Below are 57671 nucleotides of genomic sequence, written 5' to 3' on the forward strand. Positions count from 1 at the left end.
TGAATTAAAATTAACTAAACTTAAAATTAATTATTTATGAAGATTACGCTACTAAAAAGCTTTTTGTTGCTTGGGGCATTTTTATGCTTTGGGATTGCAAAGGCTCAGACAGTATCAGGTACCGTTTCGGATGCAAACGGACCGTTGCCAGGGGCAAGCGTATTGGTAAAAGGTACTACCAATGGTACGCAGACCGATTTTGATGGTAACTATACGCTCAGCGATGTTGAGGGTAGTTCCACATTGGTTTTTAGTTACATTGGTTATAAGACCGTAGAAATTGCGGTAAATGGCCAAACTACCATTAATGTCACCTTGGAAGAAGACGCACAAGCTCTAGATGAGGTCGTAATCATCGGTTACGGTCAAACAACCGTAAAAGATGCAACTGGTTCTGTTGCCGCGGTAACCTCCGAAGAGTTTAATGGAGGTGTCATTGCTTCACCAGAACAATTGATTCAAGGTAAGACCGCCGGTGTGCAGATTACGCAATCGAGTGGTGAGCCTGGTGCAGGAATGAACTTGAGAATTAGGGGTTCCAATTCCATTCGTTCCAACAACAACCCACTTTTCGTTGTGGATGGAGTACCATTGTCGGGAGAATCAACAACACCATCTGGTGGTGATGTAATCAACGGTAGTAACGCTACTAGAAACCCTTTGAACTTTATCAACCCTAACGACATCGAGAGCATGTCCATTTTGAAAGATGCTTCGGCAACTGCAATTTATGGTTCTCGTGGTGCAAATGGTGTTGTAATCATTACTACTAAAAGTGGTAGAACAGGTCAAGGTGGTGTATGGGAATTCAGCTCCAATTTGAGTATCTCCACACCTGCAAACGAATATGACCTTTTTGACAGAGATGAATTCCTGTCCACAACGGCAGCCATAAGAAGCCAAGAAATTGCTGATGCCAGTGATTACGGTTTCAATACAAATTGGCAAGATTATATTACAAGGACGGTTGCTTCACAAAACCAAAACCTTTCTTACTCAAGAAACTATGGTAGCGGTAATGTTAGAGCTACATTCTCTTACGGAAAGCAATTTGGTGTGATTGAAAAATCGGCACAAGAACGTATCACAGGTAGATTAAACGCAAGTCATCGCTTTTTGGATGATAAGCTAAGGTTGAACCTTCAGGCTTCCATGTCTCGTGTTAATGACGATGCACCACCTATTAGTGGTACTTCCGGTGCAAGTGGTAACTTAATTGGTGCTGCTTATTCTGCCAACCCAACATGGCCGGCAAGCTCCACATTTTTCTTAGAAGGAAACCAACTGAACCCTGCTAATTATCTAACTAACTTCCAGTCTGTCACTAACACAGATCGTGCTCTGATCAATTTTTCTGCTGAGTACGATATAGTTCCAGAGTTGACTGCTAAAGTAAGTGTAGGTTATGATGATTCTGATGCTAAGGCAATCTCTTCTATTTCTGGAAATGCCAATAACTTTAACCGAGTTACAGGAAATGGTCAATCCGCTTACAACACGCTAAACGCAACAAGTCAACTATTGGAAGCTACCCTTAACTATAAAAAGGATTTTGGTAATTCCTCTTTAGATGTTATTGTAGGTTACTCCTTTCAGGATTTCCAAAGAAAAGGATTCAACTCACAAGGATGGAAAGCACCGACTACTGATTTGAACGAAATGGGTTCCGCCTTGATCGATGATGTAAATACAATAAGAGAAAGTATCAGTGGACCATACCAACAAGCTGGTTATGCTCCAAACGGTACTTTTGTCAACAGTATCAACCCTTTTGAAGATACAGCTGCCTTGGGTGTTTCCTCTGGAGCCTATACTTCTGTTTGGATAGATACATTTGACAATACCGATGAACTACAATCTTTCTTCGCAAGGGGTAATTACTCTTTGAACAACAAGTTTTTATTTACTGCTACGGTAAGAGCTGATGGTTCTTCAAAATTTGGTGGCAGTAATCAATACGGTTATTTCCCTTCCGGTGCCTTTGCCTGGAAAATTAACGAAGAGGATTTCATTGGAGAGAACGTTTCAACATTGAAATTAAGATTGGGTGCTGGTATTACCGGTAACCAAGAAGGACTTGGATATGCCAACTTCTTAAGAAGGGTTCGTTTCGCTCAACCCGGCATTAGCGACAGTGGTGAAATTCTTAGACCAGGTGCACAGACCGTTGCAGTACAAAACCCAGACCTGAAGTGGGAATCCACTTTGGATTTGAACGTTGGTATTGACTTCGGTTTCAATCTTGATCGTTTCAGCGGTTCCCTTGATTTTTATAGAAAAGAGACCAAAGACCTATTGTTCAGACAAGGTGCAGCAGCACCAGCTGCCGATCCTTTTGTCTTCAAAAACCTAACTGACGGTACAGTAATCAACCAAGGTATTGAAGTTTCTTTAAATTATGACTTCATTCAAATGGAGGACGTTACATTCTCCTCTTCCTTCAATTTTGCTTACAACAAGAACACAGTTGAAGGCTTGAACGGAATTACTGCCAACTTTGGTGCATTGAACGGTCCTGGACTAACGGATGCATTTGCTCAGCGTTTGGGAGAAGGAAGATCTTTATTCTCCTATTATATGGCTGAATATTCCGTTGACAGCAGCGGTAATCCAGACTTTAACCCTGATCAAAAGGATTTTGTGGACAAGGACGGTCTACCTGATATAAATGCTGGTCTTTCCCTTAACCTTAGAGTTAAAAATTGGGATGCATCCGCATACTTTACAGGTCAGTTTGGATTCTATGTATATAACAATACAGCGAATGCATTCTTGAACAGACCAACTTTTGAGACAACAAGAAACGCTACTCAAAGAGCTTTGGACACCAACGTAAGTCAAGAAGTTTCTACACTATACCTTGAAAACGGTGATTTTGTGAGACTACAAAATGCCAGTGTAGGTTATAATGTACCACTAAGTGGCGATGGTGCTTTAAAAAGTTTAAGACTATCGTTAACAGGACAAAACTTGTTCTTGATTACCGACTATAGTGGTTTAGATCCCGAAGTATCATCTAGTACAGGTGACCTGGGTACTGGTATACCAAGTGCTAGTATTGATTACACTTCTTTCCCAAGGCCAAGAACTGTAACATTGGGTATCAACGCTAAATTTTAAAAAAAAAAGCAATGAAAAAATTTATAACACAAACGAACAAATATTTTTCTCTCAGCTTGTTCGTAGGGATTATGCTGACTTCCTGTACAGATTTGGAAGTAGAACCCACGGACTCGCTATTAGATGATGGGTTTACCGGTATACAAACTGCCGAGGCTGCTTCGAGCCAGATAACTGCAATGTACAATGATGTAAATGGTTATTTTGGTACACAAGCGAACTTATATGCCCTAAACGAAGTTACCACAGATGCCCTTTTGGTTCCTACAAGAGGTTCTGACTGGGGTGATAATGGTATATGGAGACAATTGCACCAACACTCATGGACTCCGGAACACTCCTATATTTTAGGTGTATGGAACGAATGGAACGGTTTGCAATTAAGTGCAAGTGAAGTTTTGGATTCAAGATCCGCTTCTTCCAGTGAAGCTCAAGGACACGCCTCATTTTTAAGAGCGTTATCAATGTTTGTGATCTTGGACAACTTTGCTCAAGTACCTTACAGAGATACAGAAGCTGCCGACCCTCTAGCTGATCCAGATGTACTTACTGGAGAAGATGCGATTGGTTTTATCTTAAGTGATTTGGATAATGCCATCGCTAACCTTCCTGCATCTACTGCTGGTGATGATAATTTTAGAGCAACTAAAGCAGCTGCTCGTTTCCTAAAGGCAAAAGTCCTTTTGAACAGACATATTTACAATGGTTCAGGTTCAGCGGCTTCAAGTGACATGAGCGAGGTAATCTCCCTTGTTGACGCCATCGAAGGAGATGGATATGAACTTGCTTCCGACTACTTTGATATCTTCGTACCTGGAGGTGACACAGAGACCATTTGGTACGCTCAAACTTCAGCAGGAACAAGAATATTCAACACATTGCACTACAACTCTACAGAGCTTGGTGGTGGTGGCTGGAACGGTTTCAGTACGTTGGCTGAATTCTACGACTTGTTCGAAGGTGATGCCGATAACAACCGAGGTCTTAATGACGGCACATTGAGCGATGGCCAAGAAGAAAGAAGAGGTTTTGTCCCTCCTAGTGGTATTGCCTACGATGGCAGCTATGGTACTGATGACAACAATGACGGTATTGTAGACGGTTCCAACGTAGGATTTGGTTTTCTTATTGGTCAACAATATGGTCCTAATGGAGCTGCTTTGGAAGATAGGGGTGGTAACCCACTATCTTTCACAAGAGAATTCTTTAGTGCTGTTGATGGACAACCAAGCCTTGTAGATAACAATGAGATAACTGGTATCCGTGTTATTAAATACAATCCAAGAGATGGAGCATTTGCCAACCACATAATCTTCTTCAGATATTCAGATGCATATTTGATGAAAGCTGAAGCAATGTGGAGAAGCGGTGGTAATCCAACTGCAATGATCAACGATTTAAGAGCCATTAGAGGTGCTGCCCCACTTGGAACAGTTACCGAACAAGATCTTTTGGATGAAAGAGCTCGTGAATTGTACACAGAAGGTTGGAGAAGAAACGACATGATTCGTTTTGGACAATACACAAAAGACTGGGAATTTAAAGAAGCTGACGCTGTTGGAAATCCAGATCGTCAATTATTCCCAATCCCATCTGCCCAACTTATTCTTAACCCTAACTTGGTGCAAAACCCAGGCTATTAGAATTTCAAAGTTTAAGATGTTTAAATATGGAAAGACCACCGTTCGGTGGTCTTTTCTTTTTGACATAACGTTTATTAGTTAATTATTAATCCTTTCTTAGTAAAACATTAATCGTTTTACTACCGGCGTGCAAAAAGTAATTATTTATATTACCTCCTGCTATTGATAAATGAAAATGAGAGCACAACTCTGGATTATTTTCGGATTTCTATTGACCTTGACAGGTTGTACCAAGAACAAATCAAACACACTGTTTGTTCTAAAAGATTCCAACCAAACAGGTATCAAATTTAACAACAGATTAGAGCAGACACCTGAGCTCAATATTCTAAATTATCTATACTTCTATAATGGTGCCGGTGTTGCGGCAGGGGATTTTAATGGCGACGGTTTGGTCGATCTATACTTTACCTCCAACCAAGGAGCGGACAAATTCTATTTGAACCAAGGAGGATTTAATTTCAAAGATGCCACCACCCTATCCAACCTTACCAACAACACAGGCTGGACTACTGGTGTTACGCATGCCGATGTAAACAATGATGGCCTTTTAGACATTTATGTTTGCAAAGTGGGCGACCATGACTCCATTAGGGGACAAAACCTCCTCTATATCAACCAAGGGAACAACGAAGAAGGTATACCCACTTTTAGAGAAGAAGCAGCAACATATGGTTTGGACTTTATCGGGTACTCAACGCAAGCTGCATTTTTTGATTACGATTTGGATGGTGATTTGGATATGTACCTTATGAACCATTCGGTTAACCCCAATCGTTCCTATGGCAAGGGCGGTAAGAGAAAGATTGTTGACTCCATGTCCGGTGACATCCTATACAAGAATCAAAACGGCCAATATATCGACGTCTCCAAAGAAGCAGGAATCTATCAAGGCACCATAGGGTACGGTTTAGGACTGGCCATCAGCGACATTAATAACGATGGTTATCCAGACATCTACATCGGTAATGATTTTTTTGAAAACGATTACTTGTACATAAACCAAAAGGATGGGACATTCAAAGAAATAATATCAAAAGATGACAAAAAGCTTGGTCATACGACCCACTTTTCCATGGGTAACGACATTGCCGACATTAATAATGATGGGCTTTCCGATATTTTGTCATTGGATATGCTTCCAGAAGATCTGGAAACATACAAAACATCCGGATTGGAATATGCCTACCCCGTTTACCAACAATATCTCAAAAATGGTTTTGCACCACAATACATGCAAAACGCGCTTCATTTAAATTTAGACGGTGAAAATTTTGGGGAAATAGCCAATCTAAGTGGTATCGATGCCACAGAATGGTCTTGGGGAGCATTGTTTGCCGATTATGACAACGACGGTTTCAAAGATCTTTTCATCTCCAACGGTATACAAGGGGTTACCAACGATATGGATTACATAAATTACATATCCAATGAAGAGATACAACAAAACATAGAAAAAGGCCTGTCCGATAAGGACATGGAACTCATTGATCGCTTACCAAAGAAAAAAGTACAAAATTACTTTTATCAAAATAAAGGAGGGACCAGTTTCAACAATGTAACAGAGATGTGGGGACCACAGTTAAGTTCCTACAGTAATGGCTGTGCGTATGCAGACTTGGACAACGATGGGGATTTGGATTTGATGGTAAACAATGTTAACCAAGAAGCATTTGTGATGGAGAACACCTTAAAGGGTGGCAATTATATAAAAATCAAATTTTCAGGAAGTCCAAAGAACAAATTCGGTATCGGGGCGAAGGCTATTGTATTCAGCAACAAAGGCAAATCCGTTCAAGAAAACATAACAACCCGTGGATTTATGTCGGCCAAGGACAATAGCTTAAACTTTGGTGTTGGCAAAGACTCAATTATAGATTCCATTCAAATTATATGGCCACAGGGAAAATTCGAGACGTTACGCAAAATAAAGTCCAACCAAGTCTTGCAGGTTTCCCATTCAAACGCTTCAGGGAACTATTTTACGGAACATTTAGCTAAAACAGAGTCTCAGTACCATATTTCAAAAAGCTTGGATTTTGTACATAAAGAGTATCCAACCCTCGATTTTGATAGAAATCCACTCATACCATTCGCCCACTCCAATGAAGGTCCATCAATAGACGTTGCCGACATCAACAAAGATGGACTTGAAGACATATTTATTTGCGGAGGAAAGAAACAGCCTTCAACATTTTTTCTACAAGACAATGAAGGAAATTTCAATATACATCAAAGGGAAGTTTTTGAAGCAGATGCCATTAATGAAGATGTAGATCAAACATTTGCCGATGTAGATAACGATGGTGATTTAGATTTGATAGTAGTTAGTGCAGGAAATGAATTTACCAACGGAAAACCGCTACAGCCAAGGTTATACCGCAACTCCAATGGAGAATTTAAAAAAGAAGATGGGGTGTTCGATGGAATTGAAGTAAATGCATCAAAAGTTGATGCTATGGATTTCGATAAAGATGGAGATTTGGACCTATTCATAGCTTCCAATGCAGTTCCGACAAAGTTTGGTCTAAAAAGCGAACAGTATTTATTGCAAAACGATGGGAATGGTAATTTTAAAGAAGTTACCACCATCTTTGCCCCAGGATTAAAACATATAGGCAACGTAAAAGACTTTGTATGGAAAGACTTGGACAACAACGGTTTTGAAGACCTTATCGTTGCAGGTCATTGGACACCATTGACCATCTTTTTGAACAATGGGGAACAGCTTTTGTCTCAAAAAAATAATGGCCTTGAACATACAAATGGATGGTGGAACGCGATTGAACTTGCCGATTTGGACAATGATGGAGATCTGGATATCCTGGCTGGTAACTGGGGGCTCAACACAAAGTTCAATGCATCAATTGAAAAGCCGGTAACCCTATACATTAACGATTTTGACGACAACGGTTCCATAGAAACCGTTGTAACACATTATCATGGTAACCGGGAAACCGCTTTTGCTTCCAAGGACGAACTTGCCAAGCAAATGCCCTTTTTGAACAAAAAGTTCCTGTTCTATAAAGACTTTGCCAAAGCATCCTTGGAAGAACTATTTGGGGCAGAAAAGTTAACAGAAGCAACAAAAAGGAAAGTGTATATGCTTGGTACTTCGTATTTTGAAAATGATGGCAGTAACAACTTTAAAACAAAGGCATTGCCCCGATTAGTGCAATCCTCTTCGGTAAACGATATTAACTTGGTAAAAAACAGTAAAGAAAAGATTAATGAAATATTAATGGTGGGCAATAATTTTGAGATAAGCACCCAACTTGGTAGATTGGACGCTTCGCACGGATTTTTATTGTCAAATGATGAGAACGGTAATATTGGCTGGAAGCAAAGCCTTGGAATTTCCGGAGCCGCCAGGAAAATTGAAAAAATAAACAACAATGGGAATGATGGTTTCATCATAACGATGAATAATGACGCTCCCATTTTTTTGGTCAAAAAACAGAACGACAAATGAAACTGAGATACATTACACTATACTTTATTTTATTGGCAATTGTCGCTTGTAAAAATAAAGAAGAGAACAAATCGGAAGAGGAAGAAAAGAAAGAGACTCTTTTTACATTACTGAAACCCGAAGAAACAGGTGTTACATTTATCAACAAGGTCGAAAACCAGAAGAACTTCAACATATTTAAATATCGAAACTTTTATAATGGTGGAGGTGTTGCCATTGGTGATATAAACAACGACGGCTTGCAAGATATTTACCTGACAGGGAATATGGAACCCAACAGACTTTATCTGAACAAAGGCGATATGAAGTTTGAGGATATTTCCGAAAAAGCCGGCGTTCTGGGAAACAAACCTTGGTCCACAGGGGTAGTTATGGTCGACATCAACCATGATGGGTTGTTGGACATCTATGTTTGTAATGCAGGAAACATGGAAGGCAACAATCATGACAACGACCTTTACATTAATAATGGTGATTTGACCTTCAGTGAAAAGGCGGAAGAATACAATCTTGCCAAAACAGGATTCACGACACACGCATCGTTCTTTGATTATGACAAGGATGGTGATCTGGATGCATATATACTCAATAACAGTAACATTCCAGTAAGTAGCCTTGGTTATGCGGAACAACGCGAAGTAAGGGCACAGGATTGGGAAGGTGTACCGGATATTTTCAAAGGGGTTGGCGATATGCTCCTAAGAAACGACGATGGCAAATTTGTAGATGTAAGCGAAGATGCTGGAATTTATGGTAGCCTTATCGGTTTTGGTCTTGGAGTAATGGTCACGGATTTCAACGGGGACCTTTATCCCGATATTTATGTTTCCAACGATTTTTATGAAAGGGATTATCTATACATCAATCAAAAAGATGGAACCTTTAACGAAGAAATCAAAGACTGGACCTCCCATTTAAGTCTTTCTGCCATGGGAATCGATATTGCTGATATCAATAACGATGGACACAACGATATATTTATTACCGACATGTTACCGGAAGAGGAACATAGGGTAAAATCCGTAATGGAATTTGAGGGGTATAATATTTTTGACCTGAAACAAAGCAAGGATTTTGGTCAGCAGTATATCCAGAATACCCTTCAGCTCAACAATGGTAATGGCACATTCTCCGAAGTGGCCTATTACAGCGGTATTGATGCTACCGATTGGAGCTGGGCAGGGCTTATGTTCGACATGGACAATGATGGACTTAAAGATATATTCATCACCAACGGGATTAACCATGATCTTACGGATTTGGACTTTGTTGACTTTTTTGCGAACGAAATCGTTCAAAAAATGGCATTGACCGGTAAAAAGGAGTCCATTGATTCGATTATAAGCAAAATGCCCATTAAGCCCCAGCCCAACTACGCTTACAAAAACAACGGGGATATTTCCTTTAAAAATGCAAACAAGGAATGGGGGTTCGACCTTCCTTCCCGTTCCAATGGGGCCGCCTATGCCGATTTGGACAACGATGGTGACCTGGATTTGGTAATCAACAATGTAAATACACCTGCATTTATCTATAAAAACAATACAGACTCCCAGTTGAACAACAACTATATTCAACTCAAGTTTAAAGGGCCCGAAACGAATCCATTTGCTGTGGGCACCCTGGCAAAGCTTTATTTTGATGGCAATATTGTAAACCAAGAGTTGATCCCATCCCGAGGCTTCCAGTCTTCAATTCAATACGATATGACCTTTGGATTGGGAAAAACCAACACATTGGACTCCATTCGCATTGTATGGCCGGACAATCTCACTCAAAAATTGGAAAATGTTGAATCCAATCAAGTATTGACCATTGATCACTCCAATGCAACAGAGACCTATACAATACCCAAAAAGGAAGCTAAAAAATCTTTCTTAAAAGAGTTGGAAACCAAGGTGGTCTCAGCGCACAAGGAGGATAACTACAACGATTTTGACTACGAAGGCCTGATTGCGCACAAGCTTTCACAAGAAGGGCCTTCTCTGGCCATTGCCGATGTAAATGGTGATGGAAACGAAGATTTCTTTATTGGTGGGGCAAAAGATCAGCCCGGCACCTTATACCTGCATCGTGGAAATGGAAACATATCTTCGAAAAAAACAGCTGCTTTTGATGAGGATAAAGCACATGAAGACGTAGCAGCAGCCTTTTTTGATGCTGACGGGGATGGCGACCTTGATTTGGTTGTAGGTTCAGGAGGTAACAATGTTGGCATGCAGCGCAATTACAGGGCGCGGTTGTATTTAAACGATGGAAACGGGAATTTTTCCAAGGCCAAAACCGAACTGCCATCAACATTTAAAAACATTGCTACCATATCTCCCTCCGATTTTGACGATGATGGTGATGTAGACCTCTTTATCGGTTCGCGAAGTGTAGTGGGTGTTTATGGCATATCACCGGACCATCTACTATTGGAAAACATGGGAGACGGCACCTTTAACAACGTAACGGAACGATTGGGCTACGACTTGAAGAACGCTGGTATGGTAACCGATTCCAAATGGGAAGATATGGATGGGGATGGCAAAAAAGACCTGATCGTAACCGCTGAATGGGATACTCCTAAAATTTACAAGAACACAGGAAGAAGGTTAACAAAACTGACGAGCTCTCTGGACAGTCTTTACGGGTGGTGGAATACCGTGGAAACAGCTGACCTTGATGGTGATGGTGACCAAGACCTGATTTTAGGGAACCAAGGGCTTAATCTTCACTATAAGCCAACGGAGGATGCTCCAATGAAAATGTACATCAACGACTACGATAACAACGGTACCATCGAGCAGATCATGACCATGCAAGAAAACGGTGGTGATTATCCCATTCATCAAAAAAGGGAGCTTACCGATCAATTGCCATCGCTCAAAAAGCAAAACCTAAAGGCATCGGATTATGCCCACCGAACCATTCACCAACTTTTTCCAAAAGAAGTAATGGACAAATCCATTGTAAAGAAAGTGGAGACCTCGGCATCGGTTATTGCCATAAACGAAGGTGGCGGTAAATTCACCATTAAAAACCTACCTCCCAGGGTCCAACTTTCCTGTGTATGTGACATCACCTGTACAGATGTCAACAAGGACGGTAATTTGGATTTGATCATGGCCGGTAACAATTACGAATTTAAACCTCAGTTCTCACGCTTGGATGCAAGCCAAGGAAACGTGCTGTTAGGGGATGGCAATTTAGGTTTTGAATGGCAAGATTACGAAACCAGTGGTTTCAAAATCAGGGAAGAAGTAAAATACCTAAAACAGTTCAAGGACAAAAATGGTAAAACATACGTTATTGCCGCAATTAACAACAACAAACCAAAGATTTTCACCTTAAATGAATAGGTTGCTCATCATATTATTTACAATATCCCTTGCTGTTTCCTGCAAAAAGGGAGGAAGTCTTTTTGAAAATCCAGACCCCGAAAAAACCGGCGTGGATTTTACCAATACGCTCACGACCACGGAGAATTTGAGTATTCTGGACTACCTCTATTTTTATAATGGAGGAGGTGTTTCCATTGGCGACATCAACAACGATGGATTACCGGATATCTTCTTTACCGGGAACCAAGTCAAAAACAAGTTATATCTGAACAAAGGCAACCTCAAATTTGAGGATATAACCAGCGCTGCAGGAGTTGAAGGCAATAGCAGTTGGAATACGGGAACAACAATGGCCGATGTAAACGGTGACGGCCTTTTGGATATTTACGTTTGTGCAGTGGTCGGTATAAATGGGTTCAACGGATTTAATGAATTATACATTAACAACGGGGACAATACTTTTACCGAAAGTGCGGCTAAATATGGTTTGGACTTCGATTCTTACAGTTCCAATGCAGCTTTCTTTGATTATGATTTGGATGGAGACCTGGACCTTTATCTCCTAAACCATGCCGTACACACCCAAAATTCTTTTGGACGTTATGACCTTAGATTTGAACGCCGTTACGAAACGGGAGATAAACTGTTGCGCAATGATGACGGTAGATTTACGGATGTAAGCGAAGAAGCCGGCATTTATGGTGGTGTAAATGGATACGGTCTGGGGTTGGCCGTTTCCGATTTTAACCAAGATGGATATCCTGATATTTATGTAGGCAACGACTTTCACGAAGACGATTATTATTATCTGAATAATGGCGATGGTACTTTCACCGAAAGCCTTAAACAATACTTTGGGCATACGTCAAGATTTTCAATGGGCAGCGATGTAGCCGACATCAATAATGACGGGCGACCTGATTTTCTTTCATTGGATATGTTACCGGAAGACGAAGTAGCATTAAAATCTTCCGAGGGGGACGATAACATCCAAACACAAAAAATGAGGATAGACCGTTTTGGATATCATTATCAGTTCACGCGCAACATGTTGTTTATAAACCAACCGGACGGCAATTTTATGGAAACCGCTTTAATGAGCGGCATTGCTGCCACCGATTGGAGTTGGAGTGCCCTTTTCGGCGATTACGATCTCGATGGCCAACAAGATGTATTTATTTCCAATGGTATTCCCAAAAGACCGAACGACCTGGATTTCATCAAGTTTGTTTCTAATGAGCAAATCCAACAAAAAATGGACAATACCAAGCTTGTGGATCAAAAGGCTTTGGATTTAATGCCTTCCGGCAGTGTTCACAACTATGTTTTTAAAGGGAGCAAGGAACTGCGATTCGAAGACATGTCCAACAAGTGGATCACAAGGGACACTTTGATTTCCGGAGCTACCGCAATGGCCGACCTTGATGGTGATGGTGACCTGGACCTTGTAACCAACAACATCAACCAGCCAGCCTCTTTATACATTAATAAAACAAATGACAAAGGAAATTACCTGAAGCTAAAATTTGAATACACTAAAAAGAATACCCAGGGAATCGGAACCAAGGTGTATTCCTATGTAAATGGAGGCCTCCAGTTCAAGGAACTTTTTCCAACCCGTGGTTTTCAGGCATCTTCCGAACCAATGGTACATTTTGGATATCAAAATGTGGAAGAGGTGGATTCCATAAAAATCATATGGCCGAACAAAACCTATCAAGTTTTAAAAAATGTTCCTGTAAACCAAACCCTGACCATTGAACCCAAAAACACGAAACCTTTTGATTATAAATCGCTGCATGCACCTAAAAAATCACTTTTTAGCCCAGTACCCAATAATTTAGGATTGGACTTTACCCATGTAGAGGATAACTATACCGATTTTAACCGTGAGAAACTGATTCCTTATCAAATTTCGGATAGAGGACCCGCTCTTGCCATCGGTGATTTGAATGGAGATGGAAAAGAAGATATATTTTTAGGAGGGTCCAAATACAAGTCATCACAAATCTATGTACAGCAAGATTCCATATTTGTGAATCAAAAATTGGACAGCATCCAAAAGGATTCCATTCGGGAAAACGTTTCGGCAACCATTGCCGACTTTAACAACGACGGACAGGATGACATGATCATCACTTCTGGAGGGGGAGATTTTTTTGGAAAAGCAACTCCATTATTGGATGCTTATTATGTTCAAAAAGACACTGCATTCGCTAAAGCGGAATTACCAGAGCTCTATCAGAACTCATCTGTAGTAAGGCCATTTGATTTTGATAATGATGGAGACTTGGATGTGTTCATTGGAGGGCACACCATTACAGCCAAATTTGGAAAACCAGCTTCTTCATATGTGTTGGAAAATGATGGTGGCCTATTTAAAGAAAACGAAAGTTTTATTACCCTGGGCAAAGGCATGGTTACCGACGCCATTTGGAGCGACTTTAATGGAGATGGCACCGCAGATTTAATTGTAATCGGAGAATGGATGTCCCCCAAGTTTTTTAAGAACCAAAACGGTACTTTTTCAGAGGTGGAGCAAGTCAATATTCCCGGTCTTTGGCAAACCATCGAGGCTTTTGATATAGATAAGGATGGTGACATGGATTACCTCGTTGGCAATTGGGGAACCAATTCCAAGTTCAAGGCCTCCCAAGAACACCCGATGATATTATATTTCAACGATTTTGATGAGAACGGCCAAACGGAAACAGTAACTGTCATGGAAAAAAATGGTGAATACTACCCTTTGGAGACATTGGACGGCCTTGCATCACAAATGGTTTACCTTAAAAAGAAATACAACACCTATAAGGCATTTGCCGGAAGCACTGTGGAAGAGATATTCGGGGAGGATATCTTGGAAGCATCCGAAAAATTGGAAGTGAATACCCTAAAATCAGGTTATTTAAAAAACGATAATGGTAATTTTGTTTTTGTTCCCTTTAAGAACGAACTCCAGGTCTCCCCTATTATGTCCTTTGTTGTGGACGATTTTGATGGTGATGGCAATACCGAAGTACTGGTTGGGGGCAATTATTTTGGTGTAAAACCTTATCACGGAAGACTGGATTCATTTCCAGGAGCCCTACTGAAAAATGAAAATAACATTGTTTTAGGCAATCAGTTGGGACTGGATTTCAGCAAAAAATCCATTCGACACTTAAAAACAATCACGCTTAACAATCAGAAATATTTGTTGGCGATATTCAATAATGATAAAGCACAAGTCTATAAAATCAATAAGTAATAGAAAGGCCATGAAAAAAAAAATAAGTTTAATCGCAGCACTGCTATTGGTCCTGGCATCATGTCAAAAAAAACAGGAACCTATAGAAATCACTCCTGAAGAATTCCATGCCTCTGTGGACAAGGTCATTGAAGTGATGATACATGACATATTCTCACCACCTGTGGCGAGTAGAATATTTGCCTACCCAAATATTGCCGCTTATGAGATTGTAGCCAAGAAAAACGACAACTACAAATCCCTGGCCGGGCAGGTAACAGGTCTGGAAAGCATTCCAGACCCCAAAAACACGGAAAACATCAATTATGAAATGGCTGCGCTAATAGCACACATCGACTTAAATAAAAGGTTGATCTTTTCCGAAGAAAGAATTGAAACTTTCCGAGACAGTCTTTATACCGTTTGGATGGAACAGAACGAACCCGTTTTTAACGCCTCCAAAGCATATGGTTTGGAAGTCGCTGATTTTATAGGTGAATGGATGGACAAGGACAACTACAAAGAAACACGTACCATGCCCAAATTTACCGTTGATTCGGAGGATCCATCGCGTTGGCAGCCCACACCTCCTGCCTATATGAACGGTATTGAGCCACATTGGGAAAAAATACGTCCTTTTGCGATTGATTCTGCACAGCAATTTAAGCCAATTCCACCACCAGAATTCTCTATGGAAAAGGATTCCAAATTTTACCAAGAGGTGATGGAGGTTTATGAAGTGCGAAAGAGCATGATCGGTAAGGGTGATAAGTCGGATGAAATAGCCATTGCCCAGTTTTGGGACTGTAACCCCTATGTTTCGGTTACCCGTGGACACCTAATGTTCGCTACTAAAAAGATTACTCCCGGTGCCCACTGGATCGGTATTACCAAAATCGCCTCAAGAAAAACAGATGCCGATTTTGCAAAAACGGTATATGCTTACACCAAAACTTCCATAGCGATAGCTGACGCATTTATAAGTTGTTGGGACGAAAAATATCGAAGTAATCTAATTCGACCAGAAACTGTAATTAACGAATATATCGACGATAGTTGGGAGCCCGTATTGCAAACGCCACCATTCCCTGAATACACCAGCGGACATAGTGTAGTATCCGGTGCAGCGGCCATTGCCCTAACGGATATCTTTGGAGACAACTTTGCCTTTGATGACGATACAGAAGTAGCCTATGGTTTACCGGTACGTTCCTATAACTCCTTTAACGAAGCATCCGATGAGGCTGCCTTAAGTAGAATGTACGGTGGTATCCATTACCGCGCGGCCATTGAGGTCGGAATTAAACAAGGCCGTGATCTTGGAAAATTTGTGGTGGATAAATTGGACATGACAAAAGGCTAATCCGTATTTTTGCTCCTTAGTTATGAGGAAGATTATTTCAATAATCCTAGCCATTGTGGTAGGAGTGATTTTGTGGTACCTTTTTTTAAAGCCTCAAGATTATCAGGTTAATTTTAAGGCCAAGGCAATTCCAGGCACCATATTCGAATCCGTAAAGGCATGGAACAAGGGCTTTGATTCTATTGTACCTGTAGATTACATAAGCCCAAGCCATTTTAAGCAGACCATCTTCGTGAACGATTCCGTTCATGAATACGAATGGGAAATAAAACCGGTTCACGATTCCTTGAGTGAGGTTCAGGTAAACATAAAAGACCTGGACCACTCAATTAACAACCGTTTGGCAGTCCCTTTTTCGGATACCGATTTTGAAATAGGCTCCCGAAAATTGCTTCTGGATTTTAATGATTTTCTCAACGAACACATCAAAGGTTTCAATGTGACCATTGAAGGGGAAGAAGAAACTTTCTCTTCATTTTGTGCCTGTGTTCAACTTACAACATCACCAGAAGACAAAGCAAAGGGCATGATGGCCAATTACAACTTTCTTAATGCTATACTTTTGGAGAAACAAATTAAATTGAACGGCCCTCCATTTGTGGAAGTATTGGATTGGGATTTGGAAAACAACAGCCTCACTTATAATTTTTGCAACCCCATTATTCGCTCCGAAAGACTTCCCGACCATCCGGACATTGAATACAAACGCATCTTTGGCAAAAATGCCATTAAAGCTATTTATCACGGAAACTATATAACTTCGGACCGAGCATGGTATGCTATTATGGACTATGCGAAAGAAAATAATATCGCCATAGAGAAAAAACCCATTGAAGTTTTCTACAATAACCCAAATATGGGTGGAAACGAATTGGAGTGGACAACCGAAGTATTCATGCCCATAAAGGAATCCGATGAATAAACTTGTCCTAATTTCTTTACTGATAGTAGCACAGGCCTGTGCCCAAAAAACATATTTGGGAAAACTGGACCAGTTAGGCAAATTCCCATCAAAACTTAAGGAAGTCTCCGGAATGGACGTCACCAAGGATGGCGAAATATGGGTCATTGAAGATAGCGGCAATAAGGACAAAATATATAGGGTAGATAAGGATGGTGATATCAAGGAGTCATTAAAAATAGATCATGCCAAAAACAAGGACTGGGAAGATTTGACCTTGGACAATGACGGCAATCTGTACATTGGTGATTTTGGGAATAATGATAATGAGCGCGAAGATTTGGTCATCTATAAGATTCCTGAAGATGAAATGGACAAAAAAGAGCCCAATGCCGACAAAATTGAATTCAAATACCCGCAGCAAAATGATTTTCCCCCACAAAAGGACAGTCTGTATTTTGACACTGAAGGCTTTTTCCATCTAAACGACCATCTATACATCTTTACAAAAAACAGAACCAGGCCTTACTCCGGAAAAACGTTGATTTATAGAGTACCCGATCAGGAGGGAGATTACGAAGCCGAATTTTTGGGCTCCCTATTTCTATGTGCGGATCAAGACCATTGCTCCGTAACAAGTGCTGATATTGCTCCGGATGGAAAAACCATTGCTTTATTGAGTTATGGATTTGTTTTTTTGCTCACTGATTTTGAAGCTCCGGATTTTACGAAGTCATCGATTAAAATCATTGATCTAAACACTGATACCCAAATTGAATCGGTGTGTTTTGCAGGCAACGGAACCCTTCTTATTGCCGATGAGCAAAATAGGTATGGAGGTAGAAAGCTTTACGAATTCATACTTAATTAGAAGCCAAATCCCAGTCCAAAAGCAAACCTTAGACCATCGGTGCTATTGAACAACCCAAAGTTGGCGGAGAGTATATCTGCTCCGTTCAAGAAAAACCCGCCCCCGTAGGAATTGTGCCATTTATCGGAATCCTCGCCAGGGTACCAAACACGGCCATAATCGAACCCTCCGTAAATTCCGGGATTCACTGGCATAAGCCCTGTTTTTACTCCTCTAAAGCTATATCTAAGGTCCGTGTTTTGAAAATAGGCCGTTTTACCTGTAAACCGTTGAAACCTAAACCCACGAAGCCCATTATCTCCTCCTATGCTGGCAGCTTGATAAAATTCATATCCATTTCCTATGGTGAAATGACCTTTAAGTTTTGTTGCAAAAACCAGGCGACCATCAGCTGTAAGTTTATGGTCCATGGAAAATGATGGGACTACGTACCCAAAAGATCTTGAAGAATCATCCAGATTGGTTTTAAAACCGCCTTCTAAGCTGAACGCCATTCCCAAAGTTGGAAATGCTTCACTATCCGTGTTTGAATAGGTGTATTCCCCATCGATTCCGAAAAAACTCAAATGGTTTTCCTCACCGTTTTCCAGATAAAACTCGTTGATGAACCTATTTTGGGTTTCCTCGATCTCAATGTTTTCATAGGCCACACCCATTCGAACCTTAGAACCATAAAAGCCTCTCCAAACCAATGAGGGTGCCAATTTTAGGGTTCGTATACGAACCCTGTTATAATCCAATTCCAATGGTTCTTCGTCATCGTTGTTCACTGTCTCATTCCCAAATCCGAAAAAGTTCCGTGTAAAGTTGGGGCTTGTAAACCTCGCATGGACCTCTAGGTTCACCTTGTTGAGCACATGGGCAAACTCACCCTTGTACCCTAAATCAAACCCGTTTGTGGCAAAGTAATAGGCCGCATTAAATGTATGTTGTTGCGTAAATGGATTTTTCCTGAATCCATTAAATGTGTAGGTATTGGTTAAACCAAGCCTAACCCCATCATCTGGATTAAACCCAATGGTGGGCACCACTTGGTTGTTGCTTGCCTTGATATTCAAAAACTCGTAGGTATTGGTATCGTAGTCGTTTATTAAATTAATATTGCCACCATAAGCCTCTTCCAGGGTATTCTTCTTCGACTTAAAGTCGTAGACCCATAGTTTTTTTGAGTTTTCGGATATTTTGTAAATGTCATTGTTCTGACCCCCGACAATGCGGACTTTTATTTTTGAAGTTTCCGTATTGGCCTCAAAAACATCATCATCATCCAGGCCATAAATCCAAATCTCCTTGGTATCATCGGGACTATATACTTTGTTGAAAAACAAATCCGTATAATCCCCACCTTTTATACGGTAAGCCCTCACCTCAACATCGCCATTTGGCAATGAGACTATATTGAAATAGTCATCTTTGTCGGTCCCGGCAATTACACTGTACTTGTTCAAAATAGCGTAATATTCCTGCGCTGTTTCAACCAAGTTTTCCTTTCGGGCCAAAAGTATGTTCTTGATTTCCGTCAAGGTTTCATCCCTCACCTCTTCCGGAAAGGCTAAAAAAGCATCATCAATAATATCTCCATTTAAGTTTTCCTGAATGAATTTGGCTTGATCTACCCACATTTGCATATCGGTTTCGGATAGCAGGGCCATATCCAAAGCAAAAGTTCGTGGTGAGGATGTAAATCCTTTTACACTTCTTATTTCTTTATGAAAGCCTTCAAAAATACGAAGGGAAGGAACCGCTCTCGATCCAAAATTCATGATAAGGCCGTCTCCCCATCGGGAAAACACTTGATCCCTATCCCGAGCAATGGGTTTGTATACCTTGTTCCCGTTCTCCATTTCAAATTCGGCCCAACGCCATTGGTCCACGTGCCTATCCCAATCGCCGATCAAAATATCGAACAAACGGGCCTTTACATATTCCTTTTGGTCAATACTGTACTCCTCATCTTCACGGAGTTTATCCATAAGGTCGTACGTACTCTCAATCTTCTTGGTATACCCGAAGCTTTTCAGGTTATCATGATCATCGGAAACATGCTCCTCTATCATGTACAATCCATCACCAAACTCTTTGTTGAAATCGCCCAGAACGGACTGTTTGGGCACATAATATAGCTTGGGGTTCGTATGGTACATCCCAAGTGCTCTGGAAAGTCTGTCAATAGTAAAGGGAGCATAAGGATGTGCCCCTGTATAAATGTCCAACAATAATCTTTCGGTGTAAGTATCCTCGAACTTACCGACAATGTACTGTTCTTGAAAAGCAATGGACTGAAGGTATCTTTCAGCACTTTTTCGTAGACCTCTCATCACGTATTCCCTACCATCCTTATCGGCCAAACGTAAGGAGTTGGATTGATTTCCGCCTCCTTTCCGAACAACCGTTAGCCCTCCTAAAAGAGTATCCAACCGGACCGTAGGGGCTTTTACTTTGGTTCCGTAATATTTTCTGTACCGTTCTCCCCACAACCATTTGTGAAACCCACTTTTTTCAATTTCCTCGGGCTCATAAACCGAAGCCATTTTATACGGGGGAAAATCATCAGGTAGCTCAACTTTCTTGTTAGACCTATCCGGTGGCAGCACTTCCGTTTGATACAGCATGGTAGCCGAATCGGCGGTGGTTCCATAAAACGCTACTTGCGAGGAGCCATCCGTAAATACCTTTAAAATTGCATATCCATTTCTTCCCGTGGAAAATTTACTTCCGTTCAACAGTCGGGTCGCTCCTGTTTTTGCTCCGGAACCACTTACGATTTGAGGCTTACCATATTCCTCGATGTATTGGAGGGTATGTTCGTGCCCGGATGCAAAGATGATCTTATCTGAATATTGGGAGAGCGTAACAATTCTGTTCCTAAGTTCATCATACCTTTTGTTGGAAAGATCTTCGGAGGTGGCGCCAGAAGTTTTTCTCAGTAGATTGATGGCTGCACCTAAAACGGGCATGGGCACTTGGCCACCATTGGGGTAGATTCCTTGTTTAAAAGAGAACTGCCCGCCGTGTGAGCCATAGGAAAACATGGGATGGTGCATGGCGAGCACAACCGTTTTGTCCCTATTTTTCTTTATGATACTCTCGAGTTCTTCAAAAAAGCGGCTTCTGGTCTTAATCTCGCACTCGTCATTAATAGTTGGGTGCTTATCCCAATTAACAAGGTACCACTCCGTATCTATAGCAACGACCAATACGTTGTCATTGATTTCTATTTCCTCGATTGGACAACCATTTTCGGGCTGAAAAGCATCATTGTTGTCCAATACATCCTCCACATATTCCTCCTCGCGTTTCAACCCTTTAAGACCATCGGTATACCAATCATGATTGCCAGGAATAAAAAGCTTTTCACCCTTAAAGTGCTCCAAAGTACTCAATTGGGCATCCAAATGGTTTTTGGCCTCCAAATAGGCAATGGTGGAATCCTTTTTGTCTGGCAGACCTGCCGGGTAAATATTATCTCCCAAAAAAATGGTGGTGCTATTGGCATCTGCATCGTCCAAAACTTTTTTAAACGCTTTTAATGTGGGATTTAAATCTCCCATCGGGGATTTACCTGCATCACCGATCAAATAAAAGGTGTGTTCAACCTCCCTATCATCCGAAGCGGGATAAACAGAAAAAGGCTCTGCATATTTGGTTTCGTAGGTAGCGCAACCTGAGGCCAAGACAATCAAAAAGACCAACAAATAATGTTTCTTCATATCCACGAGGTTGATTCCAAATTTTGTAATTTGGATGTTCTAATTTGGAATTATGTCGGAAATTGTTGAGAAAACTAAACACTTTGTTTCTGAGTTGTTAACGGAAAAACTGGACCCCAGATTTTTGTACCACAACTTGCGACATACCCAACGAGTAGTCAAAAGTACTAAAGAATTGCTCAATTATTACAACTTGGAGGAGGTTGAAAACGAGCGGTTATTGTTAGCAGCTTGGTTTCATGATGTGGGCCATATAAAAGGCTGTAAGGACCATGAAGAAAGCAGTTGTGAAATTGCAACTGATTTTCTTAAAAAAAATGGCTACGACCCAAAAGGAATCGAAGACATATGCTCTTTGATCTTGGCAACCAAAATGTACCATGAGCCCACTGATCTTAAAGAAAGTATTATTCGTGATGCCGACGTATCCCACTTTGCAAAAAAGAGTTACTGGGAAACAACGGATTTTTTAAAGGAGGAACTCAAAGAACTTGGCGTTGCGGATTATTCATCAAAAAAATGGCGGGACAAGAACATTAAAATGTTTCGCAATCATTTTTTCTATACCGATTATGCCAAGGAGCAATGGGAAGAGGGCAAACAAAAAAATTTAAAGCAGCTCCTAAAGGATAAAAAGGCCGAGAAGAAAATCGCCAAAAAAGAAGCGCTAAAAGCTAAGTACAAGAGTGAAAGTCCGGACAGGAGCGTTCAAACTTTGTATAGGGTCACCTTAAGAAACCATCTTAAACTTAGTGATATTGCCGACACCAAAGCAAACATATTACTGTCCGTAAATGCCATTATAATTTCTTTGGTCTTGGCCAATTTGCTTACCAAGTTGGACAATCCCACAAATACCTACATGATTTATCCTACTTTTATATTGATCCTGTTCAGTGTGGTTTCCATGGTGCTATCGGTTTTGGCCACTCGACCCAACATTACAACTGGTAAATTCACCAAAGAAGACATAGAGAAAAGAAGAGTAAACCTTTTGTTTTTCGGCAACTTCCATCAAATGGGTTTAGAAGAATACCAATCGGCGGTACAAGAACTGGTAAAGGACAAAGACTATGTGTACTCCTCGCTGACCAAGGACCTCTATTATTTAGGTATTGTTTTGAACAGAAAATATAAGATATTGCGTTTGACCTACAACATTTTCATGTTGGGCATCATTATATCGGTTATTGCTTTTGGGATTGCCTTTCGCTTTTTTGGACCTGAAAGATTGATTTTTTAAATCACTTGCTCAATTCTGCCATAAGGTCATCGTACGTGTAGGTGCGCTCCGATGTTTTATCCGTTTGATACAATATCTCCGCACGTATCGCTTTTAAACCAGATACACCTTGAACACCTTCCAATTCAACGATTTCAATATTGTTGGTAAAGTAACCTTTGGCCTTTAAAAAACTGATGTACCGCAAATACTCTTTTTCATCCTTGCGTTGGGAATATACTATGGCCAGTTTTCCTTTTTGTGTAAGGCGCTCGTTGGTTCCTTTGATATAGGACTTGTCTATGCGTTTTTTAATGACTTCATACCTGGCGTTATAGGTGCCATCAACATCAAAACGTTTTTCATCCATTCTAAAACGAATGGCCAAAGATGTGCTGTATACCAAAACCAGGGATGCCACATCCAATTTAACCGGCAAATGGGGTTTAAGGCTGTAGTACCTGTTCTCCATTTCGCACATTACTTGAAGCTGCCATAACCTTAGATTGCTCAAGAAGAGTTCATTGAATTCCTGATCTTTGGCAATAGAGCTCCCGATGTACATATTGTGCTCCACGCCATCTGTTTTATAGCGCTCAAAATAATGTGGGAACATTTCTTGGGCCTCTTCCTGTTTTTTATCCAAAAGGGTTGCCAACTTCATATTGGCCTCCATTACGCTGTTATCGTAATTTCTGCGATGGTCGTAATAGCTTTCGGTGGCTTTGTCTATCTTTTCGTTATACTTGCCCAAAAGCGCAGCAATGTCACCATCTTCCTTTTGAAGGTGATTGAACACAGGGTCCACTTCTTCTTTTACAAAATCAAAAACGGCCTGTTCGGTGTGTGTGAACAATGCTTCCTTAACCTCATTCAAATAGTTGTTTACCCTAAACATCAACTCTTCATAAATGGGAAGCTTGTATTTATTGAATGCGATTTCCAGGATATCATTGATTTCGGAAAGTTGGATCATTAGATCCCTCTGAATGGCCAGGTTACGTTGCTTTGCGGAATCCTTGATGTCAATTTGGCCATATAAGGGATAGACATCTTTAAAAACAATCTCTTTAAATACGGGTTCATTGCCAGCCAATTCATCCGCCATAAATCGTTTGGCCTCTTCTTGGAACTTCCAATATACCGATGGATGCACAGAGGTACACTCATGCTGGATAACCGCATCGATCAAGTTCTCTTCTTCCTCGATGGTTCGCATTACCGCTGCAATAATGTACGGCATTACATCATCGAGCTTATTGGCATTTACACTATTGAGTTCGTTTGCTTTACCGGAAACCAACTCAAGAACCCCCAATAATTCACCATTTACGGAAATTGGGGCCAAAATGGCACTTTTAATGCCTTGTTCAATCAGGTTTTTATAGGGTTGCACCTTGCCATTGGTACGTTCAAAATATTTTTCTACGTTGGAAATAGCAAAATATTTGTTCTCTTTGAACAATTTTCCATGTGAATAATTGCAAAAGGTAGAATCGCACTTCTCCGTATCCTTGCCGTTAAGGATATAACTGTCCATGCCCTTTCCATATATCTTAAAAAAATGGTTTGCACCGGAATCGTACCCCGCAAAGCCGACTTTTATATCGTTGAGCCTAAAAAACGACCTAAACGTATCTTCGAAATTCTCCATAAAGGACTCCTTGCCTCTTTGGGTTCTTCCGATCAGGGTAGACTTTATTTCCGAGACCGAGTGCTCCGCAGTTACATCGAACATATTGGAAATAACAAAACCTTTGGCTATAAAACTATTCGGTGGTATTTTTTTCTTCCATAGGTCAAGGTTGTAAAAGTTGTCCAACAACTCATCCACATCGTCTTGGGTAATCTCCTTGGCCTTATCGGTCGGAATAATTTCCATAAAGTCCGCATTGTACAAAATGCGGTACCTGCGCATCACTCCGTTGGTATCCGGTATATCATAAAAGAAGGGACGTCTAAAATCCAAATTATACCCGTAATAAAACTTCAGGATTACGGTGGATCGCATGATATAACCGAACTCTCGTGGTATATTGGTTATTTCCAAGTCAAAATCGTCGCCCGCATCTTTTAGGATTTGACGAAACCTTTCAGAAGAATTGAACACCAGATTTTCAAAAGGAGTGGATGCTGTTTTAATTTCGTTCTTGGTTAAAATTGGAGAAAAGGAATCCTCCAAAATCACTCGAATCACATCCTTGTGTTTGTCCAACAAAGACAAATCGGAAAAACCTTCCCTTAATTCCGGATACGGGGCCTGTGCCTCCAAAACATACTTCGCTCTTTCAGCATCATGTGGATTGGAACTTTTTAGTTGTTCATCGTAGTGTTCCAGCAATTTGTTGAAACTCACCAATTGAACCAAAGGACTTTCCGAATGGTAGTCGTGCTTCATACACAGTTAGTCGAGGATTAGAGGGCAAAGTTACAAAAAGTAAAAATGCATGTCGTTTTATGGGTAACTTTATGGACAAATCGTCATTTTTAAGGATATTTAGCAAAATTCTTTTCCATGTCCTCTTCAACCCGGTTAGACAGAGCCTACCAAAACGCCATGACGATTCCGTTTGATAAGGATTCCAAGTTTATCTTTTTTAGCGATTGCCATAGAGGGGACAACAGCTTTGCCGATGATTTCGCAAACAATCGGAACATTTATTTTCATGCCCTGAACCATTATTATCGAGAAGGCTTCCATTACATTGAACTAGGCGATGGGGACGAACTTTGGGAAAACTTGAGTTTTGAATCCATTTTTGAAGCGCACAAAAATGTGTACCAGCTTCTGCGAAGGTTCCATTTGGAAAAGCGTCTTCATATGCTCTGGGGCAACCACGATATGGTATACAGAGATCCTGACTATGTCGACAAACACCTATCCCATTATTTTGAACCCATTGATGGCTCCGACAAAAAGCTTTTTGAAGGCATCAACTACCATGAAGCACTTATATTAAAAAATGCTGACACCGGACAAGAAATTTTTTGTGTTCATGGACACCAAGCGGATTGGTGGAACTATGTATGTTGGCGCATTGGCCGGTTTTTGGTCCGAATTTTATGGAAACCGTTACAAGTGGTGGGTATAGCAGACCCTACAAGTCCTGCTAAAAACTATAAGGAACTTATCCGTATAGAAAAACGAATCAAACGGTGGATTTTAAAAAAGGATCTACTGGTTACCTTGGCCGGACATACCCATAGGCCTCGATTTCCCGAGCCGGGCCAAATTCCCTTTTTTAACGATGGCAGTTGTGTTCATCCTAGAAGCATTACTGGTATTGAAATTGAAAATGGTAAAATATCCCTCATCAAGTGGCATATCGATACCAAACCTGACGGTACTCTCCAAATTGTTAGGGTTTTGCTGGAAGGCCCTGAGAAACTTGAGGATTATGTTGACCACTAAGCTCGTTTCGCCATAGTTTTGACAGCTCCCACAAAATGGTCCAACTCATCTACAGTGGTAAATACATTGGGAGTGATCCGGCATCCGTGCACATTCTCAAAATCTATGGCCACCGTCCAAACATTGAACTCCTCCAGTAACGTTTTGGCCATTTCGCTTGGCTTCATGTTCGTAAGCCCAACGTTGGCAATACCACAACTTCTGTGGGGCTCGATCGGCGTATTGATAATCACATTGTCCACGTTCCGCAACTGATCGCTCCAATATCGTTGTAAATAACGCATGCGGTTTTCCTTTCGCTCAGCACCAATCATTTCAAGATAATCCACAGCGTCGTTTATGGTCAGGTCCGTGTGCACTGGATGGGTTCCCGTATGGTTCAGCCTGCGAATTTTGGTCTGATCATTTTCATGCTCGGCCAATAAAGGCCAAATCTTCGGAATATTCCTTTCGGCAACATACAGCATCCCCGCTCCTAAAGGGGCACAAAGCCATTTATGTAAACTGGAGCCATAGTAATCGCAGTCCAGTTCGGCCAAATCAACCTTTATATGTCCTACGCAATGAGCACCATCAACCATCACCTCAACACCGTGGGAATGAGCCATATCACATATTTTTCGAACGGGCAAAATTTGACCCGTGACATTGACCATATGGCACACCATTAACAATTTGGTATTAGGTGTAATCTGTGATTCATAGAGCGATACAATTTCTTCATCCGATTCCGGGTGATTGGGCAAGGACACTTTTTTGCAAACAATTCCATAACGGTCTTCCATTTGATGAAAATGTACTTGCATGGCCCCATAGTCCTGAACAGCATAAATGGCTTCATCTCCCTTTTCCCATGGATAGCCACCTATGATCATATCCAAGGATTCTGTTGTGTTTCGGGTAATGATCAATTCCTTTTCTGAACAATTGACCAATTCGGCCACACGCGTGGCGGCCTTTTTCTTGTTGTCCCATTGCACTGTACGCATGTAATAAGAGCCTTCATAATTCACGCGTTGCACGTGTTCCGTGTATTTCTCCAGAATGGGAGTGGGAACTATATTGTAGTACCCGCTTTCAAGGTTGATGTAATCCGGTTTCAGTTTGTAATCTTTTCTGATCCGCTCCCAAAAAGCCTCGCTATCCTTCTCAGGATATGGCATTACATTTTTGGATGTGTTTTCCAAGGTAAGTGGTAATAATGGGGCGGCCATTGCAGCGCTGCCCATATAGCGTAAAAACTGTCTCTTTTTCATTTTGGCCGGGTTGATTAAAAAAAGATTGGTACTTTTCGTTTGTACTTTTGTCTTCAAGATACAATTTACACCCTTAACATGGAAGATGTAAAGGTTATATTAGATCAAATTCCTATACGTTACGACCTTGCGTCCCACATCATGCTATTGGGCATTGTACAAGGGTTCTTCTTGGCCTTTGTCATTTTTTTAAGGGCAAAACGGAAATCGGCCATTAATTTGTTCGGCTGGTCCCTATTGGTTCAATGCCTGGTGTTTTTGGACATTTACCTATGCTACACCGGCTTAATGAAATACGTGATCCACCTGAACGATTCCACGGAGGTTTTGGTACTCTTGATCACACCTACCCTATATTTTTTCCTGTATACCTTATTGGAACGAAAGCCCATCACTCTAAAAAAGCATTGGCCACATTTTATACTCCCCTTGCTTTATCTTATTTCTCAAATCAACTATTACCTTAGCCCTATTCAGGTAAAATTAAATGCCTATTTGAGTGCATACCATAGGGAACTGGGATTTGTAGATGTCCCAGAAAGCATAAATTACTCTTATCACCATATCAAAAACCAATTTAGATGGCTGGTCCTTTTCAGTTTTGCATTCTATTTGATTTTGTCCCTTTTACTGTTGCTAAAAACCAGAAAAAGAGAGTGGTCCTCTTCTAAAAACATTAAAGTGGATAAGTACGTTTTTTCCAGGAATACGGTTATTTTCTTTCTTGCCCTTATGTTCACATTGCTTATTATATATTTAAATTATGATGATGATGGTGGAGACCATATTATTGGCATAGTGCAATCCATTACCATTTTTATCACCTCATTTTTTATTCTCTCCGAATCGCGTTTTTTCGAAAAATCGTGGATTGCGGACAAATATGAGACCCTGACCAACAACACCATCAAATTTGAGAATATTGAACGTTTTATGTCGGAATCCCAATTTTATTCACATCAAGAGGTGACCCTTAAAAAGGTGGCTGAAAAACTGGACACCAATAGCAATACCATCTCCAAATTGATCAATTCGGAAAGCGGTCTCAACTTTAACGATTATATCAACCAAAAAAGAATTGCCTTGGCACAGCAAAGGTTGTTGGACGAAAAATTCAAACAACTTACGGTGGAGGCCGTTGGCCAATCCGTTGGGTTCAAGTCCAAATCGGCCTTTTACAATGCTTTTAAAAAACATACGGGACAATCGCCCTCTGCGTTTATGAAGCAAAACAAGGTGTAATTTCTCCACAATTGCAATACAGGACTTTTCTCGAACCAAAAACCCGTAGTGTTTAAGCAGCAGTTTTCATCTTTGGGAAAAATTTTAGGATGAAAACTACTATCAGACGTTACGATTTGGATTGGCTACGTGTTATTGTATTTGCACTGCTTATATTTTATCACGTAGGAATGTTTTTTGTTCCCTGGGGCTGGCACTTAAAAAACAATGTAATTTATGACTGGCTCCGCTGGCCCATGTCTTTCTTGAATCAATGGCGTTTGCCCATCCTATTTGTTATATCCGGAATGGGGACCTTCTACGCCTTGGGCAAAAGAAGCATGGGCAAATTTGTATGGGAACGCTTCCTTCGTTTAGGGATTCCCTTGGTGGTAGGCATGTTTTTGATCGTGCCTCCACAAGTATATTTTGAGCGTTTGGTGGATGGGACATTTACAGGCTCGTATTGGAAATATTTCACCACTATTGCTTTCGATGGCATCTATCCGGAAGGAAACTACAGTTGGCACCACCTTTGGTTTTTGCCTTACCTTTTGGTGTTTTCGTGGATTTTGGCCCCACTTTTTATCTACTTAAGAAAGCATCAGACCCGCTTTATTGCTTGGGTAAAACGTTTGATTGAAAGAACATGGGGAATCTATGCATTTGTAATTCCACTCTACTTTGTGGAATCGTTGGTGGAGCCCTTTTTTCCCGTGACCCATGCCTTGGTAGATGATTGGTTCAATTTCACGTTCAATATTATCCTGTTCTTTTATGGGTTCGTATTGATAGCTACGGGCGATGTGTTTTGGCAAACAGTGGCCAATGTAAAGAGAAAGGCACTTGTTTTGGGTGTGATCGGTTTTTCAGGTCAAGTGATTATTTGGTTGTATTTTGAAGATGGGTATGTAATTCATTTCACCGAAGCACTATTGAAAGTGGTGAACCTGTGGTCCTGGATTTTGGTCCTTTTTGCCTATGCGGCCCAATACCTCAATAAACCCAGCAAAGGTCTTGCTTATGCCAATAGAGCGGTTTATCCTTTCTATATTTTGCACCAGACCATTACAGTTGGCATTGCCTATTTTTTGATGGATTTGCGTTGGGGCTTTTTGCCAAAAGCAATTATTCTTGTAATAGGAACGTTTGGTATTAGTTGGTTGATTTACGACCTGATTATTTTACGTATTCCGATACTTCATCCGTTATTTGGATTAAAACCAAAGCATAAAAAAAGTATGTAGGTTAACGATTTAACTACAATTTATACTGTTGATGGCAAGGTATTTGCTAATTTTATAAAAGGATATTCGCTTGTTCTTATTATGAAAAGACTGATTTTCATTTTTTTGGGAATTGTTTTGGGAGCTGTTTCGGCACACGCTCAGTCGTCGGATATTCCCACTACCCGCCCTTTGAAAATAGGAACCAATAACAAACTGGACGTAAAAGCAAGCAACCAAGGTACTTTATTGCGTATGCCTTCCGTACTCGATGAAAACCTTACTTCCAAAAACAATAAACCGACCATTAAAATGTTGCCGGACCGGGAACTGCTGCAAGCTGGTCACGATATGGTTATAGACCCCAAGGTAATCGAAAAGCGGGAAAAGGGGGCCAATGAACATTTTGGCGATCAATACTTGGGCGATTTTACGACCAAAGCCAAATTTGTGGGCATAGTCGCCAGGGACCACGAATATGTGGACGGCGACCGAATTAAAATTTACGTGAACGGTGAAGTAGTCGAATACAATCTTTTACTTGGTGGTACCTTCAAGGGTATCAACCTAGATTTGACAGAGGGTTTTAACCGTATAGAGTTCGAAGCTCTTAACCAGGGCTCTTCAGGGCCCAATACCGCACAGGTGGTCGTAACCGACGACAAGGGCGTGGTTATCCACAACAACCGTTGGAATCTATCCACTGGCTCCAAAGCCAGCCTTATTATTGTAAAGGAGGAGGATAGCGGTATAGAAAAAAGTAACTAAGTTTTTTCCTCAGTACTTCTCACCTGGCGAATAGGTAACTTCCGCACGTTTTAGTACGTCTTCTTTGTAATATGCCGCATCTTTGAACTCCTTATCGGCGTAGCGTTGTGCCTGATCATTGAAATGTGGAGACTCAGGATCTCCACTTTGACCTCCTGCCAGCATTGTTTTGGCTTTTACCTTATCCCCAAACTCCACGGCAGCCACAAAACTGTTGCCACGAGTTCCATAAATCTTTTTAGTATTGTTGTTGTAACGAGCTCCGTAAGCGGCTAGAGCCCCCCATCGACCACTGGCAAAACCAATGGGAATACTGGGTTTAGCATCATCAAACGCCTGGCGGATATCGCCGTTCAAACGTTGGTAACGGTTGACCTCGCCCCAAGGCATTTTCCAAGTTCCAAAATCAGACTCTAAAATATCCAAAGTTTCTTTTAGGAAATCAAGTTTCTTTTGATCGTCCCATGCATCTCCCCAATATGCCACCCATTGCATAGAGTACATACCTTCAGGTCTTTCGGCTTTGGAGTAACAGAGCGTACCGTAATAATGCGCCAAAGTCATGGCAATGGATTCCTTGGAAGTTGTAAAATCCCAATCACGTAATACATCAATAGCTTCTTTCAATTCTGGATCTGGATTTGAATCGTACGCTTTTACCAACCCAGGAATCAATGCCTCAAAAGCTGGCAAATAAGGGTCGTGTGCCATTTCAATGAGTCCGTCCAAGGTATATCCGCTTCTGCCGGTCAAGAGCTCAATGGCATGGATACCCCTAAAGTTTTCTTGGTCCCTTGACATGTAATTGGGGTAATCTTCGCGTTTTGGACTAAACTCAAGCGCAGAGGTATACGGCGTAGAATTACAATTTTGAATCCATCCATTTTCTGGATTCAGCACCAAAATATTTTCATCCACGGTATGCAATCCTTGCCAATCGGTTTTGGGATTGCTGCCATCTACTGGCTCGGTATAATCAAAATTGGTATCGCGCTTTGGAACAAAATTACCATGAAAATAAGCGATGTTTCCTTCGGCATCGGCATAAACGGTATTGTTGGATGAATTCGTTCGGATATCCATCATCTCCCTAAAACCTTTATAACCATCCTGTTTGGTGCGGATGTAGGATTGCTCCAACGCTTTAACAGGTTCCCACATCATGGCAGATGCCGTCCATTGATCATCCACCTGATGGGTGATCGGTCCGTGGTGCGTTCGGTACATCGGGAAGGTTTTCTCTTTCATAAGCTCCCCATCCTTATATTTTAAGGTGACCGAACTGGAATCTACCGGCCGTAATTCCTCTCCATACTGATAAAATAGTTTCCCATCATTCTTAACTATGGTTTCCTTAAACTCATCCATCACATCGGTATAGGTCGATGTATGCATCCAGCCAGTTTTTTCATTGAAGCCTTGATATACAAAAAATTGCCCCCAAGTCACGGCACCATAGGCATTCAGTCCTTCTTCGCTCACTACGTGCACCTCTCCCCTAAAATAAAAAGAGGTGTGTGGATTGATCAAGAGCATCGCATTTCCAGATTCCGTCAAGTCTCCGGAAATGGCAATTCCATTGGAACCTTGTGGTTCTGCCATTTCTTCCTCTTTTTTGAGTTGAAGCGCTTCCATCTTGGGCAATTCCATACCACTTTCGTAAAAACTTTTGATTTTTCTGGTGGATATACGTTCAATGTCCCCTCCGATAGACCCTTCGCTAAAATACATTGGCATCCAAGGTTCAAAACGGGTCAATAATTTTGGTTTTACTTCGGGATGGGTATGCAAGTAGTAATTGATTCCATCAGCAAATGCATCACAAAGCTCTTTTAGCCATTCAGGACTGTTTTCATAATTGGCCTTGGCTTCTTCTTCTGTCATAAAAAGCTTTGCACGTAGGTCACTGTACAAGGCATCCTCACCTTCAACTTCGGCCAAACGTCCTGTGGCCCAAATATAATTGCGCTCTACCCTGTTAAAATCATCCTCGCACTGGGCATAAAGCAATCCAAACACAGCATCGGCATCCGTTTTTCCATAAATGTGGGGTACACCAAAATCATCTCGAATTATGGTGATGTTTTCAGCTTGTGCTTCCCATTGTTCCACCTCGGTCTGTGGTTTTTCGGAACAGGAAATAAACAAAAAGAGGGCTGCAAGGAATGTAATTCTCATTTCGGGGATCAGTTTAGTTTGTTTGGTGAAAATACGGGAAATCCGAAACAATTACCAACTTCCGCTTGCACCTCCTCCGCCAGAACTGCCCCCACCACCGGAAAAACTGCTGGAAGAACCGCTACTGGAACCAGAGCCAAAAGAATGTGTGCCCGATGAGGAGAAGGTTTTCTCCATGTAGGTCTTGTCGGATTTAAAAAACGATAGCTTGAAATCGTCATTACCTTTTTTACGGATTTTTAATATTGCCAAGATTATTGTGATCGCAATGAATGCAACAATCACAAATAATACCCAAGTAAGATCTTTGGACAGTCCAAACAATATATCATCATATTCGAGCAACATTGTCATAAAAAACAATGGCATGCCCATAAAGACCAATCCAAAAATCAAAGGAATCATGGAGAATGCCGCCATAAACACACCTCTGACCACCGCCAGCTTCCCAATGAAAATCCCTCGAATTATCTCGATCAACGTGGAATACCCCTTATAAAAAACAAAGCCTCCAACTGCAACGAACATCATTAAAAAAAGGCCAATTACCCCTAAAAGCCACCAGGGCATTTCAGCTTCGGCCTCTATTTCTGCATTGAACTCTTCCAGTGCATCGGGATTGTTTAAAAATTCAATGATTTGGTTGGTGGCAGCGTCCAATCCTCCAAAGTAATCCTCATCCTTGAACCTGGGAATCATTGTATTTCGAATGATGCGTGAAGCCACAGCATCGGTAATGTAGGGTTCCAGACCGTAACCGACTTCAATTCGGACTTCCCTATCCAGCTTTGAGAAAAGAATCAGTATTCCGTTATCCTCGCCTTCTTGTCCCAGCCTGTTCTGATTAAAAACCTCTAAGGCATACTTCTCTATGGTCTCATTACCCAACGCATCAATGGTCAAAATCACTAATTGATTAGTCGTCTTTGATTCAAATTGGTACAGTTTGTTACGAAGTTCTTCGAGCTGTTGTTGCGTAAAAATCTGGGCATTGTCCGTGACTATCTCGGTCAGTTTGGGATACTCTTGTTGTGCTGCACACAAAGAGCATATCAAAAACAAAAAACCAAACCATCGAACTTTTAACATAGCTGTTTGTATAATTCAAGCATTTAAATATAGTGTTTGTAATTTTTCCGTAACCAAAACCAAACGATTCGGCATCCTTTTAATTTGACGTAACTTGCAGTTTCTTTCTAAAAATTGTTATGCCCGATAAAAAAGTAAGCATCCTTACCGCATTTAAAACCATAATTTGGCCCAAAAGGAAACTTGTTTTTCTAGGCCTTTTGTTGATTGCCATAAGTAAAGCAGCCAGTTTTGTTGCACCCATTGCCTCCAAATACCTTATTGATGATGTTATCGTGAAAAAGGATGTGGAAATGCTCAAATATTTGGTCGCTGGCGTAATGTTAGCGATTCTTGTACAGTCCGTAACCTCGTTCTTGTTGACCAAAATTTTAAGCGTGCAGGCACAATACCTGATTTCTGAACTACGGGCTCAGGTACAGAAAAAAGTATTGGCTTTGCCTGTTCGATTTTTCGACAACGCTAAATCAGGAGCCTTGGTATCCCGGATTATGTCGGATGTGGAGGGTGTCCGAAACCTCATCGGGACAGGCTTGGTGCAATTGGTAGGGGGTATCATTACTGCAGTGGTTTCCTTGATATTGCTGATGGAGATCAGCGTATTTATGACCCTTTTCACCTTTATCCCGTTGACCATATTTGCGATCATCGCACTCAAAGCCTTTAAAATCATCCGCCCCATATTCAGGAATCGGGGCAAGATAAACGCGGAGGTCAAAGGTAGATTAACGGAAACATTGGGCGGCATACGTGTGATCAAGGGGTTCAATGCAGAAAAGCAGGAAGAAGAAGTTTTTGAAGTAGGAGTGGAGCGTCTGTACCAAAATGTAAAAAAGAGTTTGACCACCACTGCCTTTATGACGAGTTCCTCCACCTTTTTGCTAGGTGTAGCTACTACCAGCGTAATGGGTTTCGGTGGTTACAAAATTATCCACGACACCCTTACCGTGGGTGAATTCGTGGAATTTACGGTCTTATTGGGGCTTATGATCGCGCCCATTGTGCAAATGAGCAGCGTGGGAAGTCAATTGACCGAAGCCTTGGCCGGCCTCGACCGTACTGAGGAATTGATGAACTTGGAAGAAGAATCCGATGAGGAAAACCGAAACATTGTTTTGGACAAAGTTATTGGGCAAATGTCGTTTTCCGATGTCTGTTTTTCCTATGAAGAAGACAAAGAAGTTTTGCATAACATCAGTTTTGATGTGGAACCTGGCCAGGTTATCGCTTTGGTCGGCAGTTCTGGTTCTGGAAAATCAACCATTGCTGGCTTAGCGGCCAGTTTTTTAAACCCGGACTCCGGTACCATTACCATTGATGCACAAGACCTTGCCAAAGTGAATTTGAACAGCTTCAGACAATATTTAGGTGTTGTACTGCAAGATGATTTTTTGTTCGAGGGAACCATACGAGAAAACATACTTTTCCCGAGGCCTAATGCCAGCGAAGAAAAATTATTGGAAGCTGTACAAGCTGCTTATGTGGATGAATTCACAGACCGTTTTGATAAAGGACTGGATACCTTGATCGGGGAGCGTGGTGTTAAGCTTTCTGGAGGGCAACGTCAGCGGATTGCGATTGCTCGGGCGATTTTGGCCGATCCAAAAATCTTGGTTTTGGATGAGGCAACATCAAGTTTGGACACGGAATCCGAAGCGCTTATCCAGAAAAGTTTGGGGGAGCTTACCAAAGGTAGAACCACATTTGTAATCGCGCACCGATTGAGTACCATCCGAAAGGCCGACCAAATTCTTGTGATTGAAAACGGCCATATCTTGGAACAGGGCACTCACGAAAAATTGATAGCTTCTGAAGGAAGATATTACAACCTGTTTACCTATCAGGCAAGAATTTAAGGTTCTTCGGGAGCCAATTCTACTTCCAATCCGTCCAAATCCTCGGTAATATGGATTTGGCAACCCAGGCGACTGTTATCCTTTACGAAAAAGGCCTCGGCCAACATTGCTTCTTCATCATCCGACTTTTCAGGAAGTTGATGATCGGACTGCACATAGCATTGACAGGACGCACACATCGCCATTCCGCCACAAATACCAATGGTCCCCTCTGGAGCAAGTTCGTAGGAACGCACTACCTCCATTAGGTTCATGTTCATATCGGTTGGGGCATCCACTTCGTGCGAAACGCCTTCTCGGTCGGTTATTTTTATTTTGATATCGCTCATACCTATTCGAAAACTCCTAAACGAGTTTACTCAACGATTTAATTTTTGATTTATTCTTAGTCGATTGCCTTAATAACGGCTTTCGGCGCTTCCTTTTTGCTTCCATCAAAACCTGTTACGCCCCCAACGGTCGTATACTTCATTACATATTTTTTATCAGGGAAGATTTTTTGGTAGGCGCTTTGGCACATCAACGTTGCTTCATGAAAACCGCAAAGAATCAATTTTAGCTTACCAGGATAGGTATTGACATCTCCGATGGCATAGATTCCGGGAATGTTGGTCTGGTAATCGTAGGTATTGTCCACCTTAATGGCATTTTTCTCAATCTCCAGTCCCCAATCGGCAATAGGGCCCAATTTGGGCGACAATCCAAACAATGGGATAAAGTTTTCGACCTCTACATCGGTTTCTTCGGAAGTGGAGGTGTTCTTAACGGTCACTTTCTCCAACTGGTTCTCCCCTTTCAAAGCAACCACCTCAGCAGGGGTTATCAAATTGATTTTACCCTCGTTCTTGAGTTGCTGTACTTTTTCAACGGAATCCAAAGCTCCCCTAAATTCATTTCTACGATGCACCAAGGTCACTTCCTTGGCAACATCGGCCAAAAAGATGGACCAATCCAAAGCGGAATCCCCGCCACCGGCAATCAAGACTTTTTTGTTCCGATAGATTTCTGGCTCCTTGATCATATAGGCCACTCCGTTGTCCTCATATTTTTCCAAATTCTCCAACAACGGTTTTCTTGGCTCAAAACTGCCCAAACCACCTGCAATGGCAATCACGGGAGCATGATGTTTAGTGCCTTTGTTGGTCGTGACAATAAATGATCCATCGTCCAACTTTTCAATGGTCTCGGCGCGTTCACCCAAGGTAAATCCGGGTTGGAACGGTTTGATCTGCTCCATGAGGTTATCCACCAAATCGCCCGCCAATACTTCGGGGAATCCAGGAATATCGTAAATGGGTTTTTTTGGATATATCTCGGCACATTGACCACCTGCTTGTGGCAATGCATCTATTAGATGGCATTTGAGTTGTAAAAGGCCTGCTTCAAAAACAGCAAAGAGACCCGTAGGTCCCGCTCCAATTATCAGAATATCTGTTTTGATCATATATCAGGGATTTTGGCACGCAACTTACTGCTTGCCCAGATAAGTTCAAGATTTTTATCAGTTAGGAGATATTGACGACTTCTTCTATTTGAGGTGCGTACTTCTTAATGGTCATTTCCACACCACTCTTCAAAGTCATTTGATTTACACTACACCCAATGCAGTTACCTTCCAAACGGACTTTTACGGTATTGTCCTCGATGGATATCAAGGTAATGTCTCCTCCGTCGCTTTGCAAAAATGGACGTATTTCTTCCAACGCCTTTTCCACATTGCTCCTTGTTTCTTCTGATGTCATTGTAGTCATGCTCATTTCTTTTTAACAGCGGAACAACCAGCCATTGTTGTAATTTTTATTGCTTCGGTCGGGGGAAGATCTGTATTTCTTCTGACCAACTCCTGGACCACATTTTTTGTAAGCTCTTCAAAAGCCTCCTCGGTAGGGGTCGCTGTCTGCAAAGCAGCTGGTCTTCCTACATCACCTGCCTCCCTGATGCTCTGCACCAAAGGAATTTGTCCCAAAAATGGTACTTCCAGGTCTTCGGACAGGTTTTTTGCTCCGTTCTCACCGAAAATATAATACTTGTTGTCCGGCAACTCCGCAGGTGTAAAATACGCCATATTCTCCACGATTCCCAATACGGGTACGTTAATGGCTTCTTGCTGGAACATCGCAACTCCTTTTCTGGCATCTGCCAAAGCTATTTCCTGAGGGGTACTTACCACTACCGCACCTGTTACGGGCAGGGATTGCATAATGCTCAAATGGATATCACCTGTTCCTGGTGGCAAATCCAACAAAAGAAAGTCCAATTCGCCCCAATGTGCATCAAAAATCATTTGGTTCAATGCTTTTGCTGCCATGGGCCCTCTCCAGATAACTGCTTGATTGGGTTCAGTAAAAAATCCTATGGAAAGTAACTTTACCCCATAGTTTTCAATGGGTTTCATCTTGGCCTTGCCATCTACGTTAATGGACAACGGTTTTTCCGTGGCCACATCGAACATTATTGGCATGGAAGGACCGTAAATGTCCGTATCCAACAACCCTACCTTAAAACCCATTTTGGCCAAGGTCACGGCCAAGTTCGCAGTTACTGTGGATTTACCCACGCCACCTTTACCCGAGGCCACAGCTATAATGTTTTGAATTCCAGGAATCGGGTTTCCTTTTATTTGGTTCACTTTAGGTTTTTCCGGAGCATCAACCTTTAGGTTGACCTTTATTTTGGCTTTCTCATATACCTCTCTGTGAATACACTTCAATATTTCTACCTCTGTCTTCTTTTTGGCCTGAAGACTCGGGTTTTTGATGGTAACATCCACTTCGACCTCATCACCGAAAACCTGAACATTGGTCACTGCACCGCTCTCTACCAAGTTTTGGCCTTCACCGGGTGCGGAAATTTTTTCCAATGCTTTAAGAATATCTGTCTTTTTCAACTTCATGAATCAAATTTTTTTAAACCAATAGTTTGAACTGGTTCTAAACTACAAAGATACGGTGTTGACATTAGATTAAGAAGTTGTGCTGCTGAATTTCAAAAAAATCACATTTTCAATTATGATGAATGGAATAAACACCCCTAATCGGACACAAAACATAGGGATTATTGTGTTCTTTTTTTTAAAAAATGTAGCTTAGAAGCTGCTATTTGAAATTATCAACCAATATGCTGTCAAAAACCAGAATCCCCCAACTTGTTCTATTGTTTATTTCGTTAACATGGCTCTCGTGTTCTACCCATAAAAACTCCTTTACAAAGCGAGATGTGAAAAAGTCGGAAAAATTGATCGGCCTTCATTTCGCCAATAAAGACATTGACACCCTTTATCCCTATTTAAAAAGAAATCGCAGCGGGTTCGATTCATTGCGTAAATATCCCATTGGCAATGATGTTTTCCCTGCTGTACGTTTTGACCCAACCCCATTTGGCTTCACCATGCCCGAGCAACAAAATGGCACGGAGTGGGACATTCCAGATAATGTGGAAGTCCCCGAACCTTACGACTTGTTGGCATTTTACACGATTCCCCAGCTGGCCTCACTTGTTAAAAATCGGAAAATAACTTCTACAGAGCTGACAAGATTTTTCCTGGCCCGACTCAAAAAATATCAACCTGAACTGCAATGCAGCATCACCATTACAGATAGTTTGGCATTGGAACAGGCCAAGCGAGCAGACGAAGAAATCAAAAACGGAAAATACCGTGGTATTCTTCATGGCATTCCCTACGGCACCAAAGATTTGATGGCGGTTCCTGGATATCCCACCACTTGGGGAGCTGCTCCTTACAAGGACCAAATAATCAATGAAACAGCAACCGTTGTTAAAAAGTTGGAGGATGCCGGTGCCATTTTGGTTGCCAAATTGGTATCTGGCGCTTTGGCCCGTGGTGATGTATGGTTCAATGGGAAAACCAAAAATCCTTGGGACACCACGCAAGGGGCCAGTGGTTCCTCGGCAGGGTCCGGTTCAGCAACTTCGGCAGGACTTGTACCTTTCGCTTTGGGAACGGAGACCTTGGGCTCCATCACTTCTCCGAGTACAAGAAACGGAGTTACAGGACTTAGACCTACCTACGGAAGGGTAAGTCGGCATGGTGTAATGAGCTTGAGCTGGTCGATGGACAAAGTTGGACCATTGGCACGAAATGCAGAGGATTGTGCCATTGTTTTTGAGGCCATTCAAGGAAAAGATAAAAATGACCTGACCACCGTTGACCTTCCTTTTGGGATGAACTGGAAGAAGGACATTAAAAACTTAAGAGTAGCTTATTTGAAAAAGGACATTGAAGAGGATACCACGGAAACAGGAGACAATCTTAGAAAAGCCATTAAATCACTGAAAGAAATAGGAATTGAACCTACCGCTGTGGAAATGCCCAAAGAAGTACCTTATCGGGGATTTGACATTATTTTAAGAGCCGAAGCAGGAGCCTTTTTCGATGAACTGGTCCGTTCGGGAGGTGTGGATGTAATGGTAGAACAAGATCAACGCTCCCGGGCCAATTCCCTAAGGCAAAGTAGATTTATTCCCGCGGTGGAATATATCCAAGCGAACAGACAACGACAGGTCCTTATCCAAAAAATGCAGGATCTGATGAAGAATTACGATGTCTTGATCTCGCCCACTTTCGGGAACGATCAACTTTTGGCCACGAATTTAACAGGCCATCCCGTAATTGCGGTTCCTACAGGGTTGGATGACGAAAACCATCCGACAAGTATGACGTTTGTGGGCAATCTGTACGATGAGGAAAGTATTCTGTTATTGGCTAAAGCTTTTCAGGACAACACCTCTTTTGACGAATTACACCCACCAGGGTATTGATCAAAGCTCTGTGGCAGGGTCCCAAAAATACTTCTGAAAGTCGAGGATTTGATTGTCCTTAACCGGGATGCCTTCGTTTTCAAGAAGCTGTTGCATAATGTTGCTTCCATCAAAATGATGCTTGCCGGTTAAGACGCCCACTCTATTGACAACTCGATGTGCGGGAACATCCTTTGCCAAGGAGTTGTTCATGGCCCAACCAACCATTCGAGCACTACGGGCCGCACCCAGATATTTGGCAATTGCTCCGTAAGAAGTAACTCTTCCAAAGGGAATTTGTCTGGCCACTTCGTAGACTTTGTCAAAAAAGTTTTTTTCTTCCATGCTAGCGATACATAATTCGAATCAACGTAATAATGAGCAACAAGAGCATCAAAGCACTCAAAATATAATTGGAGTTCTTGGAAAAACGATTGGTCTTGGTCTCCATCTTATCAAAATAAAAGGTATAGAGGTACAAGACCGCAAAAGTACCGGCTCCCGCTGCCACCACAAAGGTTGTGATGTCCTTAGCCTCAAATTTGATCCAACCCGCTTCGTTCCACATGGCATTTAGACCACTATAATACGGAATGGTCAATAAATTGAGCGCTGCCAGTAAAACCCCTTTAAAAAAACTGTTCTTTTTACTTAGGTTGACCTCTTTTAGGGCCTGGGCCTTGAGTTTATTGCGTTTTGCCAGCACAAAAAAATAGATGGCAAAAAAGGCAAACACGGCCACCGCAATTTTGAACAATATGTCGATCACCTCGGGATTGCGATACAAAAATTTGGAAATATAGACCGCTATATATGCCTGCAACATAATGGTACTGGACACCCCCAAACTGAAAATAACCCCGTTCAATTTTCCTTTTTCCACACTTACCTTGGCTGCGTTCATATTGAGCAACCCAGGAGGTACGGTAGCCATAAATGCTGCCGAAAATGTGGCAAAAAAGAGAATGAGTACGTGGGTCATTGGTTAGTTGATCCTAAATTGGATGTAGGTTATTGGTTTTCCTTTTTCAAGATACTGATTTTCATAGAAAGTCTGGATTTCGAGAACTTCGGGAGGAGCTCCCTCATTTTTGTAAACATCGTGATTGGCATATAAAATTTCGTGTCCCAAACCTTGTAAAAGCCCAAGCGTATAGCCATGCATATACTCGCTATCGGTCTTAAGGTGGATAAGACCTCCGGGTTTTAGAATCTTTTTGTAGCGCTCCAAAAACACAGGGTTCGTCATACGGTGTTTGGTTCGCTTGTATTTTATCTGTGGATCGGGAAATGTAATCCAGATTTCGCTAACTTCTCCTTCCCCAAAAAGATGATCGACCAACTCTATTTGGGTACGCAAAAATGCTACGTTGTTCAATTTTTCCTCCAAAGCGGTCTTTGCTCCTCTCCAAAACCTGGCTCCTTTTATATCGATCCCAATATGGTTTTTGTTCGGATTTATTCGGGCAAGCCCAACGGTATATTCGCCCTTACCGCAGCCCAATTCCAACACTATGGGATTATCATTCCCAAAAAAAGAGGCCCATTTGCCTTTATACTTGAATCCTTCCAAAACTTCTTCCCGTGTGGGCTGCACCACATTGGGGAATGTTTCGTTCTCCTTGAATCTTTTGAGCTTGTTCTTACTTCCCACTTTCTTACTGAATTGAGCAAAAAATTAATGATTTGGCAAAACTAAGGAAATCTAAAAGCAATTGGCATTTTGTTTTTTTGTTGTTATGAATTCTTCCAAACGTATTCTGGTCGCCCCATTGAACTGGGGGCTGGGACATGCTACTAGGTGCATACCTATAATTCATGAATTAAAACGACAAGGCCACCAACCTTATTTAGCTTCGGATGGGGTGGCTCTATCCTTGCTGAAGAAGGAATTTCCAGATCTACCGGCATTTGAACTCCCCTCCTACAAAATTTCCTATGCAGAGAAGGGAAAGAACTTCAAAATAAAAATGATTTGGGATTCTCCGAAGGTGTTCAAGGCCATGACCGAAGAGAAGAAAGTGATAAAACGTTTGGTAAAAGAGCACGATTTGGAAGGAATTATTTCCGATAACCGATTAGGGGCCTATTATAAAAAGGTACCCTGCGTGTTCATTACCCATCAGCTCAACGTGCTTTCGGGCAACACAACTTGGATGAGCTCTAAGGCGCATCAAAAAATCATTAAAAAATTTGATATCTGTTGGGTTCCCGATGTGGAAGAGAAACCAAATTTGACAGGAAAACTGGGTCACCTAAAAAAGTCCAAATTGAACATTGCTTATTTGGGGCCCTTGAGCAGGTTTGAAAAAAAAGAGCTTCCCATTACCAACGATCTAATGGTCTTGCTCTCTGGCCCAGAACCCCAACGTTCCATTTTGGAAGAAAAACTATTGGAGGAATTACAGGAGTTTGAAGGAAACATATTATTTGTAAAGGGCAAGATTGAGGACAAACAGGTCCAGAAGGAAATTCAGACGAAAAAAGGAAAAATACTGCACTATAATTTTATGAAGTCCGACGAATTGGAAAAGGCCTTGAACCAAAGTGAAAAAGTACTCTGTAGATCAGGGTACACTACGGTGATGGATTTGGCAAAACTGGAGAAAAAAGCATTTTTTATCCCCACACCCGGACAATACGAACAAGAATATTTGGCCAAAAGAATGCAGAAACAGGGCCTTGTCCCCTACAGCAAGCAGGAAGATTTCAAATTATCTGATTTATCCCGAACCATGGATTTTGATGGATTGACTCAATTTGATTCGATCGTGGATTTTTCTTCCTTGTTCGAGGTTTTCTCCGAAACTGGTGGATTAGCGGCTTTTTCCAGCGTAAAAGAAAACTCGGAACCTACATCCACTTCGCTCTCCACATAGATTTTTTCACCATGGGCCTCCACAATGTGCTTTACAATGGAAAGTCCTAGGCCAGAACCTCCTTCGGTACGGCTCCCACTTTGGTCCACACGATAAAAACGTTCAAAAAGTCTTGGGATGTGCTGTTTTGGAATTCCTCCACCATTATCTGTAACCCGAACAATCACCTTGTTTTTGATTAAATTCTCCACACTTACTTCGGTAGTTCCTTTTGGCAATCCGTATTTGATGGAGTTCACCAGCAGATTACTGATGACCTGCTGTATTTTATCCTTGTCTCCATTTACATAAATGGGTTCTGTATACTCCATATCAAAGGTGAGGGATATCTCCTTGCGCGCCGCTTTCATTTCCAAAAGGTCGAAAGTGTTTTGGATGAGTTCGATGATGTCAAAATCCTCGCGCTCCAATTTTAGTTCACCTGCTTCCAATTTTGTGATCAGGTCGAGATCCTTCACAATATAAATAAGCCTCTCTACCCCTTTATTTGCTCGTTGGAGGTATTTTTTTCGTAGTTTTTTGTCCTTCATAGCACCATCCAAAAGCGTCAAAATATAGCCTTGCACGGTAAAAAGTGGGGTTTTTAGTTCATGGGAAACATTTCCAAGAAAATCCTTTCTGTATTCTTCCCGGATCTTAAGGGTGTCTATCTCTATTTTCTTTCCCTCGGCAAATTTTTCAATCTCTTCCACCAGGGTCTTCATATCGGTGGTGACAGGTTTGGAGGAGAAGGATGATGATTCCAACAGGGATACATCATCATAAATTCGTTTGATCCGCCGATATATGAAACGCTCCACCCGAATCTGGATGATGGCAAAACAAATGGCAAAACAAATGAGTGTAAAAAGTAGGGTGTGCGGCCAATCCAAATGGTCCGCATCCATATGAAATCCTACAAATACCGCGGTGATCAATATGGTAATGACCAAAGAAGACCGTAGTGCAAATTTGTATGATTTCTTTAGTTTAATGGCCATTAGAGCACAAACTTATACCCCACGCCCTTAACGGTTTTAAAGTGGTGGTCTCCGATTTTTTCGCGCAATTTTCTAATATGGACGTCAATGGTACGTCCTCCAACAACCACCTCGTTGCCCCATACTTTATCCAAGATCACTTCGCGCTTAAAGACCTTGTTGGGCTTGGAGGTTAATAGGGACAATAGTTCAAATTCCTTTCTGGGCAATACCATCTCTTCGCCATCGTTCACGATTTTGTATTCTTCCCGGTTAATTACGATGTCGCCCACTTTAACGATATCCTCAACTTCCTTCTTGTCATCTTTCAACCTTCTAAGCAAAGCTTTCACCTTGCTCACCAATACTTTGGGCTTAATAGGTTTGGTAATATAATCGTCTGCTCCGGCATCAAATCCTGCGACTTGGGAATAGTCCTCTCCCCTTGCCGTTAAAAAGGTAATTATGGTATTTTCCAGACCAGGTGTATTCCGGATCACTTCACAAGCTTCAATACCATCCATTTCTGGCATCATTACATCCATAATGATCAGATGCGGGTTTTTCTTTTTTGCCTTGGCCACGCCCTCTGCACCATTTTTGGCGGTAAAGACCTCGTAACCTTCCGAGGAAAGATTATAACTTAAAATTTCCAGAATATCAGGTTCATCGTCAACCAGTAGAATCTTAATGTCCTTGTTTTTCATTGGATGGTATTTCTGTGTTAATCGCCCAAATGTAAAGATAATACACTTACAGGTTATATGCTTAACATTGATTTAATCTAGTAACATTATTGTAACAGAATTGAAATAAACACTTAACATACAACTAACACGGCTTTTACAACCTACCCGTTTCTTTGCCCCAAAATTAAACCTACAGAGTAGCGTATGAAAACATATTTAATATTGGCCTTTTCTTTTTTCACATTGATGCTATCTGCACAGCAGAGTGGTAGCGTTGTGGGAAAACTTACAGATAAGGAACTTAATGATGAACCCCTACCTTTTGCCAATGTTTTGATTAAAGGAACCACCATGGGAACCACCTCGGATTTCGATGGACTTTTTCAGATTGCCGATGTTGAGCCTGGGACCTATACTTTGGTATTCAGCTTCTTGGGGTATGAAACCTTAGAGATTCCAAATGTTGTGGTCGAGGCCGGAAAAGTAACCGAAATTAATGCAGGCCTTGGTGCCAGCAGTTTTGGATTGGAGGAGGTTGTTGTAACCACTTCGGCTAGCAAAGATTCAGAAATAGCCCTGCTAATACAACAAAAGAACGCCTTGGTAATGCAAGAAGCCATCAGTGCAGAAGCGCTTACGCTTAAAGGCATTGATGATGCAGCTGCTGCAGTTGCTCAGATTTCGGGGATATCCAAGCAGCAAGGGTCTAGCAATGTTTATGTAAGAGGTTTGGGCGATCGCTACCAAAACACTACCATGAACGGATTGTCCTTGCCATCCAACGATGTAAACAAGAAGAACATTAACTTGGACCTTTTCGGTTCCAGTATTATAGAAAATGTATCGGTAAGCAAAGCGTACAGTCCTACTTTTTATGGTGATTTTGCCGCTGGTAATGTAAATGTGGACTCCAAAGAATACACTGGCGATGGATACCTTGAGGTCTCTTTGGGCAGTGGAATCAACACCAATGCCGCAGGAGAAGAGTTTGTGAAAAGCGAAGGTGCCAGTGATTTTGGTTTCTATAATAGATATGACAACGATCCTTTTGCAGTCGTTTTATCCCATGGAGTGGACCCGGAATCGGCTTGGGAGCCCATTAATATCTCCGGAGCTATTGAAGGGGGGTATTCTTTCAATTTTAACGATGACGAATCAAGATTGAGCTTTTTTGGAGCTGCGAGTTTTTCCAATGGTTTTGAAATTTGGGAAGGACCTGCACGTGATTTTACCAATGTGCTTAAGATTGATTTTCCAAATGTACGCGAGTATGCCTACAAAACCACAACCACTGCTTTAGGGAACATTACCTACCGTATCAATGCCGAAAACAAGGTAAACTTTAACTCTCTATTTGTAAACAGTGCCGCAGACCGTGTTGGATATTACGGGATAAACGGACAGGGTACGAACAGGGATGCCATTTTGAACACAGATGAAGGTTTTTACGTGATGAACGTTCAGTTTAATCAAGATATGATTTTTGTGAACCAATTGACCGGTCAGCATATTTTTGATGAAAAATTGACTTTTGATTGGGGTGTTGGTTTCAACAAGGTATTCTCCGATGAGCCGGACAGAAAAAGAATCACTTTGGAGAACTATCAATATGCATTGGACAATGACACTGCTACCAATCCTGTTTTCTACACCAACATTCCATTTGATAACCAAAGATTCTTCCAAAGTATCGAGGACGATGAATTGAACAGTTTTATGAACTTGGGCTATGAAGTCTCCGAAAAAGTAAAGTTCAACTTTGGATACAACGGCAGAAGAAAAGAACGTAGGTTCAACAGTATCAGGTACGGTTACGATATCCAGGACAGGGACAACACTCCTATCACGGATGTTAATGACTTCAACTCCATTTTCCACTATACCAACATCAACATTCCTGATGGAGAAGGGCTTTGGAACACTATCGTACTTAACCCTATCAGCAACGAGATTGGAAACACCAACAGACCTGGTCTTCCTGAAAATACATACAAAGGGAACTTGAACATTCATGCATTATATGCAACGGCAGAGTTGGGCCTTACCGACAAGTTTAGCATTGTTCCAGGTTTGCGTGTGGAGTCTTACGGTCAAAAAGTGGTTTATGACGTTATCAACATCAACGCTACAGATCCTGGGTTCAGGGAAGTTTATGAAAACATCTTCTTGCCCAGTTTAAATGCCAAGTATTCCCTTACCGAAAACTCTAACCTGAGGGCTAGTTTCAGTAAAACGGCATCTTTTCCAGAATTCAAGGAAGCTGCCCCATTTGTTTACGAGTCCGTAACACAAAGAGTTGGTGGTAACCCCGACCTTTTGGGAGGTCTTGATGGAAATGGACCAACGTATTCGGATATCTATAACTACGACCTTAAATATGAGTGGTTCTTGGAAAGAGGTGAGATTATCTCTGTGGCCGCTTTTGCCAAAACCATCAAAGATCCGGTTAACCGAGTGGTTGCAGCCGATGCAACGGGTACACAACGTTATTTTAGAACAGGGGAACAAGCCGATGTATATGGAGTTGAGCTGGAATTGCGTAAAAATCTGCTTATGGATGCCGACGAAAATGCAATTCTATCTGCTGGACTTAATGCTGCTTATACCCATACCGAACAAGACTTAAGAGACATTCCTGCAGGATCCGAAAACACCTTTGGAACCTCTTTTGACAGGGATTCTGATGAACTTGAAGGCGCATCACCAGTTATAGTAAACGCCGACTTGAACTATAGCCCGGTATTCGGAACCTATAGACCAAAAGCTACGGTAGCTTTCTCTTATTTCTCTGACCGAATCTTCTCCTTGGGAGCAGGTAGCTTGGGGAACATAGTACAAAGAGCCGTACCAACATTGAATTTTGTATGGCAGAATGCTATCGGAGAACACTTCGAAGCCAACCTTTCTGCAAAAAACATTTTAGATCCGGACATCTCCTTGGTTAGGGAAGGAACCGGAATCGGAGATGTTATCATACGTGAGTATAACCTTGGGGTTAACGTTGGGCTAACCCTTAAATATAAATTTTAATTCTTTTTAAATTTCTGACAAATGAAAAACAAGTTTTTATTTTTAGGTATAGCCGCCGCTTTATTCATTGCTTGTGAAGCGGACGATACCTCTGATATTGTTATCAACGATAGCAGTGTTACAAACAATACCACCAACAACACAACCGGAGGTGGGGAAGAAACAACAACTGTAAACCTTAGTGGTGTTTACACTTCAGATCTGGCTTTAGATCCAGACGTAGAGTACATTGTAACCGGACCAGTTCTTATTGCTGAAGGCGCTACATTGACCGTACCTGCAGGTATGACTGTAAAAGCAGAGCCCGTTGGTGTAAATGCTTACATCGCTATTCAACAAGGTGCAAGAATCGTTGCTAACGGTACTTCTGCCGATCCAATTGTATTTACTTCAAATGCAGCTTCTCCAAGCTCAGGAAACTGGGGTGGAATAGTTCTTTGTGGTAGAGCTCCCATCAACTCAACTGCCGATGGTTCTGTAGATACTGCAACTACAGAGGTTGGAGGTCTTTCTTATGGAGGTAACACACCTGCAGACGATTCCGGTAGCCTTCAGTACGTTCGTATCGAGTACGCAGGTGGTGCCATCGATGGTAACGCTGAGTTGAACGGACTATCCGTTTACGCTGTTGGAACAGGAACCACTATAGATTATGTAGAGGTTTACGAAGGTTCCGACGACGGATTTGAATTCTTTGGTGGTACTGTAGAAGCAAGCCACTTGGTAGTAGTAAACTCTGAGGATGATTCCATTGACTGGACCGAAGGATTCAGAGGTGCTTTAACAGATGTTTATGTACAGCACGGAACCAGCCACGACAAAGCTTTTGAATGTGATGGTTACAACACAGACTTCAGCAACGAAGGTGGTTATTACTCCGCTCCTACCGTAACCAACGTAACCATTGTTGGTGTAAACGATGGAACTAGTGAAGCGATCAGATTGAGAGCTGGAACCCAAGGAACGTTCACCAACATTGTTTTCAACGATTTCGATGAAGCGTTTGATTTGGATGGTGATGCTGGTGACAACCCAACGGGTCAAGGTGTATTGGATGACCTATTAAACGCTGTTGATGCAACTTTCAACAATGTTACCACTAACATGAAGAACGATACCGGTTTTGTATTCGACGAAGCAGACTTTATTACCGGTGTTGGAAACGGAACTGGAACAGACATTGCTACTTGGGGAGCTGGTTGGACAATTGGTGTCAACTAAATCCCAAACCCAATAACTTTTAAGAGCCCCCGAAAACATCGGGGGCTTTTTTTTGCATTTCATCGAAAAGTAACCCCCTATTCGTCAAACGGTTCCATTTTCACATGGCAATTTTTATATATTTGTGGCATAGCCTTTGCAACCATTAACCTATGAAGCACTTTTACTTCGTCATCTTCTTTTTTGTCTGTACGCTTGGCTTTTCTCAGGAAAGCGCTAAGTCAAGTGCGGATATTGACGGGTTTAAGCTGTATCCCAATCCAGTTACCCAAGGCAAAGTATATATTGAGACCACCCTAAATGACCCAAAAAAAATTCTCGTTTTTGATGTATTGGGAACGCAAGTGCTGCAAACCACTATTATTGGAAGGGAACTTAACCTTTCCGAACTGGATAAAGGTGTCTACATTTTAAGAGTATTTGAAAACAACAAAGTTGCCACTAGAAAACTCATTGTGAAGTAGTTCACTGCTTTTTTGATCCTTTAACACCTCCCTAAACTACAGCTTTTAACGGTTTACCTACATATTTAGTGTTTTCACAACATAATATGGTCAACTTACCCCTGTTTATCTACTTTTATATTGCACATATACCCCAAATCAGTATATATGAAGAAAATCTACTTTGTTTTACTTATGGCTTTACCATTATTTTCTTTCGGTCAAGACCTGGTTACAGTGAACAATGAGCCCGTGCAAGAGCTCAAAGGTTTTAAAATGTACCCTAACCCAGCTTATGGGAGTGAAGTATACATTACAACAGCATCAAACGGGACCAAAGAAATCAAAGTTTACGATGTATTTGGTGAAGTTGTACTGACCCAAAGAATTACGACCAATACCCTGGACATATCCAGATTGGTTCCAGGTGTTTATGTGCTTCAAGTAACTGAACGTAAAAAAACCATGACCCGAAAACTCGTGGTAAAATAAAATACCCTACAATAATCTTTAAAGCCCTTTTTTACGAAGGGCTTTTTTATTTTTGGGTACTTTTGAACCCAAATGAAAGAGTTTGATACCCATCGGATTTTCACCATCGATAGTGCTGACGAATTTAATACTTTGGCATTGGAGATTTTTAGGTTTCAATATGGAAACAACTCGATTTACCGAGATTTTTGTGACTACCTGAAAAAATCCCCTGAAAATGTTTCCCATTATCTGGAAATTCCTTTTTTGCCCATATCTTTTTTTAAGACACATAAGGTGGTATCGACCCAAAAAGAGCCACAAACCATATTCACGAGCAGTGGCACTACTCAAAGTACGACCAGCAAGCATTTTGTGCCGGACGTTACATTGTACGAAGAAAGTTTTTTCAGAGCATTTCAACTATTCTACGGTAAACCAGAAGAATTTTGTGTCCTCGCCCTATTGCCCTCCTATTTGGAAAGAGAGGGTTCCTCTTTGATCTATATGGTAAACCACCTAATTGAACAATCGGGACACCCAAGTAGTGGGTTTTATCTCAACAATTTGGATGAACTCCATAAAAAGCTACAAGAATTGGAGCATAAGGGCACTAAAACGCTGCTCATCGGGGTTTCCTTTGCTCTTTTGGACCTTGCAGAGCAATTCCCTACATCCTTGAAAAATACCATTGTTATGGAAACCGGAGGCATGAAGGGACGTCGAAAAGAATTGATTAGGGAAGAACTCCATCATATATTAAAAAAAGGGCTTGGAGTGGAACAAATCCATTCGGAATATGGGATGACAGAGCTTTTATCGCAAGCCTACTCCAAAGGCGGTGGAACTTTTCAAACACCACCCTGGATGAAAATAATCACCCGCGACACCGAAGACCCTTTTACGATTCAGCCCTACGGTAAAACTGGGGGAATCAATGTTATTGATTTGGCAAACCTCTATTCTTGCTCATTTATTGCTACCCAGGATTTGGGGAAAACATACCCCAATGAAACATTTGAGGTACTCGGTCGTTTTGATGATTCGGATATTAGGGGATGTAATTTAATGGTGCTTTAGAATACAAAAAGGGTCCATTTTCTTCCATTTACACAATAAATAATACCTTTTATATATACTTAAACATCATGTTATCAGGGTTATGTGTAACTTATTTACGATAACCAAACAAACATATAATGAACAGAAATGCATTTTTAAAAAGAAGTGCCCTCTCTGCAGCGGCACTTGCTTCTTTGCCGGCATTTGCCCATTTTTCGTCGAAAGAGGAGAAAGACGGTAACCGGCTGAGCCCAAAAATCGTAAGAAGCGGTGAAGGCAAACAAGTGAATGTGATCGGAGATCAACAAACCTTTAAACTAACCAGTAAGGACACCAACGGTCTTTTTACGTTAATAGAAGAGGTAAATCCACCAGGAACCATGATTCCGCCCCATGTTCATACCAATGAGGACGAAATCTTTAAAGTATTGGAAGGGGAACTGGAAGTAACCGTTGGGGATGAAACCACAATTTTAAAAGCAGGTGATTTGGCTTTTGCCCCAAAAAATGTGCCCCATACTTGGAAAGTTGTCGGGGACCAGGATTGCAAAACCATTCTGAGCGTATTCCCGGCGGGGTTGGAACTCATGTTCGAGGAATTGGGCAATTTGCCGCCCGGACCACCCGATTTTGCCAAAGTGACCGAAATTTGCGGTCGATACGGCATCTCTTTTTTAGCATAAAAATAAAAGCCATCTTTAAAAGATGGCTTTTTTGTTTTATTCCACTACCAGAACAAAATAGTTCTTTTTGCCCCGTTGGAGCAGCACAAATTTATCGTTGATCAAATCTGAAGCCGTAATCAAGTAATCCTCTTTTACTTTTTCCTTGTTAACCGAAATGGAGTTTTGCTTCAATTCCCTCCTAGCTTCGCCATTGGAGCCTAAAAACCCCGTTTTGGCAGCCAATGCGCCAATCATATCAAGACCTGGTTCAAGTTCTTCTTTACCCAAAGTAGCTTGTGGAACCCCATCAAAAACATCCAAAAATGTTTTTTCGTTCAGCTGTTTCAAATCTTCAGAGGTCGATTTCCCAAAAAGAATGTTACTGGCCTTTATGGCATTATCCAAATCCTCTTGGGAATGCACCATTACGGTTACTTCTTCGGCCAGCTTCTTTTGAAGCGACCTCATATGTGGTGCTTCTTTATGTTCTGCCACTAAATTCTCAATCTCTTTTTTGCTCAAAAAAGTGAAAATTTTAATGTATTTCTCGGCATCCTCATCGGAAGTGTTCAACCAATATTGGTAGAACTTATAAGGCGATGTTCTTTCTGCATCCAACCAAACGTTGCCACCTTCGGTTTTTCCGAATTTGGTTCCATCGGCCTTCGTGATCAACGGACAGGTAAGGGCAAATCCCTTGCCTCCTCCTATTCTTCTAATTAGTTCGGTTCCAGTGGTTATATTTCCCCACTGATCACTCCCCCCCATTTGCAGAGTGCAATCATGGTTTTGGTAGAGGTATAAAAAGTCGTATCCCTGAACCAACTGATAGGTGAATTCGGTAAAGGACATCCCCTCCTTGGCATCCGAAGAAAGGCGTTTTTTTACGGAGTCCTTTGCCATCATGTAGTTTACCGTAATATGCTTACCAACATCTCGGATAAACTCCAAAAACGAAAAGTTTTTCATCCAATCGTAGTTGTTCACCAAGACGGCGGCATTGGGCTCACCACTTTCAAAATCCAAAAAACGGCTCAATTGCTCCTTTAAAGCCTCTTCATTATGGCGAAGTGTTTTCTCATCCAAGAGATTTCGTTCCGCCGACTTGCCAGATGGGTCACCGATCATTCCTGTGGCGCCCCCCACTAAAGCATAAGGTTTGTGCCCGGCCAATTGAAAGTGTCTCAACATCATAACACCCACTAAATGGCCTATATGCAAAGAGTCTGCCGTTGGATCTATTCCCACATAAGCGGAACGCATTTCTTCCATTAAGTGTTCCTCGGCTCCTGGCATTACATCGTGCACCATTCCCCTCCATTGCAATTCTTCAACAAAATTCTTTGTCATGATTAGTTTTTTGGAATAGCTGCAAATATAAAATGAAGTTCGCATTTCGCTCAATTTTTACAGCACAAATAGGTACTTTTACCTTATGATTTTGGTTACAGGAGGTACTGGATTGATTGGTTCCCACTTACTTTTCCATTTAATCAGCAATGGGAACCGTGTAAGAAGCAACTATAGAACATTAGAATCCATAGAGAAGGTTCGCAAAGTATTTGGCTACTATACAGATAATCCCTCTGCTTTAATTGAACAAATTGATTGGGTAAAGGCAGACATCACCGATATAGGAGAATTGGATTCCCTTTTTGATGGTGTTGAACAAGTATACCATTGCGCTGCTTTGATTTCTTTTGATCCCAAAGATTTTAAAACTTTGGAGCGTACCAATGTGGAAGGCACGGCGAACGTGGTCAACCTATCCTTAAAAAATGGGATTAAAAAACTCTGTTATGTGAGTTCCATTGCTGCGATCGGCCCAAGCACTCAAGGAAAAGAAGTAACCGAAGAAAACGAATGGAACCAAGCCAAAGCGTCTGTTTATGGGATTACCAAATATGATGCGGAACTTGAGGTCTGGCGAGGTTCCCAGGAAGGGCTCCCTATTGTAATTGTCAACCCGGGTGTGGTCATTGGACCTGGTTTTTGGAAATCGGGCAGCGGAACATTTTTCACCTACGCATCAAAAGAAAAAAAATATTATATCCCCGGAGGAACCGGTTTTGTTACCATAAAAGACGTTATCCTGGCAATGATCGCCTTAATGGAGTCCAACATTAAAACGGAGCGATTTATTTTGGTCAATCAAAATATGACCTATAAAAAGTTATTTCAGAAAATTGCTCCCAAACTAAATGTTTCTCCTCCGACCAAAGTGGTCTCCAAATTTATGATTGATTTTTTTTGGAGATGGGATTGGGTTCGGAGCAATGTATTGGGCAAAAGACGAAAATTGTCCAAAGCTGTTGCCAAAGGTTTATATCACCAAGAAAGGTATAGCAGCGATAAAATTAAATCGGAATTGGGTTTTTCGTTTGGGGATATGGACGAATCCATTGCGTTTTGCTGCTCAAAGTTTATTGAGGAGATGTAGGCTTCTCTATTTTTTCCGCTCCTCTTGCTCCAGCTACCGAATCCTTTTTTCTCAAATTTGCTTCTCGGATGCTATCATTCCTTCTTTTCCCTCTAGCTTCAAGGGTATCCTTTTGTTCTTTCAGCCTATCCTCAACATGCTCATAAATTGATTGGTACTCCAAAGGAATCGAGGCATAATACAGGTCACTTTCTGCAAATTGGGTGCTATCGATGCCATATTTCTTGTAAAGAAAATCCATTACATCTATACCAGACTCCCTGAACTTGGTCCGTGCTCCGGATTTTGCAGCATTCAGTATGGCCAAATCGTGAAGAATTTCGGCCATCTTCTCTTTTGGGATAAGGTTTTCAGGTTCCTCTATCACCTTTTCGGCACAGGAGACCAATAATACCAACGTAAGCAAAAGTATAACCGTATTCCTCATTCCTTATCGATTAAAGGTGAGTCGTTTTGCATTTTTCTCCTTACTAAATGTACCGTTTTCAAAAGCCAACAGTCCATTCACGAAAGTTCGTTTCACCTCTGAGTCAAAGGTAACACCTTCAAAGGGGGACCATCCACATTTATAGAAAATATTGGCTTTTTTAACCTCGTTTTTAGAATTTCGGTTTACCTGAACCAAGTCCGCATAATAGCCTTCGCGAATAAACCCTCGTCGGTCAATGTCGAAAAGCTTTGCTGGATTATGGCACATTTTTTCGACCATCTTTTCTAAGCTGATAGCACCATCCTTTTCTTTTTGAAGCATTGCCAATAGTGCGTGCTGTACCAACGGACCCCCCGAAGCTGCCTTGGTATAAGGATTGTTTTTCTCCTCAAGGGTATGTGGCGCATGGTCTGTGGCAACAACATCAATGCGATCATCCAAAAGCGCTTCCCAAAGTTTTTCTCTGTCTTCTTTTGATTTTACAGCAGGATTCCATTTGATCAAGGTTCCTTTTTTCGCATAATCCTCATCGGAAAACCATAAATGGTGAATACAGACCTCTGCGGTAATCTTTTTTTCCTCCAAAGGAATTTCATTGGTGAACAAATCGGTTTCGATTCCTGTGGACAAATGAAAAACGTGCAGTCTAGCTCCTGTCTTTTTTGCGAGTGCAATGGCCTTTGAGGAAGAAAGGTAGCAAGCTTCGGCACTTCTAATAACAGGGTGAAGCTCTATGGGTATGTCATCTCCGTACATTTCTTTGTACTTGTTCAAATTGGCTCTTATGGTCCCTTCATCTTCACAATGCGCGGAAATGACCATATCGGTATTGCTGAAGATCTGTTCCAATACTTTTTCATCATCGACCAACATATTTCCCGTGGAGGAACCCAAAAACAATTTAACCCCGGAACACGCATTTTTGTCGAGTCGTTTTAGTTCTTCCAAATTATCGTTGGTGCCTCCAAAAAGAAAGGAGTAATTGGCAAAGGAATCTTTTGCCGCTATAGCAAATTTATCCTCCAATTTCTTTATTGTAGTTGTTTGTGGGTTGGTGTTTGGTTGCTCCATAAAGGTGGTGATTCCTCCTGCCAAAGCGGCCCTGCTTTCAGTGGCAATGGTTCCTTTATGGGTAAGTCCCGGCTCTCTAAAATGTACTTGGTCATCTATAATTCCGGGCAATAACAGGTCTCCTTCCAAATCAATGACGGTGGCATTTGCATCGGATATGTCCGGATCGATTCGGGAAATAAAGTCTCCTTCCAACAATACATCGGATTCAAAAATGCTGTTCTCGTTCACGATTTTGGCATTCTTCAACAGAATTTTTGACATAACTAAAAGTTCTTTTTAAAAAATATACTTCTAAACTTCATGGCTATCACCCCAAAAATGGCCTCCCTGATAATAGCCGAGTTCATTTTCGATTTTCCGTGCACCCTATCTGTAAAAATAATCGAAACCTCTTCTATCTTAAACTTTTTGAGATAGGCCCTGTATTTCATTTCTATCTGGAAGGCATAACCAATAAAACGCACATTGTCCAAATCAATGGTCTCCAGCACTTTTCTTTTGTAGCAGACAAAACCTGCTGTGGGGTCATGGACTTTCATTCCAGTAATCAACTTTACATAGAACGAAGCCCCATAAGAAAGTAGGATTCTGGCCAAAGGCCAGTTGACGACGTTCACACCCTTTTTGTAACGTGAACCAACGGCCACATCGGCACCATTTAGGCAAGCTCTATGTAGTCTTGAAAGATCCGCTGGCCGGTGCGAAAAATCAGCGTCCATTTCAAAAATATAGTCATAGCCATTTTTTAAAGCCCATTTAAAACCATGGATGTAGGCGGTTCCCAAGCCAGATTTTTCTTTACGGACCTCCAAAAAAAGTCGCTCCGGAAACTCCTTTTGAAGTGTTCTTACACAATCCGCGGTTCCATCCGGAGAGTTATCATCCACCACCAGAACATGAAAATCCTTTTTTAAATCAAAAACAGCCTTAACAATGGCCTCGATGTTTTCGATTTCATTGAATGTGGGTATAATGACCAAGCCGTCTGCCATTCGCACTAGATTAGAATGGCAAAAATACGGTTTTCTTGTTTGCCTTCACAAGTTCCGGTTAATAAGCTGATTTGGTACTAGTCCAATATTTGTAACTTTGCCCATCTAAAATCACTTTTTGATGTCTCAAAAGTTTCCTAGGCTTTTCTTTATTCTCTTAGCGGTTCTTTTTGCACTCAACCTTTTACAGGCTTCCTTTACAGAGCTTATTTATGATGAAGCTTATTACTGGTACTATGCCCAAGATATGGCCTGGGGATATTTTGACCATCCACCAATGGTGGCATTTTTGATCAAGTTGAGCAGTCTTCTTTTTAATGGCGAACTGGGCGTAAGGTTGATGAGTACCCTTCTCTCGGCCGGAACTTATGTTTTACTGTGGTTGTTGATCGACAATCCAAAGAAAAAAGACTATGTCGTCCATTTTTTCTTGTTGGTATTCTCGTTCACCTTAATGAATGCTTATGGGTTTTTAACCCTTCCCGATACCGCTTTGTTGTTTTTCACGGCATTGTTCCTATGGCTGTACAAATGCTTTTTAAAGGATGAAGGTATAACCACTACGGTTGGCCTTGGACTGGTTATGGCTGCTTTAATGTACAGCAAGTACCACGCAGTACTGGTAATCCTGTTCGTTTTCCTATCCAACTACAGGCTCATTTTTAATAAGAAGGCATGGTTGGCGGTAATTTTGG

41 protein-coding genes and 1 pseudogene (1 of these 42 running past the window's edge) are annotated in these 57671 nt (G+C 41.5%); 24 read left to right on the top strand and 18 right to left on the bottom strand.

Translation table 11 applies throughout. From position 1 onward, the window contains the following. The first annotated feature begins 36 nt into the window (after nt 1-36). From J0X13_RS08375 to J0X13_RS08410, 8 genes are all read left to right on the top strand, one after another. Nucleotides 37-3120, top strand: coding sequence for a SusC/RagA family TonB-linked outer membrane protein (locus J0X13_RS08375; protein WP_207071003.1), 3084 nt, complete (start codon nt 37-39; stop codon nt 3118-3120). An 11-nt stretch (nt 3121-3131) separates the two neighbouring features. Further along, on the top strand, nt 3132-4763 hold the full coding sequence (locus tag J0X13_RS08380; RefSeq protein ID WP_207071004.1) for a RagB/SusD family nutrient uptake outer membrane protein: 1632 nt from the start codon (nt 3132-3134) through the stop codon (nt 4761-4763). A gap of 175 nt (nt 4764-4938) precedes the next feature. After that, nucleotides 4939-8235 (top strand): VCBS repeat-containing protein, encoded by a 3297-nt coding sequence (locus J0X13_RS08385; protein WP_242535681.1) that lies wholly within the window; start codon nt 4939-4941, stop codon nt 8233-8235. After that, a complete protein-coding gene (locus tag J0X13_RS08390) occupies nt 8232-11579 on the top strand; it encodes a CRTAC1 family protein (protein WP_207071006.1) in 3348 nt (1115 codons plus the stop codon). Before J0X13_RS08385 ends, J0X13_RS08390 begins: the two co-directional genes overlap by 4 nt. After that, nucleotides 11572-14811: a VCBS repeat-containing protein gene (locus J0X13_RS08395; RefSeq protein ID WP_207071007.1), complete on the top strand. Its 3240-nt coding sequence runs from the start codon at nt 11572-11574 to the stop codon at nt 14809-14811. Before J0X13_RS08390 ends, J0X13_RS08395 begins: the two co-directional genes overlap by 8 nt. A gap of 10 nt (nt 14812-14821) precedes the next feature. Next, on the top strand, nt 14822-16153 hold the full coding sequence (locus J0X13_RS08400; protein WP_207071008.1) for a vanadium-dependent haloperoxidase: 1332 nt from the start codon (nt 14822-14824) through the stop codon (nt 16151-16153). Nucleotides 16154-16175: 22 nt separating this feature from the next. Then, nucleotides 16176-17075, top strand: coding sequence for a GyrI-like domain-containing protein (locus J0X13_RS08405; protein WP_207071009.1), 900 nt, complete (start codon nt 16176-16178; stop codon nt 17073-17075). Next, complete coding sequence (locus tag J0X13_RS08410) at nt 17068-17925, top strand: NHL repeat-containing protein (protein ID WP_207071010.1); 858 nt, start codon at nt 17068-17070, stop codon at nt 17923-17925. Before J0X13_RS08405 ends, J0X13_RS08410 begins: the two co-directional genes overlap by 8 nt. Here the strand turns inward: J0X13_RS08410 and J0X13_RS08415 are convergent. Next, nucleotides 17922-21635 carry a metallophosphoesterase gene (locus J0X13_RS08415; protein ID WP_207071011.1) on the bottom strand — a complete coding sequence of 1238 codons (3714 nt, stop codon included), beginning with the start codon at nt 21633-21635 and terminating at the stop codon, nt 17922-17924. The two genes, J0X13_RS08410 and J0X13_RS08415, sit on opposite strands and share 4 nt — an antisense overlap. Before the next feature lie 52 nt (nt 21636-21687). Between J0X13_RS08415 and J0X13_RS08420 the strand changes: the two genes are divergently transcribed. Beyond that, nucleotides 21688-22878: a Pycsar system effector family protein gene (locus J0X13_RS08420; protein WP_207071012.1), complete on the top strand. Its 1191-nt coding sequence runs from the start codon at nt 21688-21690 to the stop codon at nt 22876-22878. Between the two features lies 1 nt (nt 22879). Here the strand turns inward: J0X13_RS08420 and J0X13_RS08425 are convergent, their stop codons facing one another. After that, nucleotides 22880-25255, bottom strand: a complete 2376-nt coding sequence (locus J0X13_RS08425) for a GAF domain-containing protein (RefSeq protein WP_207071013.1) — start codon at nt 25253-25255, stop codon at nt 22880-22882. A gap of 117 nt (nt 25256-25372) precedes the next feature. Here J0X13_RS08425 and J0X13_RS08430 point away from each other — a divergent pair, with 117 nt between their 5' ends. After that, nucleotides 25373-26269 carry a metallophosphoesterase gene (locus J0X13_RS08430; protein WP_207071014.1) on the top strand — a complete coding sequence of 299 codons (897 nt, stop codon included), beginning with the start codon at nt 25373-25375 and terminating at the stop codon, nt 26267-26269. On the opposite strand, the gene J0X13_RS08435 is transcribed toward J0X13_RS08430, so the two are convergent. Beyond that, nucleotides 26266-27525, bottom strand: coding sequence for an aminotransferase class V-fold PLP-dependent enzyme (locus J0X13_RS08435; RefSeq protein ID WP_207071015.1), 1260 nt, complete (start codon nt 27523-27525; stop codon nt 26266-26268). The two genes, J0X13_RS08430 and J0X13_RS08435, sit on opposite strands and share 4 nt — an antisense overlap. Nucleotides 27526-27603: 78 nt before the next feature. Between J0X13_RS08435 and J0X13_RS08440 the strand changes: the two genes are divergently transcribed. The 3 genes from J0X13_RS08440 to J0X13_RS08450 all read left to right on the top strand — a co-directional run bounded on the left by J0X13_RS08440 (nt 27604) and on the right by J0X13_RS08450 (nt 30740). Further along, nucleotides 27604-28767, top strand: coding sequence for a helix-turn-helix domain-containing protein (locus J0X13_RS08440; RefSeq protein ID WP_207071016.1), 1164 nt, complete (start codon nt 27604-27606; stop codon nt 28765-28767). Nucleotides 28768-28856: 89 nt separating this feature from the next. Next, a complete protein-coding gene (locus J0X13_RS08445) occupies nt 28857-29993 on the top strand; it encodes an acyltransferase family protein (RefSeq protein WP_207071017.1) in 1137 nt (378 codons plus the stop codon). 81 nt (nt 29994-30074) lie between these two features. Continuing rightward, a complete protein-coding gene (locus tag J0X13_RS08450; protein WP_207071018.1) occupies nt 30075-30740 on the top strand; it encodes a hypothetical protein in 666 nt (221 codons plus the stop codon). Between the two features lie 9 nt (nt 30741-30749). Here J0X13_RS08450 and J0X13_RS08455 read toward each other — a convergent pair whose 3' ends face one another. After that, a complete protein-coding gene (locus J0X13_RS08455) occupies nt 30750-32918 on the bottom strand; it encodes an acylase (protein WP_207071019.1) in 2169 nt (722 codons plus the stop codon). Nucleotides 32919-32969: 51 nt separating this feature from the next. Then, nucleotides 32970-34007, bottom strand: coding sequence for a TPM domain-containing protein (locus tag J0X13_RS08460; protein ID WP_207071020.1), 1038 nt, complete (start codon nt 34005-34007; stop codon nt 32970-32972). Nucleotides 34008-34126: 119 nt separating this feature from the next. On the opposite strand from J0X13_RS08460, the gene J0X13_RS08465 reads away from it, so the two are divergent. Next, entirely contained in the window at nt 34127-35863 is a 1737-nt protein-coding gene (locus J0X13_RS08465; protein ID WP_207071021.1) for an ABC transporter ATP-binding protein, read from the top strand. On the opposite strand, the gene J0X13_RS08470 is transcribed toward J0X13_RS08465, so the two are convergent. The 4 genes from J0X13_RS08470 to J0X13_RS08485 form a co-directional block, all read right to left on the bottom strand. Then, nucleotides 35860-36192: a 2Fe-2S iron-sulfur cluster-binding family protein gene (locus J0X13_RS08470; protein WP_207071022.1), complete on the bottom strand. Its 333-nt coding sequence runs from the start codon at nt 36190-36192 to the stop codon at nt 35860-35862. The two genes, J0X13_RS08465 and J0X13_RS08470, sit on opposite strands and share 4 nt — an antisense overlap. Nucleotides 36193-36248: 56 nt before the next feature. Next, entirely contained in the window at nt 36249-37307 is a 1059-nt protein-coding gene (locus J0X13_RS08475; protein ID WP_207071023.1) for an NAD(P)/FAD-dependent oxidoreductase, read from the bottom strand. A 61-nt stretch (nt 37308-37368) separates the two neighbouring features. Next, on the bottom strand, nt 37369-37605 hold the full coding sequence (locus J0X13_RS08480; RefSeq protein ID WP_207071445.1) for a NifU family protein: 237 nt from the start codon (nt 37603-37605) through the stop codon (nt 37369-37371). An 11-nt stretch (nt 37606-37616) separates the two neighbouring features. Then, nucleotides 37617-38756 carry an Mrp/NBP35 family ATP-binding protein gene (locus J0X13_RS08485; protein WP_207071024.1) on the bottom strand — a complete coding sequence of 380 codons (1140 nt, stop codon included), beginning with the start codon at nt 38754-38756 and terminating at the stop codon, nt 37617-37619. A gap of 224 nt (nt 38757-38980) precedes the next feature. Between J0X13_RS08485 and J0X13_RS08490 the strand changes: the two genes are divergently transcribed. After that, nucleotides 38981-40642 carry an amidase gene (locus tag J0X13_RS08490; protein WP_207071025.1) on the top strand — a complete coding sequence of 554 codons (1662 nt, stop codon included), beginning with the start codon at nt 38981-38983 and terminating at the stop codon, nt 40640-40642. On the opposite strand, the gene J0X13_RS08495 is transcribed toward J0X13_RS08490, so the two are convergent. Genes J0X13_RS08495 through trmB form a run of 3 tightly spaced genes read right to left on the bottom strand, consistent with a single transcriptional unit; the run spans nt 40643 to nt 42275 of the window. Next, nucleotides 40643-40966 carry an MGMT family protein gene (locus J0X13_RS08495; RefSeq protein ID WP_207071026.1) on the bottom strand — a complete coding sequence of 108 codons (324 nt, stop codon included), beginning with the start codon at nt 40964-40966 and terminating at the stop codon, nt 40643-40645. Nucleotide 40967: 1 nt separating this feature from the next. Further along, nucleotides 40968-41603 (bottom strand): LysE family transporter, encoded by a 636-nt coding sequence (locus J0X13_RS08500; protein ID WP_207071027.1) that lies wholly within the window; start codon nt 41601-41603, stop codon nt 40968-40970. A 3-nt stretch (nt 41604-41606) separates the two neighbouring features. Continuing rightward, nucleotides 41607-42275, bottom strand: a complete 669-nt coding sequence (gene trmB / locus J0X13_RS08505; protein WP_207071028.1) for a tRNA (guanosine(46)-N7)-methyltransferase TrmB — start codon at nt 42273-42275, stop codon at nt 41607-41609. Nucleotides 42276-42360: 85 nt separating this feature from the next. Between trmB and J0X13_RS08510 the strand changes: the two are divergent. After that, a pseudogene (locus J0X13_RS08510) lies at nt 42361-43344 on the top strand (glycosyltransferase); the annotation flags it as partial. Nucleotides 43345-43376: 32 nt separating this feature from the next. On the opposite strand, the gene J0X13_RS08515 reads toward J0X13_RS08510, so the two are convergent. Continuing rightward, on the bottom strand, nt 43377-44480 hold the full coding sequence (locus J0X13_RS08515) for a sensor histidine kinase (protein WP_207071029.1): 1104 nt from the start codon (nt 44478-44480) through the stop codon (nt 43377-43379). After that, nucleotides 44480-45166: a response regulator transcription factor gene (locus tag J0X13_RS08520; RefSeq protein ID WP_207071030.1), complete on the bottom strand. Its 687-nt coding sequence runs from the start codon at nt 45164-45166 to the stop codon at nt 44480-44482. The genes J0X13_RS08515 and J0X13_RS08520 overlap by 1 nt, the downstream gene beginning before the upstream one ends. A 186-nt stretch (nt 45167-45352) precedes the next feature. Here J0X13_RS08520 and J0X13_RS08525 point away from each other — a divergent pair, with 186 nt between their 5' ends. From J0X13_RS08525 to J0X13_RS08550, 6 genes are all read left to right on the top strand, one after another. After that, the gene (locus J0X13_RS08525) at nt 45353-48178 is read left to right on the top strand and encodes a TonB-dependent receptor (RefSeq protein WP_242535682.1); all 2826 of its coding nucleotides are present in this window, start codon (nt 45353-45355) and stop codon (nt 48176-48178) included. A gap of 21 nt (nt 48179-48199) precedes the next feature. Continuing rightward, the gene (locus J0X13_RS08530) at nt 48200-49399 is read left to right on the top strand and encodes a beta-helix domain-containing protein (RefSeq protein WP_207071031.1); all 1200 of its coding nucleotides are present in this window, start codon (nt 48200-48202) and stop codon (nt 49397-49399) included. Between the two features lie 152 nt (nt 49400-49551). After that, nucleotides 49552-49863, top strand: a complete 312-nt coding sequence (locus J0X13_RS08535; RefSeq protein ID WP_207030212.1) for a T9SS type A sorting domain-containing protein — start codon at nt 49552-49554, stop codon at nt 49861-49863. A gap of 147 nt (nt 49864-50010) precedes the next feature. Beyond that, complete coding sequence (locus J0X13_RS08540; protein ID WP_207071032.1) at nt 50011-50334, top strand: T9SS type A sorting domain-containing protein; 324 nt, start codon at nt 50011-50013, stop codon at nt 50332-50334. A 72-nt stretch (nt 50335-50406) separates the two neighbouring features. After that, nucleotides 50407-51393, top strand: a complete 987-nt coding sequence (locus J0X13_RS08545) for a LuxE/PaaK family acyltransferase (RefSeq protein ID WP_207071033.1) — start codon at nt 50407-50409, stop codon at nt 51391-51393. A gap of 119 nt (nt 51394-51512) precedes the next feature. After that, on the top strand, nt 51513-52058 hold the full coding sequence (locus J0X13_RS08550; protein ID WP_207071034.1) for a quercetin 2,3-dioxygenase: 546 nt from the start codon (nt 51513-51515) through the stop codon (nt 52056-52058). A gap of 36 nt (nt 52059-52094) precedes the next feature. On the opposite strand, the gene tyrS is transcribed toward J0X13_RS08550, so the two are convergent. Continuing rightward, nucleotides 52095-53390 carry a tyrosine--tRNA ligase gene (gene tyrS, locus J0X13_RS08555; protein WP_207071035.1) on the bottom strand — a complete coding sequence of 432 codons (1296 nt, stop codon included), beginning with the start codon at nt 53388-53390 and terminating at the stop codon, nt 52095-52097. 85 nt (nt 53391-53475) lie between these two features. Here tyrS and J0X13_RS08560 point away from each other — a divergent pair, with 85 nt between their 5' ends. Further along, nucleotides 53476-54480, top strand: coding sequence for an NAD-dependent epimerase/dehydratase family protein (locus J0X13_RS08560; RefSeq protein ID WP_207071036.1), 1005 nt, complete (start codon nt 53476-53478; stop codon nt 54478-54480). On the opposite strand, the gene J0X13_RS08565 is transcribed toward J0X13_RS08560, so the two are convergent. From J0X13_RS08565 to J0X13_RS08575, 3 genes are read right to left on the bottom strand one after another with little or no spacing between them, the layout of a single operon-like run. Beyond that, nucleotides 54464-54907, bottom strand: coding sequence for a DUF4296 domain-containing protein (locus J0X13_RS08565; RefSeq protein ID WP_207071037.1), 444 nt, complete (start codon nt 54905-54907; stop codon nt 54464-54466). The two genes, J0X13_RS08560 and J0X13_RS08565, sit on opposite strands and share 17 nt — an antisense overlap. Nucleotides 54908-54910: 3 nt before the next feature. Next, nucleotides 54911-56245: a dihydroorotase gene (locus J0X13_RS08570; protein ID WP_207071038.1), complete on the bottom strand. Its 1335-nt coding sequence runs from the start codon at nt 56243-56245 to the stop codon at nt 54911-54913. A 2-nt stretch (nt 56246-56247) separates the two neighbouring features. Further along, the gene (locus J0X13_RS08575) at nt 56248-56976 is read right to left on the bottom strand and encodes a polyprenol monophosphomannose synthase (RefSeq protein WP_207071039.1); all 729 of its coding nucleotides are present in this window, start codon (nt 56974-56976) and stop codon (nt 56248-56250) included. A 121-nt stretch (nt 56977-57097) separates the two neighbouring features. Between J0X13_RS08575 and J0X13_RS08580 the strand changes: the two genes are divergently transcribed. Further along, nucleotides 57098-57671 carry the beginning of a glycosyltransferase family 39 protein gene (locus J0X13_RS08580; RefSeq protein ID WP_207071040.1) on the top strand. The gene runs 1082 nt beyond the window's last position, so only the first 574 of its 1656 coding nucleotides appear in the window; the start codon lies at nt 57098-57100; its stop codon lies off the right edge, out of view.

This window comes from [Muricauda] lutisoli (nom. illeg.), from assembly GCF_017313105.1.
GTDB classification, from domain to species: domain Bacteria; phylum Bacteroidota; class Bacteroidia; order Flavobacteriales; family Flavobacteriaceae; genus Flagellimonas; species Flagellimonas lutisoli.

What these genes read in the sequence shown, in the direction of transcription:
- J0X13_RS08375 (WP_207071003.1), top strand. Translation starts at nt 37, where the DNA reads ATGAAGATTACGCTACTAAAAAGCTTTTTGTTGCTTGGGGCATTTTTA.
- J0X13_RS08380 (WP_207071004.1), top strand. Translation starts at nt 3,132, where the DNA reads ATGAAAAAATTTATAACACAAACGAACAAATATTTTTCTCTCAGCTTG.
- J0X13_RS08385 (WP_242535681.1), top strand. Translation starts at nt 4,939, where the DNA reads ATGAGAGCACAACTCTGGATTATTTTCGGATTTCTATTGACCTTGACA.
- J0X13_RS08390 (WP_207071006.1), top strand. Translation starts at nt 8,232, where the DNA reads ATGAAACTGAGATACATTACACTATACTTTATTTTATTGGCAATTGTC.
- J0X13_RS08395 (WP_207071007.1), top strand. Translation starts at nt 11,572, where the DNA reads ATGAATAGGTTGCTCATCATATTATTTACAATATCCCTTGCTGTTTCC.
- J0X13_RS08400 (WP_207071008.1), top strand. Translation starts at nt 14,822, where the DNA reads ATGAAAAAAAAAATAAGTTTAATCGCAGCACTGCTATTGGTCCTGGCA.
- J0X13_RS08405 (WP_207071009.1), top strand. Translation starts at nt 16,176, where the DNA reads ATGAGGAAGATTATTTCAATAATCCTAGCCATTGTGGTAGGAGTGATT.
- J0X13_RS08410 (WP_207071010.1), top strand. Translation starts at nt 17,068, where the DNA reads ATGAATAAACTTGTCCTAATTTCTTTACTGATAGTAGCACAGGCCTGT.
- J0X13_RS08415 (WP_207071011.1), bottom strand. Translation starts at nt 21,635, where the DNA reads ATGAAGAAACATTATTTGTTGGTCTTTTTGATTGTCTTGGCCTCAGGT.
- J0X13_RS08420 (WP_207071012.1), top strand. Translation starts at nt 21,688, where the DNA reads ATGTCGGAAATTGTTGAGAAAACTAAACACTTTGTTTCTGAGTTGTTA.
- J0X13_RS08425 (WP_207071013.1), bottom strand. Translation starts at nt 25,255, where the DNA reads ATGAAGCACGACTACCATTCGGAAAGTCCTTTGGTTCAATTGGTGAGT.
- J0X13_RS08430 (WP_207071014.1), top strand. Translation starts at nt 25,373, where the DNA reads ATGTCCTCTTCAACCCGGTTAGACAGAGCCTACCAAAACGCCATGACG.
- J0X13_RS08435 (WP_207071015.1), bottom strand. Translation starts at nt 27,525, where the DNA reads ATGAAAAAGAGACAGTTTTTACGCTATATGGGCAGCGCTGCAATGGCC.
- J0X13_RS08440 (WP_207071016.1), top strand. Translation starts at nt 27,604, where the DNA reads ATGGAAGATGTAAAGGTTATATTAGATCAAATTCCTATACGTTACGAC.
- J0X13_RS08445 (WP_207071017.1), top strand. Translation starts at nt 28,857, where the DNA reads ATGAAAACTACTATCAGACGTTACGATTTGGATTGGCTACGTGTTATT.
- J0X13_RS08450 (WP_207071018.1), top strand. Translation starts at nt 30,075, where the DNA reads ATGAAAAGACTGATTTTCATTTTTTTGGGAATTGTTTTGGGAGCTGTT.
- J0X13_RS08455 (WP_207071019.1), bottom strand. Translation starts at nt 32,918, where the DNA reads ATGAGAATTACATTCCTTGCAGCCCTCTTTTTGTTTATTTCCTGTTCC.
- J0X13_RS08460 (WP_207071020.1), bottom strand. Translation starts at nt 34,007, where the DNA reads ATGTTAAAAGTTCGATGGTTTGGTTTTTTGTTTTTGATATGCTCTTTG.
- J0X13_RS08465 (WP_207071021.1), top strand. Translation starts at nt 34,127, where the DNA reads ATGCCCGATAAAAAAGTAAGCATCCTTACCGCATTTAAAACCATAATT.
- J0X13_RS08470 (WP_207071022.1), bottom strand. Translation starts at nt 36,192, where the DNA reads ATGAGCGATATCAAAATAAAAATAACCGACCGAGAAGGCGTTTCGCAC.
- J0X13_RS08475 (WP_207071023.1), bottom strand. Translation starts at nt 37,307, where the DNA reads ATGATCAAAACAGATATTCTGATAATTGGAGCGGGACCTACGGGTCTC.
- J0X13_RS08480 (WP_207071445.1), bottom strand. Translation starts at nt 37,605, where the DNA reads ATGACATCAGAAGAAACAAGGAGCAATGTGGAAAAGGCGTTGGAAGAA.
- J0X13_RS08485 (WP_207071024.1), bottom strand. Translation starts at nt 38,756, where the DNA reads ATGAAGTTGAAAAAGACAGATATTCTTAAAGCATTGGAAAAAATTTCC.
- J0X13_RS08490 (WP_207071025.1), top strand. Translation starts at nt 38,981, where the DNA reads ATGCTGTCAAAAACCAGAATCCCCCAACTTGTTCTATTGTTTATTTCG.
- J0X13_RS08495 (WP_207071026.1), bottom strand. Translation starts at nt 40,966, where the DNA reads ATGGAAGAAAAAAACTTTTTTGACAAAGTCTACGAAGTGGCCAGACAA.
- J0X13_RS08500 (WP_207071027.1), bottom strand. Translation starts at nt 41,603, where the DNA reads ATGACCCACGTACTCATTCTCTTTTTTGCCACATTTTCGGCAGCATTT.
- J0X13_RS08515 (WP_207071029.1), bottom strand. Translation starts at nt 44,480, where the DNA reads ATGGCCATTAAACTAAAGAAATCATACAAATTTGCACTACGGTCTTCT.
- J0X13_RS08520 (WP_207071030.1), bottom strand. Translation starts at nt 45,166, where the DNA reads ATGAAAAACAAGGACATTAAGATTCTACTGGTTGACGATGAACCTGAT.
- J0X13_RS08525 (WP_242535682.1), top strand. Translation starts at nt 45,353, where the DNA reads ATGAAAACATATTTAATATTGGCCTTTTCTTTTTTCACATTGATGCTA.
- J0X13_RS08530 (WP_207071031.1), top strand. Translation starts at nt 48,200, where the DNA reads ATGAAAAACAAGTTTTTATTTTTAGGTATAGCCGCCGCTTTATTCATT.
- J0X13_RS08535 (WP_207030212.1), top strand. Translation starts at nt 49,552, where the DNA reads ATGAAGCACTTTTACTTCGTCATCTTCTTTTTTGTCTGTACGCTTGGC.
- J0X13_RS08540 (WP_207071032.1), top strand. Translation starts at nt 50,011, where the DNA reads ATGAAGAAAATCTACTTTGTTTTACTTATGGCTTTACCATTATTTTCT.
- J0X13_RS08545 (WP_207071033.1), top strand. Translation starts at nt 50,407, where the DNA reads ATGAAAGAGTTTGATACCCATCGGATTTTCACCATCGATAGTGCTGAC.
- J0X13_RS08550 (WP_207071034.1), top strand. Translation starts at nt 51,513, where the DNA reads ATGAACAGAAATGCATTTTTAAAAAGAAGTGCCCTCTCTGCAGCGGCA.
- tyrS (WP_207071035.1), bottom strand. Translation starts at nt 53,390, where the DNA reads ATGACAAAGAATTTTGTTGAAGAATTGCAATGGAGGGGAATGGTGCAC.
- J0X13_RS08560 (WP_207071036.1), top strand. Translation starts at nt 53,476, where the DNA reads ATGATTTTGGTTACAGGAGGTACTGGATTGATTGGTTCCCACTTACTT.
- J0X13_RS08565 (WP_207071037.1), bottom strand. Translation starts at nt 54,907, where the DNA reads ATGAGGAATACGGTTATACTTTTGCTTACGTTGGTATTATTGGTCTCC.
- J0X13_RS08570 (WP_207071038.1), bottom strand. Translation starts at nt 56,245, where the DNA reads ATGTCAAAAATTCTGTTGAAGAATGCCAAAATCGTGAACGAGAACAGC.
- J0X13_RS08575 (WP_207071039.1), bottom strand. Translation starts at nt 56,976, where the DNA reads ATGGCAGACGGCTTGGTCATTATACCCACATTCAATGAAATCGAAAAC.